General features: G+C 39.8%; 53 protein-coding genes and 4 pseudogenes (1 of these 57 running past the window's edge). 30 read left to right on the forward strand and 27 right to left on the reverse strand.

What is annotated here, in order from left to right; all coding sequences use genetic code 11:
• Nucleotides 1-122: 122 nt before the first annotated feature.
• Together ACWIUO_RS09530 and ACWIUO_RS09535 are read left to right on the forward strand one after the other, a co-directional pair.
• The gene (locus ACWIUO_RS09530; protein WP_454177670.1) at nt 123-662 is read left to right on the forward strand and encodes a hypothetical protein; all 540 of its coding nucleotides are present in this window, start codon (nt 123-125) and stop codon (nt 660-662) included.
• Nucleotides 663-1,387: 725 nt separating this feature from the next.
• Nucleotides 1,388-2,632 (forward strand): sodium/glutamate symporter, encoded by a 1,245-nt coding sequence (locus tag ACWIUO_RS09535; protein WP_454177671.1) that lies wholly within the window; start codon nt 1,388-1,390, stop codon nt 2,630-2,632.
• A gap of 457 nt (nt 2,633-3,089) precedes the next feature.
• Here ACWIUO_RS09535 and ACWIUO_RS09540 read toward each other — a convergent pair whose 3' ends face one another.
• The 3 genes from ACWIUO_RS09540 to ACWIUO_RS09550 form a co-directional block, all read right to left on the reverse strand.
• The gene (locus tag ACWIUO_RS09540; protein ID WP_454177672.1) at nt 3,090-3,251 is read right to left on the reverse strand and encodes a hypothetical protein; all 162 of its coding nucleotides are present in this window, start codon (nt 3,249-3,251) and stop codon (nt 3,090-3,092) included.
• Nucleotides 3,252-3,280: 29 nt separating this feature from the next.
• Nucleotides 3,281-4,504: a hypothetical protein gene (locus ACWIUO_RS09545; protein WP_454177673.1), complete on the reverse strand. Its 1,224-nt coding sequence runs from the start codon at nt 4,502-4,504 to the stop codon at nt 3,281-3,283.
• 474 nt (nt 4,505-4,978) lie between these two features.
• Nucleotides 4,979-5,242, reverse strand: coding sequence for a helix-turn-helix domain-containing protein (locus tag ACWIUO_RS09550; RefSeq protein ID WP_454177674.1), 264 nt, complete (start codon nt 5,240-5,242; stop codon nt 4,979-4,981).
• Between the two features lie 128 nt (nt 5,243-5,370).
• Between ACWIUO_RS09550 and ACWIUO_RS09555 the strand changes: the two genes are divergently transcribed.
• The 5 genes from ACWIUO_RS09555 to ACWIUO_RS09575 all read left to right on the forward strand — a co-directional run bounded on the left by ACWIUO_RS09555 (nt 5,371) and on the right by ACWIUO_RS09575 (nt 7,669).
• Nucleotides 5,371-5,547 (forward strand): hypothetical protein, encoded by a 177-nt coding sequence (locus tag ACWIUO_RS09555; protein WP_454177675.1) that lies wholly within the window; start codon nt 5,371-5,373, stop codon nt 5,545-5,547.
• Between the two features lie 13 nt (nt 5,548-5,560).
• Entirely contained in the window at nt 5,561-5,791 is a 231-nt protein-coding gene (locus ACWIUO_RS09560) for a hypothetical protein (RefSeq protein ID WP_454177676.1), read from the forward strand.
• A 90-nt stretch (nt 5,792-5,881) separates the two neighbouring features.
• The gene (locus ACWIUO_RS09565; RefSeq protein WP_454177677.1) at nt 5,882-6,259 is read left to right on the forward strand and encodes a hypothetical protein; all 378 of its coding nucleotides are present in this window, start codon (nt 5,882-5,884) and stop codon (nt 6,257-6,259) included.
• 33 nt (nt 6,260-6,292) lie between these two features.
• Nucleotides 6,293-6,955, forward strand: a complete 663-nt coding sequence (locus ACWIUO_RS09570) for a hypothetical protein (protein WP_454177678.1) — start codon at nt 6,293-6,295, stop codon at nt 6,953-6,955.
• A gap of 69 nt (nt 6,956-7,024) precedes the next feature.
• Entirely contained in the window at nt 7,025-7,669 is a 645-nt protein-coding gene (locus ACWIUO_RS09575) for a hypothetical protein (protein ID WP_454177679.1), read from the forward strand.
• Nucleotides 7,670-7,729: 60 nt separating this feature from the next.
• On the opposite strand, the gene ACWIUO_RS09580 is transcribed toward ACWIUO_RS09575, so the two are convergent.
• Nucleotides 7,730-8,965, reverse strand: coding sequence for a hypothetical protein (locus tag ACWIUO_RS09580; RefSeq protein WP_454177680.1), 1,236 nt, complete (start codon nt 8,963-8,965; stop codon nt 7,730-7,732).
• A 271-nt stretch (nt 8,966-9,236) separates the two neighbouring features.
• Here ACWIUO_RS09580 and ACWIUO_RS09585 point away from each other — a divergent pair, with 271 nt between their 5' ends.
• Complete coding sequence (locus tag ACWIUO_RS09585) at nt 9,237-9,728, forward strand: peptidylprolyl isomerase (RefSeq protein ID WP_454177681.1); 492 nt, start codon at nt 9,237-9,239, stop codon at nt 9,726-9,728.
• Nucleotides 9,729-10,015: 287 nt separating this feature from the next.
• Here the strand turns inward: ACWIUO_RS09585 and ACWIUO_RS09590 are convergent, their stop codons facing one another.
• Nucleotides 10,016-10,240 (reverse strand): hypothetical protein, encoded by a 225-nt coding sequence (locus tag ACWIUO_RS09590; protein ID WP_454177682.1) that lies wholly within the window; start codon nt 10,238-10,240, stop codon nt 10,016-10,018.
• Between the two features lie 235 nt (nt 10,241-10,475).
• Between ACWIUO_RS09590 and ACWIUO_RS09595 the strand changes: the two genes are divergently transcribed.
• The 4 genes from ACWIUO_RS09595 to ACWIUO_RS09610 all read left to right on the forward strand — a co-directional run bounded on the left by ACWIUO_RS09595 (nt 10,476) and on the right by ACWIUO_RS09610 (nt 14,708).
• Nucleotides 10,476-11,429 carry a D-2-hydroxyacid dehydrogenase gene (locus ACWIUO_RS09595; RefSeq protein WP_454177683.1) on the forward strand — a complete coding sequence of 318 codons (954 nt, stop codon included), beginning with the start codon at nt 10,476-10,478 and terminating at the stop codon, nt 11,427-11,429.
• A gap of 171 nt (nt 11,430-11,600) precedes the next feature.
• The gene (locus ACWIUO_RS09600; RefSeq protein ID WP_454177684.1) at nt 11,601-13,223 is read left to right on the forward strand and encodes an NAD(P)H-hydrate epimerase; all 1,623 of its coding nucleotides are present in this window, start codon (nt 11,601-11,603) and stop codon (nt 13,221-13,223) included.
• The gene (locus ACWIUO_RS09605; protein WP_454177685.1) at nt 13,224-13,910 is read left to right on the forward strand and encodes a uracil-DNA glycosylase family protein; all 687 of its coding nucleotides are present in this window, start codon (nt 13,224-13,226) and stop codon (nt 13,908-13,910) included.
• 345 nt (nt 13,911-14,255) lie between these two features.
• The gene (locus ACWIUO_RS09610; RefSeq protein WP_454177686.1) at nt 14,256-14,708 is read left to right on the forward strand and encodes a pseudoazurin; all 453 of its coding nucleotides are present in this window, start codon (nt 14,256-14,258) and stop codon (nt 14,706-14,708) included.
• A 149-nt stretch (nt 14,709-14,857) separates the two neighbouring features.
• Here ACWIUO_RS09610 and ACWIUO_RS09615 read toward each other — a convergent pair whose 3' ends face one another.
• From ACWIUO_RS09615 to ACWIUO_RS09635, 5 genes are all read right to left on the reverse strand, one after another.
• Nucleotides 14,858-15,004, reverse strand: coding sequence for a hypothetical protein (locus ACWIUO_RS09615; protein WP_454177687.1), 147 nt, complete (start codon nt 15,002-15,004; stop codon nt 14,858-14,860).
• A 198-nt stretch (nt 15,005-15,202) separates the two neighbouring features.
• Nucleotides 15,203-15,553 (reverse strand): TM2 domain-containing protein, encoded by a 351-nt coding sequence (locus ACWIUO_RS09620; RefSeq protein ID WP_454177688.1) that lies wholly within the window; start codon nt 15,551-15,553, stop codon nt 15,203-15,205.
• 9 nt (nt 15,554-15,562) lie between these two features.
• Nucleotides 15,563-16,021, reverse strand: coding sequence for a hypothetical protein (locus ACWIUO_RS09625; protein WP_454177689.1), 459 nt, complete (start codon nt 16,019-16,021; stop codon nt 15,563-15,565).
• Nucleotides 16,022-16,029: 8 nt separating this feature from the next.
• Nucleotides 16,030-16,455 carry a hypothetical protein gene (locus ACWIUO_RS09630; RefSeq protein WP_454177690.1) on the reverse strand — a complete coding sequence of 142 codons (426 nt, stop codon included), beginning with the start codon at nt 16,453-16,455 and terminating at the stop codon, nt 16,030-16,032.
• Between the two features lie 276 nt (nt 16,456-16,731).
• Nucleotides 16,732-16,881, reverse strand: coding sequence for a hypothetical protein (locus tag ACWIUO_RS09635; protein ID WP_454177691.1), 150 nt, complete (start codon nt 16,879-16,881; stop codon nt 16,732-16,734).
• Between the two features lie 42 nt (nt 16,882-16,923).
• On the opposite strand from ACWIUO_RS09635, the gene ACWIUO_RS09640 reads away from it, so the two are divergent.
• Together ACWIUO_RS09640 and ACWIUO_RS09645 are read left to right on the forward strand one after the other, a co-directional pair.
• Nucleotides 16,924-17,121, forward strand: coding sequence for a hypothetical protein (locus ACWIUO_RS09640; RefSeq protein ID WP_454177692.1), 198 nt, complete (start codon nt 16,924-16,926; stop codon nt 17,119-17,121).
• On the forward strand, nt 17,096-17,281 hold the full coding sequence (locus ACWIUO_RS09645; protein ID WP_454177693.1) for a hypothetical protein: 186 nt from the start codon (nt 17,096-17,098) through the stop codon (nt 17,279-17,281). Before ACWIUO_RS09640 ends, ACWIUO_RS09645 begins: the two co-directional genes overlap by 26 nt.
• Nucleotides 17,282-17,288: 7 nt before the next feature.
• Here the strand turns inward: ACWIUO_RS09645 and ACWIUO_RS09650 are convergent, their stop codons facing one another.
• Nucleotides 17,289-17,507 carry a hypothetical protein gene (locus tag ACWIUO_RS09650; RefSeq protein ID WP_454177694.1) on the reverse strand — a complete coding sequence of 73 codons (219 nt, stop codon included), beginning with the start codon at nt 17,505-17,507 and terminating at the stop codon, nt 17,289-17,291.
• 97 nt (nt 17,508-17,604) lie between these two features.
• Nucleotides 17,605-19,206 (reverse strand): annotated as a pseudogene (locus ACWIUO_RS09655) (DASS family sodium-coupled anion symporter).
• Between the two features lie 511 nt (nt 19,207-19,717).
• Between ACWIUO_RS09655 and aspA the strand changes: the two are divergent.
• Entirely contained in the window at nt 19,718-21,139 is a 1,422-nt protein-coding gene (gene aspA, locus ACWIUO_RS09660) for an aspartate ammonia-lyase (protein WP_454177695.1), read from the forward strand.
• A gap of 259 nt (nt 21,140-21,398) precedes the next feature.
• On the opposite strand, the gene ACWIUO_RS09665 is transcribed toward aspA, so the two are convergent.
• On the reverse strand, nt 21,399-22,625 hold the full coding sequence (locus ACWIUO_RS09665) for a hypothetical protein (protein ID WP_454177696.1): 1,227 nt from the start codon (nt 22,623-22,625) through the stop codon (nt 21,399-21,401).
• The gene (gene metG / locus ACWIUO_RS09670) at nt 22,625-24,796 is read right to left on the reverse strand and encodes a methionine--tRNA ligase (protein WP_454177697.1); all 2,172 of its coding nucleotides are present in this window, start codon (nt 24,794-24,796) and stop codon (nt 22,625-22,627) included. The genes ACWIUO_RS09665 and metG overlap by 1 nt, the downstream gene beginning before the upstream one ends.
• 220 nt (nt 24,797-25,016) lie before the next feature.
• Here metG and ACWIUO_RS09675 point away from each other — a divergent pair, with 220 nt between their 5' ends.
• From ACWIUO_RS09675 to ACWIUO_RS09685, 3 genes are all read left to right on the forward strand, one after another.
• Nucleotides 25,017-25,208 (forward strand): hypothetical protein, encoded by a 192-nt coding sequence (locus tag ACWIUO_RS09675; RefSeq protein WP_454177698.1) that lies wholly within the window; start codon nt 25,017-25,019, stop codon nt 25,206-25,208.
• Nucleotides 25,209-25,636: 428 nt separating this feature from the next.
• Complete coding sequence (locus ACWIUO_RS09680; RefSeq protein ID WP_454177699.1) at nt 25,637-27,103, forward strand: AAA family ATPase; 1,467 nt, start codon at nt 25,637-25,639, stop codon at nt 27,101-27,103.
• A complete protein-coding gene (locus tag ACWIUO_RS09685; RefSeq protein ID WP_454177700.1) occupies nt 27,093-27,686 on the forward strand; it encodes a hypothetical protein in 594 nt (197 codons plus the stop codon). Before ACWIUO_RS09680 ends, ACWIUO_RS09685 begins: the two co-directional genes overlap by 11 nt.
• Before the next feature lie 117 nt (nt 27,687-27,803).
• Here ACWIUO_RS09685 and ACWIUO_RS09690 read toward each other — a convergent pair whose 3' ends face one another.
• From ACWIUO_RS09690 to fliW (ACWIUO_RS09740), 11 genes and pseudogenes are all read right to left on the reverse strand, one after another.
• Nucleotides 27,804-29,012 carry a DHHA1 domain-containing protein gene (locus tag ACWIUO_RS09690; RefSeq protein ID WP_454177717.1) on the reverse strand — a complete coding sequence of 403 codons (1,209 nt, stop codon included), beginning with the start codon at nt 29,010-29,012 and terminating at the stop codon, nt 27,804-27,806.
• Between the two features lie 129 nt (nt 29,013-29,141).
• Nucleotides 29,142-30,692 (reverse strand): annotated as a pseudogene (gene alaS, locus ACWIUO_RS09695) (alanine--tRNA ligase); the annotation flags it as partial.
• A gap of 419 nt (nt 30,693-31,111) precedes the next feature.
• Entirely contained in the window at nt 31,112-31,606 is a 495-nt protein-coding gene (locus ACWIUO_RS09700) for a phosphatidylglycerophosphatase A family protein (protein WP_454177718.1), read from the reverse strand.
• A gap of 272 nt (nt 31,607-31,878) precedes the next feature.
• Nucleotides 31,879-33,204 carry a glucose-6-phosphate isomerase gene (locus tag ACWIUO_RS09705; protein WP_454177701.1) on the reverse strand — a complete coding sequence of 442 codons (1,326 nt, stop codon included), beginning with the start codon at nt 33,202-33,204 and terminating at the stop codon, nt 31,879-31,881.
• A gap of 49 nt (nt 33,205-33,253) precedes the next feature.
• Nucleotides 33,254-34,240 (reverse strand): type I glyceraldehyde-3-phosphate dehydrogenase, encoded by a 987-nt coding sequence (gap, locus tag ACWIUO_RS09710; RefSeq protein ID WP_454177702.1) that lies wholly within the window; start codon nt 34,238-34,240, stop codon nt 33,254-33,256.
• A 105-nt stretch (nt 34,241-34,345) separates the two neighbouring features.
• Complete coding sequence (locus ACWIUO_RS09715) at nt 34,346-34,576, reverse strand: hypothetical protein (protein ID WP_454177703.1); 231 nt, start codon at nt 34,574-34,576, stop codon at nt 34,346-34,348.
• Between the two features lie 48 nt (nt 34,577-34,624).
• Nucleotides 34,625-36,499, reverse strand: a complete 1,875-nt coding sequence (locus ACWIUO_RS09720; protein WP_454177704.1) for a glucosyltransferase domain-containing protein — start codon at nt 36,497-36,499, stop codon at nt 34,625-34,627.
• A gap of 34 nt (nt 36,500-36,533) precedes the next feature.
• The gene (locus tag ACWIUO_RS09725; protein ID WP_454177705.1) at nt 36,534-37,853 is read right to left on the reverse strand and encodes a glycosyltransferase family 2 protein; all 1,320 of its coding nucleotides are present in this window, start codon (nt 37,851-37,853) and stop codon (nt 36,534-36,536) included.
• An 84-nt stretch (nt 37,854-37,937) separates the two neighbouring features.
• Nucleotides 37,938-39,557, reverse strand: a complete 1,620-nt coding sequence (locus tag ACWIUO_RS09730; RefSeq protein WP_454177719.1) for a UDP-N-acetylglucosamine--N-acetylmuramyl-(pentapeptide) pyrophosphoryl-undecaprenol N-acetylglucosamine transferase — start codon at nt 39,555-39,557, stop codon at nt 37,938-37,940.
• A gap of 66 nt (nt 39,558-39,623) precedes the next feature.
• A pseudogene (locus tag ACWIUO_RS09735) lies at nt 39,624-39,770 on the reverse strand (glycosyltransferase); the annotation flags it as partial.
• A gap of 45 nt (nt 39,771-39,815) precedes the next feature.
• Nucleotides 39,816-40,247 (reverse strand): flagellar assembly protein FliW, encoded by a 432-nt coding sequence (gene fliW, locus ACWIUO_RS09740; RefSeq protein ID WP_454177706.1) that lies wholly within the window; start codon nt 40,245-40,247, stop codon nt 39,816-39,818.
• 248 nt (nt 40,248-40,495) lie between these two features.
• On the opposite strand from fliW (ACWIUO_RS09740), the pseudogene ACWIUO_RS09745 reads away from it, so the two are divergent.
• The 7 genes and pseudogenes from ACWIUO_RS09745 to ACWIUO_RS09775 all read left to right on the forward strand — a co-directional run.
• Nucleotides 40,496-41,146 (forward strand): annotated as a pseudogene (locus ACWIUO_RS09745) (lipid II flippase MurJ); the annotation flags it as partial.
• Nucleotides 41,132-42,748 (forward strand): lipid II flippase MurJ, encoded by a 1,617-nt coding sequence (locus ACWIUO_RS09750; RefSeq protein ID WP_454177720.1) that lies wholly within the window; start codon nt 41,132-41,134, stop codon nt 42,746-42,748. The pseudogene ACWIUO_RS09745 and the gene ACWIUO_RS09750, both read left to right, overlap by 15 nt.
• 52 nt (nt 42,749-42,800) lie before the next feature.
• The gene (gene cysS / locus ACWIUO_RS09755) at nt 42,801-44,321 is read left to right on the forward strand and encodes a cysteine--tRNA ligase (RefSeq protein ID WP_454177721.1); all 1,521 of its coding nucleotides are present in this window, start codon (nt 42,801-42,803) and stop codon (nt 44,319-44,321) included.
• A gap of 368 nt (nt 44,322-44,689) precedes the next feature.
• A complete protein-coding gene (locus ACWIUO_RS09760) occupies nt 44,690-44,929 on the forward strand; it encodes an AbrB/MazE/SpoVT family DNA-binding domain-containing protein (protein ID WP_454171983.1) in 240 nt (79 codons plus the stop codon).
• Nucleotides 44,930-44,959: 30 nt separating this feature from the next.
• A complete protein-coding gene (locus ACWIUO_RS09765) occupies nt 44,960-45,355 on the forward strand; it encodes a type II toxin-antitoxin system PemK/MazF family toxin (RefSeq protein ID WP_454177707.1) in 396 nt (131 codons plus the stop codon).
• Nucleotides 45,356-45,653: 298 nt separating this feature from the next.
• Entirely contained in the window at nt 45,654-47,000 is a 1,347-nt protein-coding gene (locus ACWIUO_RS09770) for a DUF1698 domain-containing protein (RefSeq protein ID WP_454177708.1), read from the forward strand.
• Nucleotides 47,001-47,459, forward strand: a complete 459-nt coding sequence (locus tag ACWIUO_RS09775) for a PaaI family thioesterase (RefSeq protein ID WP_454177709.1) — start codon at nt 47,001-47,003, stop codon at nt 47,457-47,459.
• Between the two features lie 263 nt (nt 47,460-47,722).
• On the opposite strand, the gene fliW (ACWIUO_RS09780) is transcribed toward ACWIUO_RS09775, so the two are convergent.
• A complete protein-coding gene (gene fliW / locus ACWIUO_RS09780; RefSeq protein WP_454177710.1) occupies nt 47,723-48,202 on the reverse strand; it encodes a flagellar assembly protein FliW in 480 nt (159 codons plus the stop codon).
• A 535-nt stretch (nt 48,203-48,737) separates the two neighbouring features.
• On the opposite strand from fliW (ACWIUO_RS09780), the gene ACWIUO_RS09785 reads away from it, so the two are divergent.
• The gene (locus ACWIUO_RS09785; protein WP_454177711.1) at nt 48,738-49,922 is read left to right on the forward strand and encodes a NifS family cysteine desulfurase; all 1,185 of its coding nucleotides are present in this window, start codon (nt 48,738-48,740) and stop codon (nt 49,920-49,922) included.
• A 63-nt stretch (nt 49,923-49,985) separates the two neighbouring features.
• On the opposite strand, the gene ACWIUO_RS09790 is transcribed toward ACWIUO_RS09785, so the two are convergent.
• Nucleotides 49,986-50,111 (reverse strand): hypothetical protein, encoded by a 126-nt coding sequence (locus ACWIUO_RS09790; protein ID WP_454177712.1) that lies wholly within the window; start codon nt 50,109-50,111, stop codon nt 49,986-49,988.
• On the opposite strand from ACWIUO_RS09790, the gene ACWIUO_RS09795 reads away from it, so the two are divergent.
• The 4 genes from ACWIUO_RS09795 to ACWIUO_RS09810 all read left to right on the forward strand — a co-directional run.
• Complete coding sequence (locus ACWIUO_RS09795; protein WP_454177713.1) at nt 50,105-51,085, forward strand: iron-sulfur cluster assembly scaffold protein; 981 nt, start codon at nt 50,105-50,107, stop codon at nt 51,083-51,085. The genes ACWIUO_RS09790 and ACWIUO_RS09795 overlap by 7 nt on opposite strands.
• Before the next feature lie 175 nt (nt 51,086-51,260).
• A complete protein-coding gene (locus ACWIUO_RS09800; RefSeq protein WP_454177714.1) occupies nt 51,261-54,629 on the forward strand; it encodes a site-specific DNA-methyltransferase in 3,369 nt (1,122 codons plus the stop codon).
• The gene (rhuM, locus tag ACWIUO_RS09805; RefSeq protein ID WP_454177715.1) at nt 54,622-55,632 is read left to right on the forward strand and encodes a RhuM family protein; all 1,011 of its coding nucleotides are present in this window, start codon (nt 54,622-54,624) and stop codon (nt 55,630-55,632) included. Before ACWIUO_RS09800 ends, rhuM begins: the two co-directional genes overlap by 8 nt.
• Nucleotides 55,629-57,671: the 5' portion of a DEAD/DEAH box helicase family protein gene (locus tag ACWIUO_RS09810; RefSeq protein ID WP_454177716.1), read on the forward strand. The gene runs 969 nt beyond the window's last position; the window shows 2,043 of its 3,012 coding nt (coding positions 1-2,043); the start codon lies at nt 55,629-55,631; its stop codon lies off the right edge, out of view. The genes rhuM and ACWIUO_RS09810 overlap by 4 nt, the downstream gene beginning before the upstream one ends.

Raw genomic sequence — 57,671 nt, forward strand, 5'->3', positions numbered from 1 at the left:
ATTTTGAGTTTAAAAACCCAAAATTGCAAGAATCTAACAACATAAAATCACAAACAAAAGGCGAGATTTTGCAAGAAAAAACGCCTTTTATGCGTGATTAAAACCAACACAAAGGAAGTAAAATGAGCCTACAATACAACCCTAGCAACTGCGTAGCTTGCGGAGCGTGCCAAAACTGCTGCCCTTTAGGCGAGGGGGCTATACCATCAGTTAGCCCACTTGTCATAAATAATAATTGCCTAAACTGCCCAACTTGCCAAGAGGTATGCCCAGGGGGCAAAGCTGTGCTAAGAAGTGATTTAGATTATCTTTTGCCAAATTTTGTAAGTGTTTTTGGGGATTTGAAGCCAAAAAATAAGCCAACAACACCGACAACGCCTGAAAATCCCAAAGACAACACAGGAAGCGAGGGCAAAGACACCACGCAAGGACAACCAAGCGAGAATCCAAAAGAAAATCCAATCGACAAAGACAAAAACGAGCAAGATTCTAGCAAGGCAGAATCTAGCCAAGACAAAAGCGAATCTAGCACAAACGACAAAGACACCAAAAACGACACAGACAAAAGCGATGAAAAAAGCGAGTCTAGCACAAATGATTCTAGCCCAAAAAGCGAGTTTATCCCTACTCCCCCCCCCCAACGCAAATTACAAGCAGTATAAAAGTTTTGCAAGAGATAAAATCTTTGCAACGCTACTTAGCCACGATAAAATAACCCGCGCCTTTTTGGTGGCTTAGTTTTTGCTTTTTTTTGATTTTTGATTTTGGTAGATTTAGTCTTTTTTGTAGCCTAGTCTTTTGCTACCAAAATGCACAAAAAGCAAAATCTACAAAAAAATATCACTCCACAACAACTAGCCACGCACACGATAAATCTTTTCACGCCACATTTTACCCCCCCCCTTTTTTTTTGCATGCGCGATTTTGCTACACACTCCCCCGCACACGCACACAAAAACCGCCCCGCACAAAGACGCGGGCAAAATTTTAGGGGTATTTTTTGCTTATTTCTTTTTGCCTTTAGAAAAAAATTTAGCGAGGGGGAATTGTGAAAAAAATTGCAGGGTGTCTTGCAAAAATGTTAAAATCTAGCAGAATCTAAAATGACAAAAACAACAATGATTCTACTAGGATTTTGCTATATGCACAATCAAGATCGCATATTTAACACACAAAAACTTCAAAACCCAAAAAACTACAAAAACATTTTTTAACAAACCTTCTAAAAATCACCATTTGGCATCACACAACTTAATTTTTAAATTATGTTACTTATCGTAATTTATCAGTTCAAAAATAAGCAAAATCAAAAAAAACAGCAAATATGTTATGATATTCTGTGATTTGAAGCATATCTAACAATATCACAAAGCACAAAAGGAAACTTATGCAAACCCTTAATATTGGAATTTTTAGCACGCTAATGTTGGCTGTTTTGGCGATTTATGCAGGGGAGTTTTTTAGAGATAGGATAAAGATTCTAAAAACTTGGTGTCTGCCATCTGCTGTGGTGGGTGGGACAATTTTTTCTATATTCACAGCAATTTGTTACTCAAGCAAAATATTGCAATTTACATTTGACTATGAAGTAATAAATAGGTTTTTTTATAATGTATTTTTTGCGGCTACAGGTTTAAGTGCTTCTTTGGTGTTGCTAAAGCGGGGTAGTAAGTTAGTGATTATATTTGCGATTTTGGCAGCCCTTTTGGCAATTTTTCAAAATATACTAGCACTTGGCATAGGATATATGATGGGTATGAATCCGCTTGTTGCGCTTATGGCAGGTAGCACGCCATTAACAGGAGGGCATGGCAACTCTGCTTCATTTGCGCCCATTGCTGTTGCGATGGGCGGTGAGGGAGCATTAGAAGTAGCTATCGCAGCAGCAACTTTTGGGCTTATAAGTGGATGCATAATGGGCGGACCACTTGGCAAAAAGCTGATAACCAAATATGGATTGGATAAAAATTCCATTGCAGAAAAAGATAGCGACAAAAGCATAAACGAAAAAATCAAATCTTTTGTCAGCGCAAAAAGAGCACATAAGGCTGTATTTATTTTGCTTTTGGCGTGTGGGATTGGCGAAGTATTTTTTGTAATATTTCATACATTGTTGCCAAAAATAAGCCTACCTATACATTTGATGAGTATGTTTGGTGGGATTTTGCTAAGACTCATATTAGATTCACAAACAATCAATCCACAAGACACACAAGCAATCAAAGAGAGAGAAGCACTCTATGAGAGTATCCAAATCGTAGGCGCAGTCTGTCTAAGTTTGTTTGTATCTTTGTCAATCATCACTATGAAATTATGGGAGCTAGCTTCTTTGGCATTGCCTTTAATCACTATTTTACTTTTGCAGTGTGTGTTTATTTATTATTTCATTGTTTTTATTACTTTTAGATGCTGTGGCAAAAACTATGATTCTGCTATTATAAGCGTGGGACATTGTGGATTTGGGCTAGGTGCTGTGCCTGTATCTATGGCTACGATGAGCGCGGTTTGCGAGAAATACCACTATTCCAAAATTGCATTTTTTGTCGTGCCTTTGGTTGGTGGATTTATCAGCAATATCACAAATGCTATCATTATCACAATATTTCTAAATATCGCAAAATCTATGCTTTAGATTTTGCGATATTGTTTTGCAGTCGTTATTTATAAGGCTATGTCTGTATGGTTTTGTGTGGCAAATTTAATTTTAATAAATTCTTGCAAAGTTTTTATATGTAGCGATATACTTGTTTTTGTGTGATTGATAAATCAAAGCTACTTTATGCGGGCTTAAGTTTGGTTAATTTGGGTTAAAACAAAAAATAATGATTTAGCGAAAAATTATGACCAATTCACATAAATTGACACAAAAATTTATAAATTTTCATAAAACTCTAAAACGCTAGCAAAATTTGTCGCCATAGATTTACTGCAATAGCAATGAGTTTTGGCAAATCTTTCCACGCATTTTGCACTACATTATCATAATGTAGTTTTTTGTGAATCACGCACGCTTGTAAAGAAGCGGAGGATTCTTAACCAAAGCAAAACAATATCAGCCAACTCGAAAGGCTTTTGAGATAAGCAACTATTTATTTATGCAAGATTATGCTAGGGTATTTGCTTTTTAGTCCGCTCTTTAGTTGCTTTGTCGCCCACACACGATGACTAGAAATGCCTAAAACCACACAAAAACCAAGCGTATTTTTGCCAGTGAATGCAAAACGCAAAATCACTGCCACTTTGTTTATCATACTACAAACTGCTTTGGCGCAACCTTATTTTATTGTTTATCCCCATTTGGTTTATCAGGGTCATCGATTTTGTGCGTTTCGATGATACGAATTTCATTGCCTATTTCTTTTTTGTCAAATGGCTTGCCATCATTGCTAAATAGCAACACTTTTTCTTTCAGCTCGACTACATTTTCTATTTCATTATATGTGCCACCTGTGGCATTTGCGATATTTTTTAGAAGCCTTACATTCTCGCTCGCAGATTTTCGCGAATTAAACGGCTTAATGGCAAAAATATGGATTTTTAGCAAGTTGTCTTTGTCTGTGCCTGTGAGATGTGTTTTTAGATTCTTTGCGGTGGATAGCACGCGTTGTAGATTTTGCGGGTCATCTGCCGCGCCATCTGTGATGAGAAACACCTCTTTTTTTAGCCCATTTGCGTTGGTGAAATGTCGCATACCCATAATGAGCGACAGATTTACCATATTATCACTAGAGGCGATATTGTTCGCATTTACGCCATTTAGGGTGTTTGCAAAGTCTTGCACATCATAAAAAGTCCCCCTCTCGCTAAGTCGTATGTAAGTAAAAGTTACAAGTGAGATTTTGGCAAACTGCTTGCTTCTATCGCCTAAAATATGCTCCCCCACAAATGGCGCAATGCCCTTTAATGCGCTAATGTAATTGCTCATCGATTTGTTTGTGTTTAGCACGATTGCGACTTCTTTGGTGGGATTTTTGCTAAGGTAGATATTGAAATCGCCATCGCTAAAATGCGTGATTGTGAAGTGTTGATTTTGTGGGATATTTTTGATAGTTAGCGTGTCGCCTTCAAGCGTGTAGAGTAGCTCTCTATCGGGGCTTTTGTAGAGTTTTTGCGCTTCGTCAAAAATCCCGCCAACAAGCAAATCATTATTAAAAATAATATTCAAATATAGCGTGTTTGGGTAGTTATTTGCGTCAATGCTATCGCCATTTTTTGCAAATATTACGCGTTTTTGCGCGCTTTGTAGTGGGCTTTGTAGCGTGGGGCGAGCTTGTGAATCTTGTGAAGTTGGCGTGTTTTGCGGGCTTTGTGATTCTTTTGAAGCAGTCGCATTTTGAGGCTTATTTTGTGGATTTTGCGGGCTTTGCGGATTTTGTGAATCCTGTGAAATAGGCTCATTTTGTGGCTTTGGATTATTGGCAGTGTTGTTTTTGGCACACCCAGCGCAATACATTACAAAGCATATCACGCATAATAGCGAAAGTATTTGTTTAGAGAATCTCATTTTCTTCCCTTTGTGTCTTGGTTTTATGTGGCTTGAAGCGCGATTGACTTCAAAATCTTTTAACACGATTTTAGATAAATCTTAGATAGAATCCTTGCATTATGCCTAAATTTCGCTACTTTACATAAAATGAATCAATAAAATTTTCTTGTTTGGATTAGCTTTTTTCTAGCATTTGTTAAATCTAGCATAGCCATTTTGTGCGAAACGACACAAAATCTAGCCCAAATCTAGCCAAACCACGCAAAAATAGATTTACGCAAAATCCTAAATAGATTCTTATAAAATCGCTATTTATCCTTGCAAGCTATGACAAAACAAGCTATGACAAAGCATTGCGCGCCATCGCAAGACATTACAACACATTGCAATACATTGAAAAACATTGCAAAAAATTGCAATCTAGGCAAAATCTTGGGTTTTTATAAAAATAGATTCTAAGCAAAAAACAAATGTAGATTTATGAAATAAATTTTAGGCTTTTAATGGCTCAAAAAGGGCTGACAAAGGGATTTGTAGGGCTTTTGAGAGTTTGTAGATATGCTCTAGGTTGAAATGCTTGCCGTAGCGGTTGTTTTCGCAGTTTGAGTAAAACGCTACGGATTTTATGCCTATCTCTAGGGCTAAGTCTAGCTGTGAGATTCCGCTTTTTTCGCGGTAGTAGCGGACATTTGCAGAGACTCGCGCATAAAATGAGGCGATTTCCTCATCGGTGGCATTGCTGAAATTTTGCTCCATTTTTATAGCTTTAGAAAAATAAATTATCCTATGGGATATTTTCTTATTGCACTTTACTAAGATAGAATCCTTTTTTATATATCCTATGGGATAAATTTATGGGGACAAAAAGCCAAAAAGGAGTCAAAATGGCTAGTGTGAGCGTAGATATAAAATGCAAATGTGGCAAGTTGTTAGCGACAAGGCAAGTCAATTCAAGTCCAACAGCAAAATCTAGTGGCAGTATGACTTGCACAAACTGCAAAAGGCACATTAAGTGGGATATTGTTGGTGGAAAAGCTAGTGTATACGAAACAGGAAAATAGTAAGGAGCACAAAATGGGAATTTTTGACATAGCGAAAAAGGTAGGAAACGAAGTCTATAAACACGCCAAAGAGTATGTAGATGAAAATGCTCAATGTAAAGAGAGATATGAAAATGCTAGTGATGAAGAACTCATCTCTAGGCTTCGTATCGGCTCGATGTCTGCTGAAAATGTAGCAATTTTAAGCGTGCTTAAAAGCAGGGGTTATGATAACGAAACCATAAAAGAATTAAAGGGCTGTTAGGAATAAAAAGGGTAAGTAGCTTTGGTAGAGTTTGGGTTAGTTTTATACCTTTAGCACAAACAAAGCAAAAAAACTAAAAAGGAGTGAAAAATGTGCTTATTTAGAGTAAATCAAAAAATGCTAAATGTTAGTGTTTATTGCGTTCTTGGTATATTGTGTATGTTTGTATTGACGAGTTGCGACAATAAAAAAACCCCGCAAGACTTACGCGCAAAGTTTGAATCTCAATTAAAGAGCGGATTTTCTATAATGTTGCCACTTGTTAATACGGAAAGTAGGCTTCCAAAAGATGCGCCAAAATGTCTTGCTAAAGCCGCTTCTCAAACTTTTAGCGATGAGGAAGTGCGACTTATCATAGATTCATCTTTTAGCGAAAGAATGCAAAATGCTGAAAGTATTATGGCTATACAGCAAAAAATAGAATCTCCGCAGTTTATGCTTAGATTTTTCAAAAACTGTGGATATTAAAATCAACTAACCAAACTTAAAAAAGGAGAAAAAATGGTAACACCAATGCAGGCGGAAATGTATTTTCGAGGTTTTATAAAGGGCTGGCGTAAGGGAGAATTTATAGGGGCAGGGGTCATAAGCGGTTTGATTATGATTGCCTGCTTTTGGAATGGCTCTTGGGGCTGGGGCTTTATTTTTTTAATAGCTTGTGCTGTTATATATTATATTGTTTCGCTTTTTCCTAGCGATGCGGACATTGATAGGTCTTTTATAGAGCTAAAAGATGAAAAAGCAAAAGGTTCGCTAGATAGGCTTGGTATAGAGAAACAAGACATTATCCGAGAGCCATTTATCGTAATGGGTGCAGATGTGGAGAGATTTGAGGATTCTGTATTGGGTGAGGACAAAGTAATGCGATACAACCCTATGGTAGCAGCGGTTATCCATTTTGGGAAAAACCAAATATTTGTCAATGAAATATCACTCAATTTGATAGAACCTAATGGATATGTTGGCAAGACTAATGAGTTTTTCTATAAGGATATTAGCTCTGTTAGCATACAAGATGAAAAAGCAGGCAAAATGTTTTCTATCAAGGTGCAGGGCGAAATAGAGCTTGCTATCGCTGTGGATATGGATAGGGCGTCATTAGAAGCCGCAGAGGAGGCTGTTTCTACGATTAGAAAAATGCTACGAGAAAAGAAACAATCCTAAATTTGAATTTGCCATAGAATCTAAAAATTTAGATTCTATGTGTCAAGCACAAAATATAGAAGGGTATGAATGTTTAGACTAAGTGCTTTTGTATTTGTGGTTATGTTGTTTATGGGGTGTGATATTGTTGATTTTAGTGTTGATGAAAAGACAATTTTTGCGCACGAACTCAAAACTTCTCTTGCGATAGAGGGGCTAGATGAAGCAATGGATAAATATAAACGCAGGCGAGAAACCGCATTAAACAATTTTGAGCAAGTCGAACAAAAGCGCAAACAAATGGAATCTCAAATGGATAAAATAAATGCAATATCTGAGCATTTTGATTCAACAAAGATTCAAAAAGAGCATAAAGACTTGATAACAAACATTTTTGATTCGATAGATAAAGTAGAAAATATTTTTCGTAAAATTGGCGAGCAGGGAGATTTACTCAATGCTCAAGAAAAAGAAATGAATGAAGAGTATTTGATGCTTTTTTTGGACGCTGGGCATAGGCTAGGACAAAAGCAAAAACTCACAAATATGAAGGTTTATATAAAATCTTTAGATGAAGCTGTGAAAAATATAGATGATTTTATTTTAAAAATACAAAATGATAAAATCCACGAGATAGAAAAATTTGAAAAAATATCTAGCGAAGCAGAAGTAATAATAGATGAACACATATCAATTTGTGATAACCTACTACAAAGAATTACGCAAACAAACTAAAACAAGTTTTTAAAAGGCTAAATACAACTTAAGTAGCGCGAAATTCAACCATAAACTTAGCTAATTGATTTTGCATTCATAAAAATCGCTTGATTTTGTCGCAGAAGTGCCATTTTTAAAAGAGCTTGCTTCGTTTGCATTTTTCTCGCTTAGGCAGGCGTCTTGTTTTTCTAAATATTCTTTAAATTTTTGCACATCGGTTTTGGATTTTGGGACAAAGTTTTTGATAGATTGTGTCTTGGTGGTAAAGCTAGATTTTGAGTTGCTAGCATATACGGGGGTTTTTGCACAGATTTGGCTGATACTTGCGGGGAGTCGCACGCCACTAGCACTCATAGAGCATACAAACTCTTTGATTTTGGCATTGCTAATAATCATCGGTTTAAAGGCGTTTTCTTGCATACTTGCCATACCTAGTAGCACGCCACTTCGGCTAAAAAACGGACGCCCAAAAATGATTCTTTGCTCATTTTGTATCGGTAGCTCTATGGAGCTTGCCACCGCCTTGCCTACGCGTAGCACACTTATGTCAGGGTTGTTAAAAGTCGTAGTAACGGTAAAATAATCGCTAGCTTGTGTAGAGGGCTTGGCGATGTTATAAGCGTTGTTTTTCATAAGCCTTGCGTGATAGAAACTCTCTTCGCGGATATTGCAATAATCATCAGTGTATTGCTCCACTTCAAAAAGTGCTAGCCCACGCCCTTTGTCAAGGGCTTTTAGTCGAAGTTTGGCTATGCAGATTAGATTTCCTGCGCTATCATCGCGCATTTTTAGTAGCATTTCTTTTGGGTAGGCAGAGGCGTTGTGTGCTAGTTCAGCGGAGGTCAAAAAGATTTTGTCAGGCAATAATAGCCCAAATCCGCTACGATAGCTACCATCATCAAAACTCACCATAGCAAGCCCTATGTAGCGAATCCACGGAAAACTTTTTTGCACTTCTTGAAAATCTTTTGGCAGGCTTGTTTGCATCACTAGCAAGTCTTGCAAGCCTTTTTTGGGGGCTGGGAGGTGTAGGGATTTTGGTGTGTGGGTTGGGATTTTGGGAGGGGATTTTGGCTTTGGGGTTTGGGGGTTTGTTTGTGGCTCTTTTATGGCTTCAAATTGCTTGGCGATTTGGGATTTTTCTTTTGTGTTAGATTGCGTTTTAGATTCTGCATTGGCAGGGGTAGAATCTACTTTATGGCTAGTTGGATTTTGCGAATTAGCGCGTGAATCTGCGCTCGCAAAACTCCCAAATATCACAAAAACAATCCCTAGCAAAACAACAATATGATTTTTAGCATTTATAGTGCGCATATTCGTCCTTGAATCAAGCATTTTAAAAACACGATAAATTAAAGACAACATAAGACAAACTCGCAAAAAGTCTTATAAATATCTTTAAAGCAAAAACTTTGGCTAGCAAAATCTTTTAGTCGGGCTAATCGGGGGCTTAGTCTAGCCAAAATGTAGTCATCAAAATCTTGCTATTAAAATCTAGTTAAGGACAAAATCGGTAAAATACGCGTTGCTTTAAGCACTCTTTATCGTGCAATCGCACAGAAAAAAATAAAAAAAGGAGCAAGCAATGAAAGAGCTAAAGACATTTAACCCAAGCAAAGAGGAGCTAAAATCCTACCAAAAAGCCAAAATCAGCACGAACAAAGGCGATATTATTGTCCGCTTTTTTGGGGAGGCTGCACCACAAGCGGTTAGCAATTTTGCTACGCTTGCAAGCAGTGGATTTTATGATAATCTATCATTTCATCGCGTGATAGCGGGGTTTGTAGCGCAAGGTGGCTGCCCAAAAGGCGATGGCACAGGGGGTCCGGGATATGCTATCAAATGTGAAGTGGCAAACAACCCACACAAACACAAAAGAGGCGCGCTATCTATGGCGCACGCTGGGCGCGACACGGGAGGAAGTCAGTTTTTTATCTGTTTTGTGGATTTGCCACATTTAGATGGAGAGCACACGGTGTTTGGTAGCATAGACGCGGAGGATAAAGATAGCTTTGCGGTGCTAGATAGCATAAAGCAGGGCGATAGTATCGTGCGTATTGAGATTTTGAGCGAATAAAATCTAGCTAGCAAAAAAATGGGAGGGGGAAATAAGAGGGAAAATAAAGTGTGTCAAAAAGGTAGAGTAAAGAGGGGGTATTTAAGCGCAGGACTTAAGCATAGGTTTTAATCGTAGTTGGAGTCTATAAACATTACTTCAAAGATTCTAAAAATCCTTAACCAAAATCTAAAATATCTAAAACATATTTTAGCAATGCCTTAAAAAAGTGCATAAAAAAACCTAGCCTAAAATCTTAAAAAGATTCTAAGCTAGGTAAAAAAACTAAGAGTTAGAAAAGGCTAAATTTATTTAGCTTCTTCTGCCTTAGTTTCAGTCGCTGGAGCTTCTGTGGAAGCCTCTGGAGCTGGTGTAGCTTCAGTCGCTGGAGCTTCTGTGGAAGCCTCTGGAGCTGGTGTAGCTTCAGTCGCTGGAGCTTCTGTGGTAGTAGCTTCTTGTTTTGGTTTGTCATCACAACCTGTAAACAATACGCCTAGAGCCGCTACAAATGCAAAAAGAGCCAATTTTTTCATGAGATTCTCCTCAAAAAATGAAATAGAACTGAATTTATAACATAAAAAAGGTTAATCAATCCAAATAAATTTGCGAAATATTTGTATAAAAAACTCATATTTTGTTAATTTTTCTATAAAATACTCCAAAACAGCTTTGATGAAATCCGCTTATGCAAGCCAAACTAAAATCCAACATAACCTCCCACAAAATGCCCACCAAGACACAACATAAACAACAAAAAAAGGAGCGAAAATGCAAAATCTAACTATCATAAACCTAGATGCAAAGACTTTAGGCGGAGCAGATTTAAGCGAGCTAAACAAATATGGCAACTACATACAATACCCCACCACCACCTATGCCCAAACCATAGAGCGAGCAAAAAAAGCAGATATTATCCTCACAAATAAAGTGATTTTAGATAAGCCGATTTTAGAAAAATTGCCAAATCTAAAACTCATCTGCGTAACCGCCACAGGCACAAATATCATCGACATTGATTATGCCACTTCACGCGGGATAGAGCTAAAAAATGTCGCTGGATATTCCACTCTAAGTGTCGCTCAGCACACTCTCACGCTAGCCCTAGATTTCCTTAGTCAAATGCGCTACTATGATAGCTATGTCAAAAGTGCCAAATGGTGCAAAAGCGATATTTTCACTCATCTAGGCGTAGGCAGAGAATCCCTAGCGGGCAAAAAATGGGGAATCATAGGGTTTGGCAGTATCGGGCAGAGGGTGGCGCATTTGGCAAAAGCATTTGATGCGCAAGTGTGCTATGCCTCCACAAGTGGCAAAAACAACAATAATAACGCCAAAAGAGTCGAGCTAGATGAACTACTAAGGCAATGTGATATTATCTCTATCCACGCCCCGCTAAATCCCGCGACAAAAAACCTCATAGATTCTAGCAAGATAGCCCTGCTAAAAAAAAGCGCGATATTGCTAAATCTAGGACGAGGCGGAATCGTAAGCGAAGAAGCGGTGGCAGATGCGCTAAAAAATGGAGCGGATTTTTACTATGGGGCAGATGTGCTAGAAGCAGAGCCTATGAGGGAAAATCACCCATTTTTAGATTTTACAAATGAAACCGCTAATCGTTTAATCATTACGCCACATATCGCGTGGGCTTATGGCGACTCGTTAAAAGATCTTGTGCGACTAAGTATCAAAAATGTCGTTGATTTTGTGGAGCATAACAAATAAAGGCTTTGAGTAAAACCTTTGAGCGCGTTTGCCAAAAATGCAAAAATAGATTCTCTTAACATTGATTAAAAATCTATTTGGATTAAAAATCTATTTGGCAAACCAAAAAGCCACACCAAAATCTACCAAAGACGCAAAATCTAGCAAATAACAATCTAAAAAGAAGCCAAAATGAAACGACTTTACCAAAGCAGTGCCAATCTTGACAAGAGAGCGATTAGCAAGTTTTTGCTAAGCGAAGAAATCCTAATGGAAAACGCCGCAAACGCGCTAGCCTCGCTTATATCACGCATAACGCACAAAAAAAGCGTCATCACTATCGTATGTGGTAGCGGGGATAATGGAGGCGATGGCTACGCGCTAGCACGCAGGCTAAAAGGCGACTATCTAGTGCGCGTCTATGAGGCAAAAGAGCCAAAATCCACCCTATGCAAACTCCAAGCCCAAAGGGCGCAAGTGTGCGAGGTTGAGTGGGCAAAAAAGATTTTGCCCTGCGATGTGGTGGTGGATTGTTTGTTTGGGAGCGGGTTTAGCGGGGAGCTAGATAGCGCGTTTATCACACTTATTAGGCAAATGCAATCTTGCGCTCGGGTAAAAATCGCGTGTGATATTCCGAGCGGACTAGATATAAGCAATGGCTTTGATACGCGGGTAAAAGAGGCGTTTAAGGCGGATTATACTCTTAGTATGGGTGCGCTAAAAGTGGGGCTTTTTAGCGATAATGCAAAGGATTTTGTAGGCGAAGTCTTAGTTGGGGATTTGGGGATAGCTAGTAGCGAATATGAGGTGCAAAGCCCATTTTTTTTGCTAGAAAAAAGCGATTTAGCCCTGCCTACTAGGGATAAAAAAGCCGTGCATAAGGGGGATTTTGGGCATATCGTGTGCGTGTGTGGAGAAAAGATGGGGGCTAGTATCTTAGCGTGCAAAGCCGCGCTAACAATGGGAGCTGGCAAAGCAAGTTTATTGCCCGCTAAATGCCTTAGCACGCAAGAATCTAGCGATGAAGCTGATGAAGCTGATAAATTTAAAGAAACTAAAGAAAATATAGAATCTAGCAAAGATTTGGTAGTAGATTTTAGGCTAGATTCTACCCAAATGCGTGAAATCATCGCTACAAACCCTGAAATAATGCTTGATTTTGCCCTGCCAAAAAGTTGTGTGCTAGTGGCGGGAATGGGGCTAGGATTTTGTCAATCTAGCACACAAAATCCTACTTCGCGAGAAAAAAGCGCATCTGCCACAATCAATAAAAATATCCAAAATGCCATAAAATCCGCGCTAAAAAATTGCGCATTTGGGTTATTTGACGCGGATATGTGCTATGCAGAGGTATTATGCGAAATCTTAGAGGATTCTACATTGCAGGGCAAGGTCGTGCTAACCCCGCACCCAAAAGAGTTTGCAAGCCTTGCTAGGATTTGTGGGATTTTGCAAACGACTAGCCAAGATTCTAACCAAACTGCCGACATAGAAGAAGTGGTGGCAAATCGTTTTAGCCTAGCATTAAAATTTAGCCAAAACTATCCGCAGGCTACCCTGCTACTAAAAGGTGCAAATACCATAATCGCTAATGGCGGCAAAATCTACATAAACCCTCTAGGTAGCCAAGCCCTTGCCAAAGGTGGCAGTGGCGATGTGCTTTGCGGGGTTATCGCAGCATTTTTAGCGCAGGGATTTTCCCCGCTAGATTCTGCGATAAATGGCTCTATCGCCCACGCCCTAGCCTCTCACAAAGAAAAAAATGCCTACGCGCTAACGCCACTAGGGCTAATTACGCATTTGGGGAATCTATAAATGACAAATTTTTCTCAAACCAATTTTTTGCAAAGCACGCAAGATACGCAACATAGCGCGCAAAATCTACAAAAACTCTATGAACTCTACCTCAACAAATCTTTTGGCGTGGAGTTTATCGCCCAAGATACCCCACGCATAATGCCTAGCAAACAGCTAGAATCTAGCCTAAATCATCAAATCAAAAGCTGTCATCTTTGCGCTAGAAGCAAGCTAGATACGCCAAAGCTAGATTATGTGCGAAATGATAGTGTGGTGGCGTTTGTGAGTGAGTTTGCTATGGGCGATATGAAAGCAAAATCAAATTCTGCAATGCCGTTTTTGTTTGACTCCAAAGGCGCGCAAATGCTCCAAAATATCGCACAAAATGTATTTAAAACCGAGTGTTTTAGTATATTTTCACTACTAAAATGCGCTACCAAACAATCCACACAAGAAGAAATAACCTCTTGCAAACCCTACCTCATCTCCCAACTATCACAAAGCCCCGCCAAAGCCGTAGTGCTTTTTGGCGAGGTGGTGTGCGAAGCGGTGCTAGGGCTAGATTTTAGCCATAAAGGCGTGGTGCTAGATTTGCTAGGCAAAAAAGCAATCGCTACCTACTCACTCCCCCAGCTACTGCGAAATCCATCGCTAAAAAAACAAACCTTAGAGCATTTGCAAACCCTGCTTGCCAAAATCGCGTAGAATGCGCGTAAAATGTGCCCATAATGCAGGTATCTAAGATTTTTTAGAAAAATTGTTTTGTTGGGATATTTTTGGGCATTTTGCACGAAAATCTATATTAAATAGCGTTTGTATAGAGCGCGCAAGCAGGATTTTACAAATGACTTATCATCAAAATGTAGAATTTTTCTATCTTTTATTAAGCATATTAACGGCATATTAACTGAATTTTTGATAAAGTCTTATCCAATCTATCTAGCCATTATTTTGATTTTGCTTTGATTGTGGATTTTGGGTGTCTAAATCTACATAAAATACGCAAAATCCTGTGGCGATGATTGAGAAATCTACTTCAAAGGACTTAGTATGTTTATGACTACTAAAAAGCTTCTAGCTTTGGCGTTTCTAGCGATGTGTAGCCTTGCTTTTGCAAAGGACTATGAAATCAAAATGCTTAACAAAGGCGCAGAGGGACCTATGGTATTTGAGCCAGCGTTTGTGCATATCCAGCCCGGAGATACTATCACATTTGTGGCGACTGACCCTACGCATAATGCGCGAAGTGTGGTAATCCCAGCAGGCGCGGAGAAGTTTCAAACACCACAAACGATGATGAGAAACAAGGGTGAAAAATTTACTATCACACCAAAAAAAGAGGGCGTGTATGTCTATGAGTGCATACCACACACGCCTATGGGTATGGTAGGGGTTTTTCAAGTAGGCAAAGCTACTAATATGTCTCAAATCAATGATGGAATATTTAAACAACCAAAAGCAAAAGAGCGACTAGGCAAATATATCCAGAAAATCAAAAAATAGCGCGAGCGTAGCGCGGTTTTGTCGCTTTTTTTGTTATCTCTGCAAAATCGCAAAATGCGATTTTGCCCCCGCTACTTAGAATCTAAGAAATCTTGTTTGAAACAAAATCTATTAGATTTTAAGTGGCTAGACTTCTTTTTTATTGTCTTTTAGATTCTGCTAAATCCCTCAAAATAGCCTATATAAGGATTCCCCGCCTTTGTATCTAGCATTAAACGGAAGTTACCCGCATTTTGCAAATACCCCATTTTGAAAGTATAGTTTTGTAGCAACCCATCAACCCAAAGATTAAGCACTAATCCGCTATCTAAAATCCTATCACAGATTCTAAAGGTTGATTATTGTATTTTAGCAGTTTGGCAAAAAGCAAAATACGCTCTGTATATTCCTCATAAGTGGCAAAATCCCCCCGCTTTTGCAAACGCTTCTTTGATTGGATTTTATATCCTTAGTTGTTTCTTTGCCTACTATATTTTAGTTTTTTAACTAGATTCTCATTTCTTTTTGGCAAAGGCTAGAGCTTGGGCGATTTTAGCGACATTGTCATTTCTTATCTCCATCCACACGAGAAACAAATCCGCAAGCCACCATACCCCAAAAGTCAGCCAGCAAAATAAAAGTTTTGCCACACCTAGCCATATATCGCCTTTATAAAATCTATCCGCACCAAAATATCCTAGCAAAAACCCAAGCACAAAACCAATAATAGGGCTTTTTAAATCAAGCGATACAAGCGAGTATAGCGAGGATTCATCGACTTCTTCGAGCTGCTCTTGTAGGATAAATGCTTGCGCAGGCGGGATTTTGTCTTGCCATTGGTTCATTAGCATTACCGCATTATTCATTGTAGCCCTTTAAGAAGTGGCTTTGTTGTTTTTTACAGAAAAAAGATACTCTTGTATGCGAAAAAAATTGTCTTTTTGTATGCCTTTATAGACAAAGTAACTATCAATATACACAGCAAGCATATGAAACGCAATCAATATACAAGCTAGAATCAACATTGTCTCATTTCCGTTAAAACTAGCATACACGAAGAATAAAAACACGCAAAAATAACCAATGATAAAACCTACGCCAATGGCTATATCTAAGTCCTTGCTTTTATAAAATCTACCCACCCCCAAATATCCTAAAAAGATTTGGAGCAGTAGTCCTGTTAAGGGATTTTTAAAGTTAATGCTTAATATTCCTAGCAAAGTTTTTTCATCTGTTTCTTTGCATTGTTCTAGCGTGTGGATTCTACCTTGCTCATCTAGTTTGTTTTCTAGCGTCATAGATAGCAGGGCTATATGTCTTAGATTTGTTTCCATAGTTTTTGTCATATAGCGTATAGGATTTTATTTAGGTTCTTTTTTCGTAGCTTTTTGCCTGTGAGAAACAAATCTACTATCCACCAAATCCACGCAACAAGTGCTAGCAACAATGCGATAAGTTTAACGCCAAATTCTGCATCATCTAGCACGAATGTTGCGAATAGTGTCAAAATAATCCATATCCCTAGCCTAATCCCACCTAGTAACATATCGCCAATCATAAATCTACCCACGCCAAAATTCCCAAACAAAAAACTCCCCACCCAAAACACAAGCGCAGGGCTTGTTAGATTTAGTGAAGGGAGTTTTAACGCTAGCTCATCTCTTTGCGCATCGGTTAGATTATCAAGTTTTTCGCGCAAGAGTTGTTGGCTTTGAATGTCCTTTGGTAGCTTATCTTGCACCATTAGCAGTATCGAATTTGTATCCATTTTTGTCCTTTATTTGCAGATTTTAGTTGCTTTTAGCACGATTTTTGCCGAAATTGTGGCATATAAAAAACAACGGCAAGTATGCTACAAAAAAAAAAAAACGGATTTCAAACAACAAAACATTGCAGGATTTAAGAAGCGTTTTTAAGAAGTATTTTGTATATCAATAAAACAAAAGGCAAAAAAGTAAAATAAGATTTTGTCATTGCACACCAAACAATCAAAATGCAGTTTATTTAAGAAAATCGTTAGTTTTTTTTGTGTGGATTTTTTGTCTTAGTCTTTGTCATTGCGAGCAAAATGAGCGTAGGCGAATTTTGCGTGGCAATCTAAAATCCTCCTCCCTTTGCGGAGGGGGTGCAGTGGGTGGGTGTCATTGCGAGCGCAACTTGTTGCGCGTGGCAATCCACAATCAAAAATTACCAAATAACACTTTTTTATAGTTTTTGGTTATAGATTGCCACGATTTTGCGATTTTTTACAAAATCGCAAAATCTCGCAATGACAAAAATCTATCGTCATACGGAGGTTTTGCAAAAAAGCGAAGTATCTCAAGCTATTGATATAAATAGAGACATTTCACTAACGCTCAATATGACAAAAATATATTGCCACGCCATCTTTTACACGCTCGCTCGCAATGACGAAGCAACATTGTCATATTGAGGTTTCGCAAGAAACCGAAATATCTCTATTGCACTGTGGTTTTAGAGATATTTCGCGCTCACGCGCTCAATATGACAAAAGCTCCGTCATTGCGAGCGGATTTGTCAAAATCCGCGCGGCAATCCAAAATAAAAAATTACCAAATAACGCTTTTTTATAGTTTTTGATTATAGATTGCCACGATTTTGCGATTTTTTACAAAGTCGCAAAATCTCGCAATGACAGCAAACGACAAAACGACAAAAAAGTAGAATCGTAGTGGATTGCCACGAATCGCTAGCGCGATTCTCGCAATGACGAAAAAAATGGCAAAAAAAAGTCGCAAAATCTTGGCAACGACGAAAATCTATTGTCATTTTTAGCGCAGATTCTTTGATTTTGTGCAATAAAAAAGGCTAGATTCCATTTATCAAACAGAATCTAGCCATATTTTAGAAGAGCGTATAAAGCCCTCTTAAAATCTTACGCCACAGCTACGCCGTATTACGCACTAGCTCCGCCGTGTAGGCTTAGATGAGGCATTATGTAGTCTATCCAAGGGATTCCCACAAGCAAGTAAATCACCATATAAATCGCCGCGAAGATTCCCCCAAGTAGGAAAAATGTCGGTCCTTTGATATAGTGGCTACCAAACCACAGCGGGCTACACCCTGTGCCATAAGGCGTGATAATCCCCATAAAGCCCATAGGCAAGATAAGCAACAATAGCGTCTTATTGACATCTAGCCCGGGTATTGACTGCACGAGCGTTACAAAGATGAGCATTACAGCGGTTACATACGCAGTCCCAGAGGCGAAGAAATAGCGCAACCAAGAAAATGCCAAAATCAGCGCGATAATCGCTACGATAGGCTCTACGCCATCAAACTTCCCATCAAAAAGATTTGCTAGCCACGCGATAAAGCCCACATTATTGAGCCCGCCAGCCATAGCCACAAGCGTAGCAAACCACACGAGCGTATTCCACGCGGGCTTATTGCCTAAGAAATCCTGCCAGCTGATACATTTTGCCGCTACCATTAGCACTATCATTAGGAGCGCGGTGGTAGTGGCGTTTAGATTATAGAGCGCGGATTTTGGGAAAAAGCTCCCGCCTACCCACAGCACAAGCCCGATAAGCGCGATAATAATCATAAAGATTTGCGGGCGAGTGATTTTGCCAAGCGCGTCATATTTTTGCTTCGCCCAATCCACCACTTCCTTGCTTCCTTTGACTTCAGGCGGGTAAATCACATAAGCCAAAATCGGCGTGATAATCCACAAAATAATCCCCACAGGCAAAAATGCTAAAAACCAGCTCACCCAATCCACGACCGCGCCACCGCCTTTTTCGATTTGCGTTAGTGCTAGCGGGTTTGGAGCTTGCCCTGTCAAAAATATCGAGCTAGACACACAAGTCGTAGCAAGCCCTGTCCAAATAAGATACGCGCCGATTTTGCGCGAGTTTTTATCAGGGTGAGAATCAAACATAGGCGCGATGCTTGAAACCACAGGATACACCGAGCCACCGCTTCTAGCTGCGTTGCTAGGGATAAATGGAGCGAGGATTAAATCCACAAGCGCAATCGCATAGCCTAGCCCTAGTGTGCTTCGCCCGAGCTTGCTTACGATATAGAGTGCTAGCCTCTCGCCAAGCCCTGTCTTAGTGAATCCTAGCCCAATCGTAAATGCCGCAAAGATAAGCCACACAACCGCGTTAGAAAATCCGCTGATTCCCTAATTTAGCGCGTCTGCGGCTTTGATTTTGGCATCTAATTCGCCAGAGCCTTTAGGTCCTAGTCGTAGCACCACCGCTATGACGATAGCAATCACGCCGATAAACGCAGGCGGAATGGGCTCTAAAATAAGCCCTAAAATTAGCCCCATAAATACGGAGAAATAAATCCACGCATTATGAGTGCAACCCTCAGGGGCATCTACGCCCCAAAACTTTGGCAAAATAAACACGATAAGCCCAAACACCACAGGTGCAAAGAGCTTCGCAAAAAACGCCACTTTGTCCTTTTCCATAAAGAACCTCCTTATTTTCATCTCCAAAATTTGCATTTGATACGCTAGATTCGCCTTAGTATTTTGGCTAGGCATATAGCGGTTACAAAATGCGTAAAAATTGTATGATAGTTTTTGCAAATAATGATTTGTATTTGATAGATTCTTTAATATTTTTTTGCGAAATTTTTGCGCTTTTTGATTTTTTGGCAATTTTGTAACTTTTAGGGTAAATTTTTCTTAAACTTTTTTTGTAGTGATTTTTGTTTTTTGTTGATTTGGTGTTGATTTTGTGCTGATTGTTGGGTAGTGTGGGGTGGTTAGATTTTGGGATTTTAGGTGTTTTTTGGCAAAATCATTGAAAATCACTATTTTTTGGATTTTGCAAGAGCTTTGCAAGGGTTTTTATAAGAGGTTTTGCAAGGATTTTGTAAAAGAGTCGCAAGGGTTTTGCAAGGGTTTTGTAAGATTTTATAAAAATTAGCATTGTTTAGCAAAAGTGATTTACGCGCTAATGTTTAAGATTTGCTATGCTTTGCAAATGCTTAGAGGATTGCTAGCAATCTAGCAAATCTAGCGCAAAATCTATGATAAAAAGGAAGCAAAAATGGCGACACGAAAAGAGCACGATTTTATCGGGGAGTTGGAGATTGATAATAGCGTATATTATGGGGTGCAGACTTTTAGGGCGGTTGAGAATTTTAACATTTCGCACGATAAGTTGGGGAATTTCCCCCGCTTCGTGCGTAATCTCGCACGGGTGAAAAAGGCTGCAGCGCTTGCAAACTATGAGCTAGGATTGCTAGATGAGAAAATCAAAAACGCAATCACAAAGGCGTGCGATGAAGTCATCGCGGGGAAATATTACGACCAATTTGTCGTGGATATGTTTCAAGGCGGGGCAGGCACAAGCACCAATATGAACGCAAATGAAGTCATCGCTAATATCGGCTTAGAGATTTTGGGGCACAAAAAGGGCGAGTATCAATACCTCCACCCAAATGACCATGTCAATCTAAGCCAAAGCACCAATGACGCCTATCCTACGGCGTTGCGTATGGCATTGCACGATTATTTGAGCGATTTGGCAAAGGCTATGGAGCATTTAAAATCTGCCTACGAAAAAAAGGCAAAAGAGTTTGCAAATGTCCTAAAAATGGGGCGCACACAGCTCCAAGACGCCGTGCCTATGACTTTGGGGAGAGAGTTTCAAACCTTTGCGGTTATGATGGGCGAAGACATACAGCGCGTGCTAGAGGCGCGCAAACTCGTGCTTGAAATCAATATGGGAGGCACAGCAATCGGCACAGGGATAAACTCTCACCCCGACTACCCAAAAGTCGTGGAGAAAAAGCTCCGCGAAGTAAGCGGACACGATTATATCGTGGCTAGCGATTTGATAGAGGCTACCCAAGACACAGGCGCGTATGTCCAAATCAGTGGCGTGCTAAAGCGCGTGAGCGCGAAACTCTCCAAAGTCTGCAATGACTTACGCTTGCTTAGCAGTGGTCCAAAATGCGGACTAAATGAAATCAACCTCCCAAAAATGCAGCCCGGAAGCTCGATAATGCCGGGCAAAGTCAATCCCGTAATCCCCGAAGTGGTGAATCAAGTGTGCTTTTTTGTCATCGGCTCTGATGTTACGGTTACCTTTGCTAGCGAGGGCGGACAGCTCCAGCTCAATGTCTTTGAGCCTGTGATTGCGTATAGTCTTTTTAATAGTATCGTAATGCTCGAAAAAGCGATGAAAACGCTCGCGGATAAGTGCATTGACGGAATCACGGCTAATGAGCAAGTGTGTAATGACTTCGTGTATAACTCTATCGGTATCGTTACCGCGCTAAACCCATACATCGGCTATGAAAACTCCGCTTCTATCGCAAAAGAAGTACTAAACACAGGCAAACGCGTGTATGATTTGGCATTAGAGCGCGGACTGCTAAGCAAAGAGGAGCTAGATAATATCCTCACGCCAGAGAATATGCTAAATCCGCATTTAACCCGCGATGAGCTAACCAAACAAAAATAACTACGCAAATAAATGGTGGCAAGCGAGAATGTAGGCAAGCGAGGGTTTTTCAAGCAAATGATTATTAGTAATTGCGTGTCGGCATAAGCATTTTTTGCAAACAAGCGTTTGTAAGTGAGTGTAAGTGAGCGTTTGCAAGCGTTGATTACACCTTTTTGTTTTTGATAAATCGCTCAATCTACATAATCGCTTTTTGCTTTGTGCCAAAAATGCACAAATAAAAAAACGCATAAAAAAGCAATAAAACTTCAAAAAACCCCTAAAACAACACAGGCGAAGTGTCTTTGCTAGCTTCATTTAGCACAAAAATTAGCCCCTCCGTGCTAATCCCTAGCACAAGGGCGAAATTAAACCGCTCTATTTTTAGCATTTTTGGTAGCTCATTTGATGAGTCATAGCATATCGCTTCTAGCTTTTCTTTGCTATGATTTTCATCATTTTGGCTACTATCATTTAGAGCATTTTCACAAAGATAAAATCCCACTTTTGAATGCTCCCCATACTCATCATTTTCATCGCTACTTTCTTTCAGCGGAGTAAAGATTTTCATCTCTTTTTCGCCTAAGATTCTAGGGACAAAAAACGCCAACTCGCCAAATTTAGCATTTTCTTTGAGATATGTCGCATAGCGCAAAAATATCTCTACGCTATGGGTTGGGATAGCGACTTTGTTGCTTTTGCCAAGAGGGAGGATTTTTGCCTCTGGGGATAGTGCTATGGGCAGTAGCTTTTCTAATGGCGCAAAATCGCGCAACTCAAACGCTATCTCATCACCCTCCCTTAGACACAGCTCCACCACTGCTCCAAGCTCTGGGAGAAATACCGCAGGTAAGGGTATCTGATACGCACTCACTTTGTGATAAAACTTGCTTTCAAAGATTTGATGAGGGGTGATAATATCAAGCGGGGAGTGTTTGGGGTTTATGCAGGTGGTGTATTCTTCGATACTCAAATCCGCTATGCCTTGCAATGAAGTGATGATTTTGCGGGGATTTTGCTTGACTATGCCATCAAGTAGCTCTTGGATAGGAAGTCTTGCTTGTGGGGTTAGATTATTATCTTTGTTTGTCGCATAGCTATTGTATCTGTTTGTATCGCTTGCAAAATTGCTTAGACAATCATCAAAAAATAGGATTTCTTTTTCGCGGATTATTTCTTTTGCAATGCTGTATTGAATCTCGCTAAGCAAGATAATCTCTATCTTTTTGCCGACAAGCAAATATCGCACTAATCGAATAAGAGAATGCTCGATATTATCGACTTTTATCCACGCTACTTCGACATTTCGCATTTGTGCTTGGCTATCAAACACCACACCAAATGCCCCCTTTTCTAATGCCAAATCAATCTCATCTCTATCTAGCGCAAAAAACAGCACGCCCCTTTTGACATCTTCGACTTTGGTGGCAAACCCCTCAAAAGAGCCTATTGAAGGCTCATTGATGAGTTGCCCGCAAATGATTTCACTCGCTTCAGATACTCTCACTAGCTTACCTTACTTCCATTTTTGCGTTTTTTGTCGATGCCTAGCAAAGACAGACCATTTTCATCTTTGCTAGCAAGTATCATTCCATAGCTTAGCTCGCCCATAAGTTTGGCTGGTTTTAGGTTTGCCACCACGCAGACTTGCCTGCCGATAAGCTCTTGTGCATCATAAAACTGCGCGATACCTGATAGCACCACTCTAGGGCTAGACTCTCCCAAATCTATATTTAATCGCAAAAGTTTGCTAGATTTTGGCACGGGCGTGCAGGACAAAATCTCGCCTATTTTGATTTCTACTTTGGCAAAATCATCTATATTGATTTGATTTTGCAAATCTTGCAAGGTGGCTATGCCATCTATTTTTTGTTTTGCGATTTTTTGTTCTGTGATTTTTTGCTCTGCTAGATTTTGTGTATTGTTCGCATTTTGCGCAGTATTTTGCGTATTTGCAGAATCATTTGCGCTAGATTGCGCGCTAGATTTTGTGTTTGATTTTGTTGCGTAGTTTTCATCGATTAGAGGTTTTTCTATTTTGCTAAAAAGCGGTGGCACTTTTTGCACGCACAAATCCCTAAACGCCACATTTTCTTTCACAAATGCCCTAAAATTATTAGGCGAAATCTCCACGCTAAACGCGCTTGCTATGCTTTGCATAGTCTTTGGCATTATAGGATAAAGCGCAAACGCAACTTTTAATAACAAGTTAGCAAGCAATGCCAAAAGCCCATCTAATGCGTTTTTATCGCCGTTTTTGTGTAGATTCCACGGCTCATATTTCGCCACACTTGCATTAGCAAGGTGCAACACACGCCAAATATCCTCAATATAGCCTTTGATATTCATCGCTTCCATTTTGGATTCTAGCTCGGCAAAGATGGCGTTTGCTTCCTGCCATTCGCTTTTGTATAGCGACTCAAAATCCTGTGATTTTATACGCAAATTTGTGTATTTATCCGCGATTCCTATTAAGCGATTTAGCAAATTGCCTAAATCATTGCTAAGCTCGGTGTTTATCCGCTCAACCAATGCTTTTTGGCTAAAATCCCCATCTTGCCCAAATGGTGCTTCTCGTAGCAAGTAAAATCGCAAATTTTCAATCCCATAAGCGTTGGCAAATTCGCTAGGATTTATGACATTTCCAAGCGATTTGCTCATCTTTGCCCCATCTCGTAGCCACCACCCGTGCGCATAGATATGAGAGGGCAGGGGTAGCCCCAAACTCATCAAAAACGCAGGCCAATACACCGCGTGAAATCGCAAAATATCCTTGCCAACGATATGTGTGGCGTCTTGCCAATATTCTTGCTTAGGCGTATTAGATGTTGCGCTAGATTCTAGCGTTTTAGATTTTGGCACAAAATCTTGCTGATAAAATCCAAGCGCGCTAATGTAGTTAAACAGCGCGTCAAGCCACACATACGCTATGTGTTGTTTTTTTGGTGTGGTGAGATTGCTAGAATCTAGCCCATTTGGCACGGCGATATTTGGTAGTTTGATTCCCCATTCAAAGCTAGTGCGCGAAATGGATAAATCTTTTAGTCCGCCCTCTACAAATGCTATGACTTCATTGCGTTTGTGAGTGGGCAAAATCGCGCCTTTTTGATACCATTCTAATAGCCGTTTTTCATAGCGAGATAGCGCGAAAAAATAGCTCTCTTCTTTGATTTTGGTTAGCGGTTTATCGCCCGGACACTCTGGGCATTTGCCATTTTCTACCCCCGTGTAGTAGCTCTCACAACTTACACAATAATCCCCCTCATACTCCCCCAAATACACATCTTTGCTAGCACACATCGCTTCAAATACCTTTGCTACGGCGTGTTTATGGTTTTCATCAGTGGTGCGTATGAAATAATCATACCCAATATCTAGCCTATCCCACAAATTACGGAATTTAGAGCTTATCTCATCGGCGTATTGTTTTGGTGTTTTGTGTTTTGTTTTTGCCGATTGCTCGATTTTTTGCCCGTGCTCATCTGTGCCTGTCAGCAAGAAAACATCTTGCCCATTTAGCCATTTGTATTTTTTTAGCATATCAGCGATGATGGTGGAGTAGGTATGCCCGATATGTGGGACATCATTTACATAGTAGATAGGTGTAGTGATGAGAGATTTTTTGTTTGACACTTTTGCCCTTTGACAATGTTTAGTTTTATTGTGTTTTATAAGCAAAGCGCATTTAGCGTATGCAGAAGCCCAAAAACAATCGCATATTATAATGATAAATTACTAAAAATTGCCTAAATATATAAAGAATACACCAAAATACTCTACGATGTGAGATCAAAATTTGGAATTTTTAACTTGGGATTTGGCAGATTATAATCCATTTCCAAATCTATAAAATCATACAAAAGGCAAACATATTTTACGCAAAAGGTAGCACAAATTGATGCAACAATTCAAAAGAGAATATTTGCATCAAAATGATTATGTAGAATTTTACGAAAATAGCGATATGCTTGAATTACAACTCAAAAATATGACTTTAAAGTTTTTTGAGAAAAATAAAGATAAATTTTTAAATATTTCAATGACGGAGGCAAGATACTACAAAAACTTAGTAAAACCTCACAAAGTCTGATTTTAACGATAATGATTTAGGAAAAATGCTTACAAAAAGTTGCTATTGTAGGACAGATGGTAAAGTGTGGTTAGATTTTTATACATAGCTATTTTTCGCAACAAATATGCGTTGAGCGATATTTTTATCCAAAATGGCACGAAAATGGCACGATAAAACAGAGCCACAAAGATGAGCTAGATAGGGTATTTTGGCAATCAGTAGTATTTTACAAAAATATAAACTAAAAACAAAAACACAACTCTAAGTTAAGAGATTTTGAAAATATAAAAAGTTAGGTGCTAAAAGCGAAAACAATGTAATTGGATAATTAAACATTAACAAAATATGGTAGAGTTTTTTGCTTAGATTTAATGATTTGCTATAAAACACTTAAAACATAAATTGTGTAAAATAGCACTTCTTAACTAAATTTAGGAGAAAAGTATATGAAAGTTAGATTAAAAAATGTCGGTATGCTTGATGAAGCCGAATTTGAAGTTGGTGATTTGACTATTATTTGTGGAGAAAATAATACGGGTAAAACTTATGCGACTTATAGTTTGTATGGGTATTTAGATTTTATAAATGGCAATAATTCTCGCTTTGCCATACTTGGAATTATAGAACATATTATAAAGCAATTTGGTAGTCTCGTTGATTTTAGGGATGAATATACAATAAAAATCACAATAAATAATATGCAAACCATTATTGGTAGTCTGTTTGATACTATAATATCCACATACAATAATAACTTAGAAGAGATTTTAGCAGGAAATATCGAAGACTTTAAGAATAGTATTTTTAAAATCGATACAAAAGATATGATATTAGATATTTTGAAAAATATTAAAGATGGAGTTAATAAACAAGTAATTATAGATTTTTTTGGATATTCTTCGGAATTTACATTAAGTAACATTATAGATGAATACTTTGAATTTAACTACGAAAAAGGAAAAAATCATTTCCTTGAAAAAATGCAACAAGACTTGGAGTTTAGAAAGCAGAGATTTATTTTTGTATTATTCTCATACATAACTTTTAGTATGTATCCAAGAGCCTTTATATTGAGTGCTGAACGGACAGGTGCATCAATGTTCCAAAAAGAACTCGATGTAAATAAAAATGAAATCGTGGATAGAATCTCAAAAGTTAATACAAAGAATATGCAAGAAATTGTCGCAGATGTTTTTAATAACAGATATTCAAGATACCCAAAACCCGTAAAGGATAATATTTATTTTATCCGCGAACTTGATATGGCAAGCAAAAAAATTAGTTTTATAAAAAGCGCAGAATCTTTGCCTTTGCATAAGGAAATTGTGGAGATTCTCTATAAAATTGTAGGTGGAAAGTATGTTGTTAGTGAAACAAGCATAGAATTTGCACCGGGAGCAAAGCAAAGGATTACAAAGGGTAAATTTGCCATACAACGCGCCTCTAGCTCCGTTCGCTCTCTTTTAATGCTTAATTATTATGTTCTCAATGTTGCGCAAAAGGGAGATATTTTGATGATAGATGAGCCAGAGCTAAATCTTCACCCAAGCAATCAAATTTTAATGGGCAGACTTATCGCATTGCTTGTAAATGCGGGGATTAAAGTATTTATTACTACCCATAGTGATTATATAGTGCGCGAATTAAGTAATTGCATAATGTTAAATAATCTCTCTTGCGAACAAATAAATAAATTACACAAAAAAGGCTATACCAAAGAACACAAATTAGAATCAAGCAAAGTAAAAGCATATATTGCTGACAAGGTTCGTGGGAAAAATACTTTAAAACCAATAAAAGTAGATTCTAAACAAGGTATATTTATGGATACTTTTGATGAGCCTATAAATTCACAAAATGAAAATCAAAGTTTAATTTTTGAAGAGATTATAAAGGCTAAAAATGACAAATAAAACTCTAAAAGATTTTCGCAATGCCATTCATAAAAATTTAAAAGTTGAGCCACAAAATAAAAAGAGCAGTTGTTTTATCATTAAGGAAGATAAAAAAGAAAGCCTCATAAAACAAATTCATTTTACCTTTAAAAACCAAGATGATATTTTAATCATCAAGCAAGATAAAACTGAAAACTTAAATAAAAACTACACTATTGAAAATTTATTTGAAAAGAATTCACCAAATACAAATTGTTGTTGTGATTTTATATTATTTTTGAAATCAAAAAATAATGAATTAGAAATTTATTGCTGTGAAATAAAGTCGCGTTATTGTGAAAAATATCTTAATGAAGCACTTCATCAAACCAAATCATCAAAATTATTTGTTTCGTATCTTTTGGAATATTATTCTTATCTTTACAATACCAAATTAGAGCCTACAAACTTTTATCGATTCTATATTTATCCACAAATTAACATTGCAAACAAGTTGTCAGCATACAAAAAAGGCGATAAAGTAATATATTCAAAGCCAATTAAGATTGATGGGTCAGGGTGTGCAAAAATCACAAATGGATACGATTTTTTCAATTTTTAATAAACTAACTATTATTAAAATAGCACAAGTTTTAAAGCCTCAATATTTGATGTAAATATTTGCCAAAACATAACCCCTCGCGCTTTTTTGTGGCTTTGATGTTTGTTTGCAATGATTTTATAGCGCGTTGTTGGCGATTTGCTTTGCCTCATTTATGGCATTTTGGATTTTGGATTTTATCGCGGCAGAATCTATTTTAGAATCTAGGCTAGAATCCGCGCTAGATTTTGTAGCGTTTGTGCCATTTGTTTTTGCGCTATCATTTTTTACACCCTCTATTTTAACCCCTGCTTGGGCGAAGTTTTCGCCGCCCCCGCCATTTCCGCCCAGACTCTGCGCCACGCTCTTTACCCACTCGCCCGCTTTGATTTTGGCATTTTTCACACCCGCGACTATGTGGATTCTCCCCTCATCGATGCCAAAAAGCATTACCGCCACGCCATTTGCTCCATACTGATTTTTGGCGTTATCCACCGCTTCTTTGATCTCGCCTACACTCGCGCCCTCCACGCTTTGCACGATGAGTGTTACGCCATTTATTTGCTTAGCTTGCAAGTTTTTGGGGCTTAGATTCCCACTTGCACCGCCCTTTGACGCCCCGCCCTTTTTTGCCATTTTCGCGCTAGATTTGAGCTTGGCGATAGCTTCTATTATGTTATTGCTTTTTAGCTCTAATCTTGCTTGTTTGCCCTCATTTAGCGCGGTTTTGGCGTATTCATAGCCCGCACGCCCGCATACCGCTTCGATTCTGCGCACTCCGCTTGAGACGCCACTCTCTTTTGTGATATAAAAACTGCCGATTTGTGCGGTGTTTGGCGTGTGGATTCCCCCGCATAGCTCGATAGATTCCCCAAAAGTGATTACGCGCACTTCCTCGCCATACTTCTCGCCAAAGAGCGCGCACGCACCCTTTGCTTTTGCTTGGGCGATTGGCATTATCTCGCACTTTTGGGAGTCGCCCTGCCAAATCCGCGCATTGACAAAGTCTTGGATTTGCTCGATTTGCTCGTTTGTGAGGGCGTTTGGGTGGGAGAAGTCAAAGCGCAAACGCGTAGATTCCACGAGGCTTCCTGCTTGGGCGATATGAGAGCCCAAAATCTCTCTTAACGCAAGGTGGAGCAAATGTGTCGCGCTGTGGTGCTTGGCGATTTCTGCACGCGCATTAGAATCCACATTCGCACAAATCGTCCCTCCCGCGTTGAGCTCGCGTTTGACTTGCACTTGGCTAAGATTTAATCCAAAGAATTTTTTGGTGTCAATCACTTCCGCGAGAATCTCGCCCCGCCCACCACTTTCTTTAGAATCTAAACGGGAAGCCCCCTCCATTGCGAAGTTGCCACCCTTTTGTGCCCCCTCCCTTGCGGAGGGGGTTTGGGGGTGGGTTTTAGAAATATCAAAATCTTTATTGCTAGAAGATTTTACCCTCCCCCCTAGCCCCCCTCCGCAAGGGAGGGGGGAAATAATCACGCCTTTATCGCCTATGGGACCTCCAGATTCTGGATAAAACGGCGTCTTATCTAGCATTACCCAGCCATTCTCACCACTTTTTAGGCAATCCACGCGCTTAAAGCTAGAATCAAGCAACGCTAAGATTTTGCCCTCCGCGCTCACGCGCTCATAGCCCACAAATTCATTTTCCCCAAACTCGCTTAAAAGCGCGTTAAAATCGCCATTTTTCACTTCATCGCCACTGCCCCTCCAGCTCGCTTTGGAGCGCGATTTTTGCTCGTTCATACATTTATCAAACGCCACCAAATCCACTTCGATTCCGCTTTCACGGAGCATATCTTGGGTTAAATCTAATGGGAATCCGTAAGTGTCATACAATTTAAACGCCACACCACCATTAAAGATTTTCGCGCTAGAATTTGCATTATCAGATTCTGATTTTTTGGCACTTTTTGCGGATTGTTCAAGTTTGCCTAATTCCGCTGAAAACAGCTCCATTCCCGCTTCGATTGTCTCAAAAAACCGCGCTTCTTCATTTTTGCACTGCTCCATTATCGCGCTTTTGCGCTCTAAGAGATAGCCATAATGCGCGCCCATACTCTCGCACACTTCGCCCACCACTTCGTATAAAAAGGGCTTTTTAAGCCCGAGTAAGTAGCCGTGTCGCACCGCTCGGCGCAAGATTCTGCGAAGCACATAGCCTCGCCCCTCTTTGTCGAAATTCACCCCTTGCGCCAAAAGAAACGCCACACTTCTAGCGTGGTCAGCGATAACCCGAAAAGACGCTTGAGCTTTTAGCGATAAATCATCACCCCCGTGAGAATCCAGCACCTCATCATCGTGCAGATAGCTTAGCCCCGTGAGATTTTCGATGCACTTCATTAAGGGGGCGAAAAGCGAGGTATCGTAGTTGTTGATTTTGCCTTCTTTCAAAGCATAGACGCGCTCTAGCCCCATTCCTGTGTCGATACTTGGGCGTGGCAGTGGGGTGCGAATGCCGTCTTTTTGCTCATATTGCATAAAGACAAGATTCCAAATCTCTAAAAATCTATCGCCCTCCCCGCCGAAATAATCCTCGCTTCCGTTGAAATACCGCTCCCCTTGGTCGATGTAGATTTCACTGCAAGGTCCGCAAGGTCCGCTATCGCCCATTTGCCAAAAGTTGTCTTTATCGCCCATTTTTTTAATGCGACTAGGCGCGATATGCTCCTGCCATAGCTCATAAGCCTCATCATCGCTCTCGTGCACCGTTACATACAGCAGGCTTTTATCAAATTGTAGCACCTCCGTTACAAATTCCCACGCGAAGCTAATCGCCTCGCGCTTGAAATAATCCCCAAAGCTAAAGTTGCCAAGCATTTCAAAAAGCGTGTGGTGGCGGGCGGTGTAGCCGACATTTTCTAAGTCATTATGCTTGCCACCTGCACGGATACATAGCTGTGAGCTAGTCGCACGCGGAGGCGTGGGTGTGGGGATTTTGCCCGTGAAAATGTCCTTAAACTGCACCATTCCTGCGTTTGTGAAAAGCAAACTGCTATCATCAGGCACTAAAGGCATAGAATCATAGACTTTATGCCCGCTAGATTCTGTGCCGTTTTGCGCTTGCGTGCTAGATTTTGCGCTTGCGCGTGTCGTGTCGCTAGATTTCGCGCTGTTTGTGTCTAGCGCACTTTGCGTGCTAGACTTGCTTAGTTTGCCTTGCTTGCTCGCAAAAAACTCCAAAAACAACGCCCGAATGTCCATATTATTAGTTGTGTCATTTATGCTATTTTGCATTAAAAACCTCGTTCAAAAATTACCCTAAATAATCAATAATCGTTCCATTATCCCTAAAATACGCATTTTGCTATGCAAAATCTACAAATATCAATCAAAATTTTCACAAAATCTATAAAAAAACGCTAAAAAATACCAAAAAAACAATCAAAAACACACAAAGACAAAATCAAAAAATCTTAATGCAAACTACACGCAGACTACCCCAAAAATCGCACTAAAAAATCATTCCCCACCTTTGTGATTTGTAGCACCACAAGGCTAGCTAGCCCAGCGACTAGCCCCGCTAAGGCGTCATCGCCTACTACGCCTAGCCCGCCTTTTGCTTCTTTGTCGATTTTGCCAATGAGTGAGGGCTTGCATATATCAAACACGCGAAAAAGCACAAACGCGCTTGCCACGCTAAGAATGCTAATCTCACTAAAACAAGCGATTGAAAGGGCTATCCACACGCCCACCACTTCATCGATGACTATCCAGCCTTCATCGTGGCAAAATCCCTCTTTGTGCTCATTTTGTGCCTCATAAAGATTTACTTGCTTTATGGCTAGCAACCCCACAAAAATGGCTAGCAAAAAAAGCGTCTGTGAGGAAAAATACAAAATCGGCAAACCAAAAGCTACCCCTGCTATGCTACCCATAGTCCCGCTAGCTTTTTTGCATTTGCCCACCCAAAAAACGCTTAAAAACGCGATTTGAGCAAGATTTGTGGTGTTTGATTTTGCTATTTGGCTTGTGTTTTTTTGCGTGGATTTGTTGGGCTCATTAGCAAAATCCTTACTAGAATCCACCCCAAAATCCTCCATAAAATCTGCGTTATGTTTTTGGCTAGAATCTAGCTTAAAATCCTCCACAAAATCCGCACTATTTGCATTTGTCTTATCCGCAAAATCCTTGCTAGATTTTGATTTTTTGGCATTATTTTGATGATTTGTATTCATTATGTTTTTTGTAGATTTTACATAGCTTATGGATTTCTAAATCCATCTTTTAGTCGTTTTTTGCCTAGCTCTACGGCGGGCTGGTCATAAGTATTTATGCCTAAAGCAGTGCCCACCGCTGAAGTAAGTAGCTCAAAATACGCTATCAAAGCCCCCACACTAGCTTCGCTTAGCTCATTTAGCATTATAGAATCTAGCGGTATCTCTCTATCCTCTAGCCCATCTAGCGTCTCAAAAGTCGCCACCCTCTGCCTATCTAGCAATTCGCTAAAATCTATGCCATTGACAAAATCGCTAGATTCTATGGAACGTAGGCTAAGTCTTGGGATTTTGGGCGGATTTTTGATAAGATTTTGGCTTTTTAGCGCGTTTGTTGATAGGGACAAAAAAGTTACGCTTTTATCAGCTCTGCCTTCAATGATTAACTGCAAAAATGAATGCTGGTCAATACTGCCTATAAGCCCCACAGGACTTAGCCCCACAGCTTTGCCCTGCGCATCTATCTTGCCTAAGCTCTCCCCCCAAAGCTGCACAAACCACGCGTTAAACTCTTTAAAAATGCTTGAATACGAAAAAAGTGTAGTGATAGGATATGTCTCATAATGTTTGGCAAAAAAGCTAGCCTTTGTCAAAATATGCTCCTCTTTGCGCGCAAAAAACCCCTCCATAAACTCCCTAGCACCGCGCAAAATCTCGCTAGCATTAAACCCTAGCAATGCCAAAGGCGTAAGCCCTACCGCGCTAAGCACGGAAAATCTACCCCCCACGCTTGGATTTATACTAAGGCATTCTACCCCCTCTTTGCTCGCAAACTCTTGCAATGCCGAACCCTCATCAGTGATACAAAGCAAATGCTCTTTGTTTTGGCAAGAATCTAGCAAACCAAACCTAGCAATGACATATTTTAGCAAGCTAGCAGTCTCAATCGTGCTACCTGATTTGGAAATAGCCATAAATAGCGTGGAATCTAGCGAAATATTTGCTAGGGCGTGAGGGATAATAAGCGCGTCTGTATGCTCTAAAAATATGATTTTAGGTGGATTTTTGCGTGAAATTTCAAAATCTTGCGTGCTATCTTTGCCTTTTCCCACATAGCGCAATAAATGATAAATCGCCTTTGTCCCAAGTGAGCTCCCACCTATGCCAATTAGAATGATATTTTCTACGCTTTTTAGTAGCTCTTTTTTGCGCTTGCAAAATCTAGCTATGTCCTCACACGCCTTGTTTTCAAAGGGTAGTGCATAATACCCACTTACGCCTTTTTCTCTCTCATTTAAGATTTTGGCAAAAATCTCATTATTTGTCTTTGTATCTGCGTGCTTTTCATAAAAATTATTCAAAAAAGCTAACATTTTGATTTCCTAGTTTTTATTTTGTAGCGTTTATTAGGCATTATAAAATCTAATGCTCCAAAGCCCACAAAGCCATATCTACAAGCCTTCTTGAATACCCCATTTCATTATCATACCACGCAAGCACTTTGATAGATTTGCCAATGGCTAGTGTTTTGTCTGGCACGATGATTGCGCTATAAGGTGAGCCGATAAAATCGCTTGATACGCATTTGTCCTCATCGACAAAAATGATTCCTTTCATACTAGAATCTTGCGCCTGTCTAAATGCCTCATTTATCGCCTCTACGCTTGCTTCTACGCATAGATTTGCACTCAAATCCACAAGGCTTACATCAGGGGTTGGCACGCGCACGGCAAATCCATTAAACTTGCCTTGCAACTGCGGGATAACAAGCCCCACAGCTTTTGCAGCACCCGAACTTGTGGGGATAATATTTAGCGCGCAAGCTCTAGCGCGGCGAATGTCTTTGTGCTTGACATCTAGCACATTTTGGTCATTTGTGTAGCTATGCACGGTCGTCATAAGGGCTGATTGTATGCCAAAATTTTCGTGCAAGATTTTAGCGATGGGGGCTAGGGCATTGGTCGTGCAAGAGGCATTTGAGATGACTTGCTCGCCTTTATAGTCATTATGATTTACGCCATAGACAAAGGTTGGGGCATTATCGGCTGGGGCGGAGATGATTACGCGCTTTATGTTGTCTTTTAAATGCACGCTAGATTTTTCTAATGAGTTAAATTTACCCGTGCACTCAATCACGCCCTCCGCGCCAAAAGCTGAAAAATCCACATTTTTTGGGTCTCTATCGCTTAGGATTTTTACCTTTTTTGATTTGCCGATGGCTAAATGCGTCTCATCGACTTTGCTAGCCTCATAGCCCCTATGCACAGAATCGTATTTTAGCAAGTGCAAAAGCGTGTCAATATCTGCGGTGGTATTTAGCGCGACTAGCTCTATATCATCTCGTTGCCCGATGATTCTAGCGGCACAAAGCCCGATTCTACCTGTGCCATTTATGGCGATTTTTTTCATAATCGATTCTCCTTAAATATTGTGATGACTAGCCCATTATTTTGACAATAAAAACTGCGCAAAATACAAGACTAAAGGCGGCAAATAATGCTAAAACTAATCCTATCATTTCATTTTCTCCAATTTGTTAAGCTCTTTATTGTATTCATATCCACACCATAAAATCGCAGATATAAAAAACAACATACACACACTAATGATAATCGCCTCCCAAAAAGTAAGTTCCTTATGATGAGTGAAAGCATATCCACCTGCTCCAAACAATGCAGTCATAAAGCCTAATATTAGACTTCTTAGCATATCAAGCTTTGACTTGGCGCGGTCTTTTTTGCTCATATACAACTCCGTATTGATTATATTGTGAAAATACCAAATACTATTTTACTATTTGTTTTTCTGCGCTTTTTGCTTATTTGATTGCTTAGATTTTGCTTCCTCTAGTCGCTGTTCTTCTAGTTTTTCCTCTTGTGCTTTTAGCTTTTCTTGCTCTAGCTCTTCTTGATAATCGTGCAAATATCGCTCCTTGCCCTTAAACTCAATAATCGTGCAATGAGGATACACTTCGATTTGATGATAGATATTGCTTACGCGTTTTAGCAGTCTCCCTGCGCTCTCTGGGATACAGTGTGGATTTTCGGCTAGCTTTTGGTGGTCTTCATTATCAGGCGTTACAAACACTTGAGATTCTGGCACATCGCCCCACCCATAGTGCTTCATCGCCATTCTCACCCAATACTTACTATCGGTAATATCCACAAGCCGTTTCATTATGCGGTTGTCTTTGGAGGAATTTTCTACCACAGGGGAAGCAGTAACCCACCCCTTTATGCGATAGAGGTAGTTTTGGTAATCCGCGGCTTTTTTTGGCACAGAATTTACCAAATCATCTAAAAGTAGCGTAAAACGAAAATCTAAATATTTATTTTGGGCTGCAAGTGCGTTGCCATAAGAGTTGGCAAAGACAATAAGCGACCAAGAAAAAAAGCCAGCCACCACAGCAGATAGCACAAAAAACGCCCTTTGAGGTGCGCTTCTTGTGATTAGATTTTCGCTATTTGCCTGCGCGATTTCCTCTTTTTTGTGCGCCCAGCCTCTCCACGCACTCACTACATACACGCTAATAGTCGCGCTAAATACGCCTATGCCGATAAACGCACGCGGACGAGTAAGCGGCTCTACAAGCACCAAATAAGTCCCATAAGAAAACACAATCCCAATAGCAAGTATAGCAAGGGCTAGCAGGGTTGAGATAGCTTTATTTACCCGTGCTTGATATATGCTAGATAGCACAAAAAATCCCAAAATCCAAAAAAAGCAGATTTTTATCCCACTCCACCCAAAATCATTCCACAAATATCCCACATACATTATGACATTTTTGACAAACCCGCTTGGAATCTCGGCTAAATGATACATCTCTGTGCTTGCTTGGTCATGGGCAAAAGGGTGCATAATAAATAGCTTAAACACGCCTAAGGCAAGCAAGTAACAACACATTGACACGCATACAAAAATCAGTGTTTTTTTGATTCCTGCGTTGGTTTGGTTTAGCATCAAAAATGCAAAAAATGACACCAAAATCACCTCAATCCCGCTACTTGCTTGATAAGTCATACACATACCAAGTGAGCAAAGAAAGCTCACAGGAATATAGGCTTTGATATGGTGGATAAATACAAATGGTATCACGCTAAAAAGCACGGATAACGCCATATACGGCGAATCAAAGCGGAAAGATAGCTCCTCTAAAAAATACGGCGAAAGCCCGATAGGCACAGAAGCGATAATCCCCATAACGGTTAGTCGCTTTTTGTTTGGAATCTCGCTAGATTCCCACAATCTATCCTCATTTTTCCATATAATCTCACGCACGCTCCACACAAGGATTACCGAAGCAAAGCTAAGAAATGCGATGGCTACAAGCTGTGTAAGGGGGGCAATATCGCTAAGCGTGGTGCTCATGTGCATAGGGGTAGAGAGAAACCAGCTAATATAGCGCGAAAAATTATCCCATTCTTTATAGCCGATAGCTGCGCGCCCCAAATCATCGATATAATACACATCAGCGCGGATAAGACTCAAAATCCCTAAAAGATAAATAGAAAAGGCGATTAAAAAATATTTCCAAAATCCCTGCGTCTGAAAAAGGGCTAGGCTAGCGGTGCGAAACTCACTAAAGATTTCAGCAAAGAGGCTAAATGGTGGTTTTGGGAGGAGCGATAGAGACTTGGTAGAATCTTTGGTATTTTTAGAGTTCATTTGTATCCTTTTTGTTTTTGATTTTTGTAAGGCTTTAAAAAAGCGCACTTTTAGAGCTACTAGATTTTGGGGTAGAATCTAGCTTAGGTTTTTCATTGCCATCTGTCAAATCCGCATTATTTTCGTGGCTATTTTCCAAATGTCGATGCTCTAGTATGAAATGCGGGCGAGATTTTACCTGCTCATAGATTCTAGCGATGTATTCGCCTATGACGCCTAGTATGATAAGCTCAATCCCGCCGATAAAGCTAATGATAACAATAAGGCTAGGGTAGCCAGCTACGGCATTGCCATAGATAATCGTATCGATGATGCGATATATCCCAAACACCACCGCAAACGCAGAGATGATAAACCCAAATACAAATGCTAAGCGCAATGGCATCGTGCTAAAGCTTACGATTCCCTCCACTGCGTATTTAAATAGTTTCCAAAAACTCCAGCTAGAGGATTCTTTGATATGTGGGATATATTCATATTCTAGTTTTTCGCGCTTATATCCCACCCACGCAAACATTGCTTTGCAAAAGCGATGATATTCATTCATTTGCAAAAGTGAGGCGATGACTTCTTTGTCCATTAGGCGAAAATCCCTCACGCCAGATTCGATTTTGACTTCGCTGATGAAATTTGAGACTTTGTAAAATAGCTCGCTTAAAAAAGCGCGGATTTTGGACTCTCCTGCACGCGTGGTGCGACAGGCGTAGATGACTTTTGTCTCTCGCTTTGATTCTAGCCAGATGCGCACCATATCGCTAATTAGTCTTGGTGGGTCTTGCAAATCCGCATCAAGCAAAATCACGCCCTGCCCACGCGCTTTTTGAAGCCCTGCTAGTATGGCGGCTTCTTTGCCAAAATTGCGCGAAAAAGAGTGGATATGGATTTGCCGTTTTTGGCTTATGTCTGTTTTTGTGAATTCTTGGGATTTGATATTATCTAGCACTTGGAGGGTTTTATCCCTGCTCCCGTCATTTACAAAAATAATCTCATAGGGCAAAAATGTTTTTTCATCTGCGTTACCAAAATCCGCCCCATCAAAATCTGTTTTGGTAGAATCCGTAGCAAAATCTGCAAAATCTGCAAAATCCGCCTTAGCAAAATCCCCGCTTAAAAGCGTGAGATTTTGCTCTAATAACGGGACAATTCCATTCATCACTTTTGTGATTTCTGCCATAAAAGGTGGCAGGGAGATTTCTTCATTGTAGCAGGGGACGACTATGGATAGCCCCACGATTTTATTTTGTTTATTTTGGCTACTTGGGCTAGCATTTTGCAAGCCGTGTTTGGCGGGTATTTGTTTAGTGGAGGGTTGTTTGGTAGGGGTTTTTAAAGTATTTGATACATTGGTATTCATAGCAAACTCACATATATTTAAAATCGCTTACAAAGCGTAAAATCCTAAAATTGTAATCCGTAGAAATAAACTAATATTAAATCTTTAATTTAGCTTTTGTAAAATCTCATCGATGATTTTTTGCGCGCCGTTTTCTTTTGCTAGGGCTATGAGGGTTAAAGATATGGATTTTAGCTTTTGATTATTTTTTGCAAAAAAATCAATATGCGTTAAAATCTGCCCTCTCATAGATTCTAGCTTTTGGGGGCTTTTTTCGCCTTTGTCATCTAAGACTACAAATCCTAGCTCTTTTGAAGTGAAAAATCCTGCATTATGGACTTGATGATTGCCTGCGGCATAGGGGTATGGGATATATATCATTGGCAATCCTAATGCCGCATTTTCCCACACAGAGCTAGCCCCAGCCCTGCCTATGCAAATATCAGCCCTGCTTAGTTTGGAAATAATATCTTTGCTAAATCCAAAAAGCTCTACGGCATTTTTGCTAGAATCATTGGCTCTAAATTGCTCTTCTAAATGATAATTTATGCCTAATTTTTTGTAGTATTCTTGCGTGGATTTTAGCTCGTTTTGCCCGCATTGGTGGATAATGCTAAATCCCCTTTCCAAAAGTGTTTTTGATAATTGTAGGGCTAGGGCGTTTATCGTGCGTGCGCCTTGAGAACCACCGATAAAAGCGATGGTTTTGACTTCATCTCGTATGCGTGCGTTTGCCCTCGCTTGGGATTTGGTGGGGTATGCTATGGGATTTTCTCCAAACGCACTAAACACACGCTTTGCAAATGGTGATAAAAGTGAATTTAGTCTGCCTTTTATGGCGTTTTGCTCGTGGATAAAAAGAGGCTTGCCAAAGAGTATCGCGCCAAAGCTAGCAGGCGCAGCACTAAAGCCACCTACGCTGATTACGGCTTTTATGTCGTGTTTTTTGAAAATGTGATAAATGGTTTTTAGGGTTTTTAGGTGAGAAAAAAGGGATAGGATTTTGCCTACTCCGCGCTTATCTACCACCCCTGAAGTTTGCAAAAAATAAGTCGCTATAAATAGGGGGTTTTGTTGTCTTGCTTCATTGTGAGATTCTGTGATATTTTTTGCATTGCCACGCGGATTTTGCAAATTTGCTTGCAATGATGATTTGGCGTTAGAATCTAGGCTAGATTTTGGGACAGATTCTAATGTGGATTTTACCCTCCCCCTAGCCCCCTCCGCAAGGGAGGGGGAATCTATTTCGTCATTGCGAGAATTTGCGACTTTGTCAAAAGTTGCAAATTCGTGGCAATCTATTGTTTTGTCAATTATTTTTTTGTCATATTGAGGGCTTAAGCCCGAAATATCTCTATTTTTAAGCTGCGATTGAGATACTTCGGTCGCTTGCGCTCCCTCAGTATGACAAATTGTTGTTTGTGGATTTTGCTCGCACAACTGCGACAACTTTCGCTCTGCTAAATCGCTACTTCGTAGCTGTGGGCTTGTGCCACGCGGATTTTGAAAATCCGTTCGCAATGACGGATTATCGCTAGATTTTACCCTCCCCCCTAGCCCCCCTCCGCAAGGGAGGGGGGATTTTGGATTGCCACGCTCGCTATCGCTCGCTCGCAATGATGATTCTGCCATACTAGAATCTTTTTCACTAAAATCTACAATTCTAGTATTTGCGGTATTGCTTTGGTAAATCCTCTCGTCCTGCGAATGAGGCGTATTAGACATACGCCGCAGTGAAGCAGGGTGAGAGGATTTACCAAATTGATTACCCAAAGACGAATTGCCATTGCTATCAAAACTGCCAAACCATTGCCTATCTTGCCCATTAACCGACCCCACATACACCACCTCTACCCCCCTCTTGCTTAGCTCCTCGCCAAGTGCCAATGCAATGGCTAAATGCCCCCCCGTGCCTCCACCTGTGATAAGCAATGCCAAATCTTATACCTCACGCCAGCATTATGCGTATTTACGCGCCTTCTTTTACGCGCCTTGTCGCATAAAGGATTTTAGGCTTTCTTTGAAGCCAAAGTCTGGATATTCTATCATTGATAGGGCGATTTGCCCTGCGGTTTTATTTGCCGTGTTAAACACAAGCGGTGCTAGAAAATTTACCATAGAATCCTCTACATTGCGCTGAAGCACGACAATGCAATACACTTCCACGCTAGAATCATTTTTGATTTCTAGCAGGCTTTCTATGTATTTGGGGATTATAAAGCTGTATTCGCGCAGGGCATAGGGATTGACAAGCATCATTTCTATGTTGTGGGCGATTTGGTTTGTGCCATATTCATTGGTGGCGATGTTTTGGTTTGTAGCGATGATTTTAGAGAAATACTCATCGATTTTGACAAGCTCGACACTTGTGATGTATTCAAATCCTAAAATAGGGGCTTTTATAGCATAACGCATAGATTCTCCTTTTGTGATTTTGCTTTTGTGGTTTTGTGGGGATTTTGTGATTTTGGTGGATTTTATGGTTTTGCATTTAGCAAGCGATAAAGCAAACTTTGTGCCTAAATCTGCATTAAAATCGTGTCAATAAAAATCTACCAAACTATGCTATAATCAGGGCTTTTTTGATTTTGCCTTGCAAATTTGCATCTCACAAAGTCTAAAAACCCAAATATGCAAAATCTAATAAGCCTAAAAGGAAATTTGTGCTAAAAAAAGCATTTCTAACCAATAGTAGCGGAATCCTATGTTCTCGCATTTTTGGATTTTTGCGGGATTTGAGTATGGCAAATATTTTGGGAGCGGGGATTTATAGTGATATATTTTTTGTGGCTTTTAAGTTTCCAAATCTTTTTCGCAGAATCTTTGGGGAGGGGGCTTTCACGCAGAGTTTTTTGCCAAATTTTATCGCTTCTAGCAAAAAGGGCGCATTTAGCGTGCTAACACTTGGCATTTTTAGCGGGATTTTGATTGTTTTTAGTCTTTTTGTTGTGGCATTTAGCGGGGGTGTTACGCGGATTTTGGCACTTGGATTTGATGATTCTCTCATAGAGATTGCAAAACCTATTGTGGCGATACATTTTTGGTATTTGCTATTAGTATTTTGGGTAACATTTTTTAGCGCGCTTTTGCAGTATAAAGGGCATTTTTGGGTAAGCGCGTATAACACGGCGTTGTTAAATATCGCAATGATTGTGGCGTTGTTTGTCGCAAGAGGCAAAGATGAGCTAGAAATCGTGTATTTTGTAAGCTATGGAGTGATAATAGGGGGGGTGGCACAAGTGGTGTTGCATTTTTATCCGCTGTGGAGTCTTGGGTTTTGCAGGGTGTTTGTGTGTGGGGTGTTGGAGCTAAAAAAAGCTTTTTTTAACGGGGGCAATTCGTCTTTGGGTTCTTTTGGTAATTGCAATTTGTCTGCGGGTAGTCATTGCATAGATTTTGCAGATTTTGAGAGTTCGCAGGCAAGAGAGCCTAGCTCACTCCCAAAATCTGCAAAAAACTCCACAAGCACCACCTCACCAACTTCGATTGATAGAAAAAATGGCGAGGATTATTTATCGCAAGATTCTAGTAAAAATGCGGATTTTAGCGCAAATAGCGATAGTTCGTCATTGAAAGCGGAGCGAAGCAAAAATACTAGAATTGTGGGGGAAAATGGTGGCGAGGATTCTAGCGATTGCGTCATTGCGAGCGAGCAGAGCGAGCGTGGCAATCCACTTTTTAACAATAACAAAATAGATTGCCACGCAAATGCGGACGCATTTGCTCGCAATTACGAAATAGATTCCACCTCACAAAACTATCAAAATGTGGCGGAGGGGGCTAGGGGGTGGGTAAAATCCACATTAGAATCTAGCCCAAAATCTAGCCTAGATTCTAACACAGAATCGTCATTGCGAGCGAGCGATAGCGAGCGTGGCACAAGCCCACAGCTACAAAGTAGCGATTTAGCAGAGCGCGAGTGGTCGCAGTTGCGCAAGCAAAATCCACAAACAACAATTTGTCATACTGAGGGAGCGCAAGCGACCGAAGTATCTCAATCACAGCTTAAAAATAGAGATATTTCGGGCTTAAGCCCTCAATATGACAAGAGAATCATTGACAAAACAATAGATTGCCACGCAAAATCTAGCGATTCTGCTTTCAATACCAATGAAACAAGTTTCGCAGAATCCACAAACAACAAAACAAAACAACAATCCCTAGCCATCAAAATCAAATCCGAGTTAAAAGCCTTTTTTACGCAATTTTTTCCCGCAATGCTAGGCAGCTCCACAGCCCAAATCGCCTCTTTTATCGACACGATTTTAGCCTCTTTTCTTGCAAGTGGCTCTATCTCTTATCTTTACTATGCAAACCGCATTTTTCAGCTCCCCCTTGCTATCTTTGCCATAGCGATTTCTACCGCGCTTTTTCCTATGGTGGCAAAATCTATCAAAGCAGGGCAGGAAGCAAACGCCCTAAAATCGATGAAAAAATCATTTTGGTTTTTGTGCTTTATGCTTATTGCGTGCGCGGTTGGCGGGGCAATGCTAGATAAGCATATCATTTGGCTACTTTATGAGCACGGCAAATTTAGCAGGGCTGATACGATGGAGTGCGCGCTGGTGTTTGCAGGCTATATGGTGGGGCTTGTGCCTTTTGGGCTAGCACGGATTTTTTCGCTATATTTGTATGCGACTATGAGGCAGGCACTTGCGGCAAAGATTTCCGCGATTTCACTTGGGGTGGGCGTAGGATTTTCGCTTATTTTTATGCAGTTTTGGGGGGCGTTTGGGCTTGCATTGGCTGGTAGTTTGAGTGGATTTGTGCTTTTTTGGCTTACGATAAAAGCCTTTGGGTTTGCTAAGTTTTGGGGTATAATTGCAGATTCTAAACTTAGCGTGTTTTTGGTAGCGTTTATCGGGCTTGAAGTGGCATTTTTGTGGATATTTATATCATTTGTGCAGATTCCATAATGCCAAATTAGTTTTTTAGTTTATTTTTTGTAAGGAAGCAACTACGATGCAAATATATTTTTATGATAGCAGGCAAAAATCTAAACTCCCATTTACCCCCATAAAAAAGGGCAAAGCTAGAATCTATGTCTGCGGTCCTACGGTGTATGATGATGCGCATCTAGGGCACGCAAGAAGCTCGATTGCTTTTGATTTGCTACGCCGTGTGCTACTGCTAAATGGCTATGAAGTCTTGTTTGTCAAAAATATCACCGACATCGATGATAAAATCATCAAAAAAGCACACGCCAAAAACATATCCATACAATCCCTAGCGGATACATACACAAAATCGTATGAAAAAGATATGCTAGCCCTAAAAGTCCTGCCCGCAGATATTTCTCCAAAAGCAAGCGAAAATATCCCTCAAATCTCTAGCCTTATAAAAACCCTGCTAGATTCTAGTGTGGCTTACACGCTAGAAAATGGCGATATTTATCTAAGTGTAGAAAAAGACGCAAAATACGGCTCTATCAGCACTCGCGGAAGCGATGAGGACGAAAATCTAGCAAGAATCCAAAACGACACGCACAAAAAAGATGAGAGGGATTTTGCACTATGGAAAAGCTACAAGGGCGCAGATGATGAGGGGTATGAGAGTCCGCTAGGGCTAGGGCGTCCGGGCTGGCATATCGAATGCTCCGCGATGATAGAATCTAGCCTTGCATATAGCTTGCAAGAAAGCGCGGATTTTGCCATAGATATTCACGGAGGGGGGGCGGATTTGCTTTTCCCTCACCACGAAAATGAAGCTAGCCAAACGCGCTGTGCCACAGGGAGGGAAATCGCTAAATATTGGGTGCATAATGGGTTTGTAAATATCAATGGTGAAAAAATGAGCAAATCGCTTGGCAATAGTTTTTTTATCAAAGATGCCCTAAATGCGTATAGTGGCGAGGTGTTGCGCAACTACTTGCTTAGCGTGCATTATCGCGCTGTGTTGCATTTTAACGAAGAGGATTTGCTAGCTAGCAAAAAACGGCTAGATAAAATCTATCGACTAAAAAAGCGCGTAAATGTCGCGACAAACATAGAATCTAAGGCGGCAAAACCTAGCGAAGCAAAATCTAAAAACGCGCGGGATTTGGGGGATTTTGCTACAAAATCTACTTTAGACTTGATTTCAAAATTTATGGGCGACAAACATAACGATTTTGCAAAAAACATACTAGAAGCGATGAATGATGATTTAAACATTTCAAAAGCTCTAAGTGTGCTAGAAGAAATGCTAAACAACGCAAATGCAAGCCTAGATAAAAACCCAAAAGATAAGAATCTAAAAGCGCAGATTTTGGCAAATATTGATTTTGTGGAATGTTTGCTAGGGATTGGCGGGGGCGATGAGGTGGAGTATTTCCAACAAGGCGTAGATGAAGCACAAAAAGCACAAATACAATCTAAAATCGCCAAAAGAGCGCAGGCAAAAAAAGACAAAGATTTTGCTTTAGCTGATGCTTTAAGAGATGAGCTAGCAGGAGAGGGAATCATAGTTTTAGACACGCCACAAGGCAGTGTGTGGGAAAAAATCGAATAAAATCTAGCCAAAATAGACTAAAATCTAGTAAAACGATAAGCCAAAATCTAGCAAGAATATAGGCAAAAAAGAGGCAAAATCTATCATTCTAGCCATTTTTTATAATCCTATGTTTGTTTTTTTGCTTTTGTCCTGTTGCATTAAATACATTTAACCACGATTAAATCGCCATTTAACCACAGCCACAAAGACATAAATCAGCTTTATAAAACCTTATATTTTTTGACATATTTCATATCAATAAACAATAATTTTTATGATTTAGTTAAATTTTTTAGTATAGAATCACACCCTAGCTTAACAAAAGCTAAGCCTAAAAATAACGCTTTAGCAAGACTAAAGCCATAAATTTAACTTAAGGATTTGAAATGAAACGCGTAAAACTAAAAAAACTTAGCAATTTTCTAATCGTTCGTATCCCTGATGAAATCGCTCAAGAGCTTCGCTTAAGCGAGGATAGCGAGCTAGATATGTTTGTGCTAGATAGCAATGGAATCATAATGCAAAAACACAGAAGTATCGAAGAAATTTGCAGAGGTATAAATGAGGCAAATCTCAATATCGCAGGCGAATGGAGCAACTACAATACGCAAGGCAAAGAATGGTAAAAATGCCAAATAAATATAGGAGCATAATTTATGATAACCAAAAAATATATACCAGATTTAGGCGATGTAATATCGCTAGATTTTATACCAAACGATGAGGGACAAAATCCTAACGAAACCAAAGACGAATCCCAAGCAAAAGAAATCAAACCAAGACAAAGACTAGCAGTCGTGCTAAGCCCGCTAAGCTACAATAAAGCAAGCGGACTTTGCGTGTGCGTGCCTATCACAAGCCAGATTAGGGATTATCCATTTGAAGTGCCTATCACGCTAAAGCAAAAAATGATGGTTTTGAGCGACCAAATAAAAAGCGTAGATTTTGCGCAAAGAAATGCAAGGCTAATCGCCAAAGTGCATATATCCAAAATCTATCAAATCAAAAAATTACTAGCTAGCCTTTTAGGATTACAATTTGCGCTAAATTAAATCATTTTAAGCCTAGATTTTGTTTTGCAGGTTGTTGTTTTGCAGGTTGTTGTGCAGGTTATTGTTGTGTAGGTTGTTTTGCAGGGGGGCAAATCTTGGCTAGATTTTATTTTTTGCTTCCAACGCCACCACAACAGCTAAACACTTTAATTATCCCCAAATTTATGCAAATCTTTTATAATTGCCATCTAAAATCATCGCTCTATAGCATTTGCACAAAGTCTTAACACAACAAAATCCAACCCGCAAAAACCACACAAAAAACTAAAACAAAAATCTAAAAGGTGGCAAAATCTAAATGCAAATATATGATAAATACAACTTGCTTAATGCCAAACCTATCCCACCGCTTCTATCTAGGATTAGCGCGCTAGGCGAGATTTTCCCCCATACTTATGAATACAGCTACCAAAATGGCATACACATAAAAATCCCAAATATAAAACCTCATATCACAAAACCCACACCCCAAAAAACAAAATCTAGCATAAAATCTACTTCAAAATCCACCCCCAAAATAGCCCAAAAATCTACCCCCCAAAAATCCACCCCCATAGAAAATCCACACGACAAAAACGCACAAAATCCATACCACGCGCTAGAATCCCTAGCCCTAGATTTGCGCTCTTGGCGAAAGGGACCATTTTTTTTGGGGGATTTACATATCGATAGCGAATGGCAAAGTTTTGTCAAATGGGATTTATTGCTCCCACATATCACAAAAGAAAATCTACTAGAAAACGCTATCGTAGGCGACATAGGGTGCAATAATGGATTTTATCTTTTTGCGATGAGTTTGCATAAACCGCGCTTATTGGTGGGGTTTGACCCTAGTGCGTTATTTTTTTGTCAATTCTGCTTTATCAATCATTTTTTGGGATTGCCTATTTGCTATGAACTTTTGGGCGTGCAGGATTTGGGCGAATATCTAGTCTCTCCGCAAAACGCGCTAAAATCGTATGCTTCAAACACTGAAAATATCATAACAAAATATGCTAGCAAATCCCACAAAAAGCCTGCCATTCAAAAACCTGCCACGCAAAAACCTGCCACAAAGGCAAAAAATCCAAAATTTGATGTGCTTTTTTGTCTAGGTGTGCTATATCATAGGGCTGATGTTTTTGGCACGCTAAAATCATTAGCAAATGCGCTAGATTCTGGTGGCGTGGCGTTTGTAGATACGCTTGTGGTGGAGATGCAGGATTTTTTGGGTGTCTTGGATAAATATGTAGATGAATGTTTGCTAGATGATGGGATACTTTGCGAGCAGGGGGGCAAATCCTCAAATAACAAAAAAAACATAGCGCAAAAAATCACAAAAAACGCCGTAAAAAATGTCGCAAACAAGATTTTAGACAATCTCTCAAACACGGAATTTGTGCTTTGCCCTAAAAAAAGTTATGCTAAAATGTCTAATGTGTTTTTTATCCCAAGTGTGAGGGCTTTTGAGGGGTGGGCGCAACGATGTGGATTTGACGAAGTGGAGCTACTAGCCATAGTGCCTACCACCACAGATGAGCAAAGACACACCAAATGGATAACCTCTCTAAGCCTAGAATCTTTCCTTGACAAAGATGACTTGACAAGGACGATTGAGGGCTATCCTGCGCCAAAAAGAGCGTATTTTAAGCTAAGGAGAAAATAAATGGCAGAAGAAGAAAAAGAAGAGGAAAAAATCGATAGATTATTCCCTGATGAGCGCGTGATAGGCAATGCTATCAATGTGCATTTTTGTGGAGAAATGGAGGAAATAAGCAAAGACAAAGCCACAGTGGTTCTAACCACGCGTGAGGATATGGAGGTAGATGCAGGTATCACTCATACAGGGTTTGTCCATAGCGCAGCAGGCTTTGCAGCACTATGCGCGATAAATAAGAAAAACTCTATCATCATAGGCTCTGATGTGAAGTTTTTAGCCCCTGTGGAGACTAATCAACGAGTAGAATTTAAGGCAAAAACGCTAGTGGGCGATATGCGCAAATGCGAAGTCAAAGTCGAGGGATTTGTGCTTGATATTAAGATTTTTGATGGGCTTTTTTATATTGTCATTTTTGATAAAAAGCTATTTAAACTAAAACTAAAAGAAAACGCAGAACAGCCATAAGGTTTAACGGCAAGGATTTTGCAAGGCGCGGGAATCGTAGTTTTTAAGTAGAATCGTGGTTTTTAAGTAGTTTGTATGATTGATTAGATTTTGTGCGTTTAGATGTTGCTAGATTGTTTTTGATTTGTGAGGTTTTGTATTGCGGAGTTTGTAGGGAGGGGGTTTGATATAGAAGTCTTTATGTAGATTTTGTATTTTTTTATGTTTTTTATGTTTTTGGCACGCTTTTTTGGCTAGGATTTTGTGGTTTGTGGGGATTTTATTTATTTTTTATTAGATTTTTTGCTAGATTCTTGCTTGCTTTTGCTAGGCTTTTCTTTTTTAGAATCGCTAGAATCATCATTTGATGATTCTTCGTCCTCTTTATACCATTTTGAGATAGGCTCTGCTATGCCATAAGCTGGGTATTTGAAGCTATCTAGGACGATTTGCGCCATCGTTTTGTTGTCAAAATTAAACACAAGCGGAGCAAGGAAGTTTATCGTAGAATTTTGGATAGGCGTTTGCATTACCATAATATTGGCAATAAGGATATTTTTGGAATTTTTCAAATCTAGCAGTAGCTCCATAGCCACAGGCACTTCAAAATCATATTGACGCAACGCAAAAGGATTTATCAGCACAAACACAGGGGCTGTGCCATTTGTATTGCTTAGTCTCATAAAAATATCATCAATCTTATCCAATGTCATTTTTGTAACATCTTCAAAACCTAAGATGGGAGATTTTATATCGAAATCCATATCACACCTTTTTATTGTAGTCATATCTTTGGGCTTAGATTCTACATCCTAGAATCGCACGATCTTATGTGAAGTAAATTTGTCGTTTTTAAATCAAGGATTCTATCCAATTTTGGCTATAAAATCAATTTGTTAGGCATATTTTTAGTGAATTTTTCGTATTTTTTTGTTTTTTGGCAATGTGTTTATGGCTTGTGAGATTCTTATAATTGTGCCATTTATGGTAAAAAATCTTATTTTAAGGCACAAAATTTTGACTACACATTGCAAAATCTGTGCTACAATCCGCGCAAAATCAACTAAATATTAAAGTTTTCTTAAATCACGCCGTTATTTTTGTGGTATTTTTGGATTATCAAACGCTCAAAACATACTGCAAAAACGGCATATTAAGATATATTTTTTTATCAAGTGGATTATCAATATTATGGATATTTTGCAAAAACTAGCCTTTATCTATATGTCTAGCTTTGTGATGAGGCGCCCTAAAAAAGCGTAAAAAGCTAGCACAAACACCAACCAAAAAAGGAATGCAATGAAAAGAATCTACCTAGACAACAACGCAACAACAATGATTGACCCAAAAGTCAAAGAAGCGATGGAGCCATTTTTCTTAGAGCATTTTGGCAATCCAAATAGCCTGCATAAATTTGGCACAGAAACCCACCCCGCCATAGCCGATGCTATCGAAAAAATGTATGCAGGGCTAAATGCAAATGATGAAGATGATATTATCATCACTTCTTGCGCGACAGAGTCGAATAATTGGGCATTAAAAGGCGTGTATTTTGAGCTAATCCATAATGGTGGCGACATAAAAAATAGCCCCAAAAACCACATCATCACTACCGAAGTAGAGCACCCAGCCATAGGCTCTACTTGTGATTTTTTGGAATCATTGGGAGTAAAAATCACTCGCTTGCCTGTCAATAAGCACGGAGCAATCTTTGCAAGTCAAGTAGCAGACGCTATTAGTGATAAAACCGCATTAGTTAGCGTAATGTGGGCAAATAACGAAACGGGAGCGGTTTTTCCCATTGAGGAAATCGGCGCGATTTGTAAGCAAAAAGGCGTGCTTTTTCACACCGATGCGGTGCAGGCTATCGGCAAAATCCCTGTTGATGTCCAAAAGGCAAATGTAGATTTGCTAAGCCTATCTGCACATAAATTTCACGGACCAAAGGGCATAGGTGCGCTCTATATTCGCAAAGGTGTGAATCTAACCCCTCTATTTCACGGAGGGGAGCAGATGCGCGGGCGCAGAAGTGGCACGCTAAATGTCCCCTATATCGTAGGAATGGGCGAGGCGATGCAGCTAGCAAATGATTATTTAGGATTTGAAGAGACTTATGTCAAATCTTTGCGCGATAAGTTAGAATCTGGTTTGCTAGAAATCCCTGATGTGCGCGTGATTGGCGATATTACTCATCGTGTGCCAAATACGATTTTAGTAAGCGTCAAAGGCATAGAGGGCGAGGCAATGCTATGGGATTTAAATAAAGCGGGAATCGCGTGTAGCACGGGGAGTGCGTGTGCTAGCGAGGATTTGGAAGCAAATCCTATAATGGTAGCCGTAGGCGCGGACAAAGAGCTAGCACACACCGCGATTAGAATCTCACTTAGTAGGTTTAACACCGAAGAAGAGATAGTTTATACGCTGGAGGTGTTTAGGAGGGCGGTTGAGAGGTTGAGGAGTATTTCTAGCTCCTATGGTGCTTAGGTTTTGTGCTTGTCTTTTTGGCTATTTTTGTGGATTATTTCGCGTGTTTCGCTTGATAGACTTCTATGTCTTATCCGCGCTCACACGCTCATAAAACCCCAAAAATAACTCAAAAATACTTCGCACAAATGGCGTTTTAGATTTTAGACAATTTTCAAAACACAACAACAAAAGGATAAAAAATGGCAAAAAATGACTTAATCGGTGGTGCGTTATGGGACGCATATAGCAAAAAAGTAGCACAAAGAATGGACAACCCCACACATTTGGGCGTCATCACGCAAGAAATGGCAGACGCAAAAGGCGCGAAGCTAATCGTAGCGGACTATGGCGCAGAGTCTTGTGGCGATGCGGTGCGACTCTATTGGCTTGTGGATAACGATGATACAATCATTGATGCGAAGTTTAAGAGCTTTGGCTGTGGGACGGCTATCGCAAGTAGCGATATGATGGTAGAGCTATGCCTAAACAAAAAAGTCCAAGACGCCGTGAAAATCACTAATATCGATGTGGAAAAGGCACTGCGCGATGACCCCGATACTCCCGCTGTGCCCGGGCAAAAAATGCACTGCTCGGTAATGGCGTATGATGTCATCAAAAAGGCAGCAGGAATGTATCTAGGCAAAGACGCGGAGGACTTCGAGGACGAAATCATCGTGTGCGAATGCGCGCGCGTTAGCCTATCAACCATAAAAGAAGTCATCAAACTAAACGACTTAAAGTCGGTAGAAGAAATCACGCAATACACCAAAGCAGGCGCGTTTTGCAAATCCTGCATAAAAGAGGGCGGACACGAAAAGAGAGAATATTATCTCGTAGATATTCTAAACGCCGTGCGCACCGAAATGGAGAGCGAAAAGCTCAAAAATCAATATGAAAAAAGCCAAAGTGATGGCGCGAAATTCGCAGATATGACAATGGTGCAAAAGGTAAAAATGGTGGATAAAGTCATCGATGAAAATATCCGCCCTATGCTAATGATGGACGGCGGGAATATGGAAATCTTAGATATTAAAGACACAAGCGATGGGCATATTGACATATACATTCGCTATATGGGGGCGTGCGATGGGTGCGCGAGTGCTGCCACAGGCACGCTCTATGCGATAGAATCTGTCTTGCAAGAGAATCTAGATTCTAGTATCCGCGTAATGCCGATATGATTTGCGCATTTGTGATAATCACGCCTAAAAATCATAAAAAGAAATATCCAAAAATTTGTGAAAATTTAGTCTTTTTTGCGCATCTTTGTGCCTAGCCGTTATGAAAATCCAAGCAAAATTTGGCTATGATTTTGCGAGATTTTTATGCTGATTTAGAAATATTAAAGGCGGGCAAATGGACTACAAAAAGGCGTTTTTTAGTAAGCTAGAGGATTGCTATCTAGGGGTAAAGATAAAGAGTGTGCAAAATAGCATAACCCAAAATAGAAAAAATAGCACAAATGCAAATGGTGGCAAGGCAAATGCAAACAGCACAGCAAGTGGTGCGCACACAAATAGCACCGCACAAAGTGGCTTCACAAATTTGCTTCATATCAAAGCGCAGTATTTTGCGCATATAAAGGTGCATTTAGAAACGCGCATAAACGAGCTAGTGGGCGATGATAGCATAGAATCAAATGATATTTACAACAAACTCTACACCTTTTTTGATAGCTACCTAAATGAGACAGGCACACCATTTTTCACCGATACGCCCATTTACAAAAATATCTATGCCAAAATTTATAGCAATTCCAAAGACACAAGCCTTTTTTACAAAACCCAAAATCTCTACTATGTCAAAAGCGACACGCTCTATCAAAGCCTAACTTTGCAAGATAACGAGGGCAGATTTAGCATTTTTTTTGATGCGAGTGAATATAGGCAAAATGCGGATAACAATAAAAGCAAAGTGGTTTTTAAGCTAGATTCTATTTCGTCAAATCCTACCCACCCCCTAACCCCCTCCGCAAGGGAGGGGGGACAAAAAGGGGGATATCTCGCAAGGGAGGGGAAAACCCAAAATCCTAGCGAATCTAGCACAAATGAAAATCAAATTCCCCAAATCACCATCAAAGTAACCAACCAAAAAGATTTATTCCCCGATTTTCTTAATGTTTTCAAAGCAAATTCTAATGAATTTAGCGATGATTTCATAAAAGCACTAATTGACAAAGATTTATTACCCAAAAAGCCCACCGATTCGCATTTAGAATCCCTAAAAAAGCTCTTTTCAAGCTACAAAAAGCAAAATGAAATCGACTTTTTTATCCACAAAGACGCGCAAACCTTTTTGCAAGAGCAGTTTGATTTGTGGATGTTTGGCTACCTTTACAAAGATAGCGCGTTTCAGCAGTGGAACAATGTCGCAATCAGCCGTTTGCAGCAAGTCAAAAATCTAGCCTATGAAATCATAGATTTTATCGCTAGATTTGAGGACGAGCTAAAAGCTATTTGGCTAAAACCAAAATTTGCCAAAAACACGCAGTATGTGTTTAGCATTGAGACGATTTTGGCAAATGCTTATAAAGATTTTTCCATTAAAGCGGAGGATTCTCCAACCATTGCGGAGGATTCTACCTCTTGTTCCCCCTCCCTTGCGGAGGGGGCTAGGGGGTGGGCATCTCGTAGCAAAAAACTAGACACACTTTTAGAGCGAATTTTTAGCGACACAGGATTTGAATCGCAGATTAAAGAATGGAGAGAGTTAAAACTAATCAATAAGGATTTTGACATTTCGTCATTAAAAGAGATGATAACCGCGTCATTGCGAGGCAGTGGCGAAGCCACAACGAAGCAATCCACTCTTTCCCCGTCATTGCGAGTGAGCGAAGCGAACGCGGCAATCCACGAATCCAAAAAAATAGATTGCCACGATTCTGCGACTTTTGACAAAGTCGCAGATTCTCGCAATGACAGACGCAATGACAGAATTTCCCCCTCCCTTGCGGAGGGGGATACAGGGGGTGGGTTAAATAAATACAAATTTCTACCCATTGACACAAAGCATTTAAGCAAAGAGACACAGTTTGCCCTGCTTAGTGCCTTTGATGATTTAGAATCCTTGCTAAATGGTGAGCTAATCAAAAGCGACAATTTCCAAGCCCTAAACTCCATAATGCCAAAATATCAAAATAAAATCGATTTGATTTATATCGACCCGCCTTATAATACAGGCAATGATGATTTTATCTATGCCGATAAATTTAACCACGCTTCGTGGCTCTCTATGATAAGCAATCGCCTTGAATTAAGCAAAAATATCTTAAATGACAAGGGCAGTATTTTTGTAAGCATTGATGATAATGAACAGGCGAATTTAAAACTTTTAATGGATAGTGTGTTTGGCGATGAAAATTTTGTGGCTAATATAATTTGGCGAAAAAGGGCTGGTGGTGGCAATGATTCAAAACATATTGCGATTGAGCAAGATTATATATTAGTGTATAGTAAAGATATTTTCTTGCTTAATACAAACGGAGTTTCTCGTCCAAGTATCAACAAATACAAACAAGATTCTAATGGTTATTACACTGAAAAACCTTTAAATGATACTGCTTTGCAGGATAGTGCAGGGCTTCATTATGACATACAGCTTCCTAATGGCAAAATCTTAAAAGGCAATGAACATCAATGGAAAATGGCAGAATCTACATTTTTGGCAAGATTAGAACGAGATGAGATTATTTTTAAGTCAAATGACAAAGTTTATTATAAGCATTACATAGATATTAACTCAAATTTAGTTCCTGCTTCGATTTGGTATGATTTGGCATTAAACGCTGATGCAACGCAAGATATAAAACATTTGTTTGGCGATAAAAATTTTGACACTCCAAAACCAGAAAAACTAATCAATCGTATAGCAGAAATTGCAAGTAAAAAAGATTCTATTATTTTAGATTTTTTCGCAGGAAGCGGGACAACTTGCGCTGTGGCTTTAAAATTGGGGCGAAAATTTATAGGCATAGAAATGGGAGAGCATTTTTATAAAGTGGTATTGCCAAGACTAAAAAAAGTCATAGCGGGATTTGCTAGTGGGATAAGCAAAGAAGTAGAATACAAAGGCGGTGGAGCGTTTAGATATTACGAACTCGAATCTTACGAAGAGGCGTTGGCAAATTGTGAATATGTTTTGGATTCGTCATTGCGAGGCAGTGTGAGCGAAGAAAACATAGCGTTGCAATCCACTCTTTCCCCGTCATTGCGAGTGAGTGAAGCGAACGCGGCAATCCACGAATCCAAAAAAATAGATTGCCACGATTCTGCGACTTTATCAAAAGTCGCAGAATCTCGCAATGACAGACGCAATGACAGAATTTCCCCCTCCCTTGCGGAGGGGGACACAGGGGGTGGGTATATCATCGACTACCGCAAATCCCGCAAACTCATAAAAGAGCTAAACAAAAAATGCGACAAACCCATAACGCTAAATATGAGCGGATATAGAGCAGAATTTGACATATTTCAAAGCATTGCTAACCTTATGGGTTGGAAAATCAAGCGGTTATTTTTAGACTCCACCCACCCCCTAACCACCTCCGCAAAGGGAGGGGGAACAAAAGACAAAAACTCCGCAAATGATATAGAATCTGCAAACGCAGAATCTGTGGGCATAGAATCGTGTGAATACCATAACGGCGAGATTTTGAACCTAGAATCTATCGACATAGCAAAATACCCAAAACTAAAAAATCTCATTTGGTGGGAATCAAATGCCTAAAAAATCGCTTGCCACGCGTCTAACGCCGAATAATCCTATCGTAATCTATAAGGATTCAAACAATGCCCCTGCGATTAGCATAAGGCTAGAAAATGAAACTTTGTGGCTTACCCAAAGGCAAATCGCCGAGCTTTTTGGCGTAACCAAACAAGCTATAAGCCAACATATCAACAACATTTTTAGCGAAGGGGAGTTAGATAGAGAATCAACTATCAAGTTTTTCTTGATAGTTCAAAATGAGGGTAGTAGGGAGGTTTCGCGTGAAATAGAGCATTACAACCTAGATATGATTATCTCTGTGGGCTACCGCGTAAATTCTAAAAGCGCGACAAAGTTTCGCCAATGGGCTAGTAAAATCCTAAAAGAATACATTATCAAAGGATTTGCGCTAGATGATGAGCGACTAAAAGGGCAAAATGATGGGTATTTTGATGAGCTTTTGGAGCGACTTAGGGATATTCGCTCAAGCGAAGCAAAAATCTACGCCCAAGTGCTAAAAATCTATGCAACTGCGATTGATTATGACAAAGATGATGAGCGGACAATCGAGCTTTTTAAAACCATTCAAAATAAGCTACACTACTCCGCGCACGGACACACGGCTAGTGAAGTGATTTTTAATCGTGTGGATAGTGATAAGCCATATTTGGGGCTTACGAATTTCAAAGGTAAGTTGCCTACCAAAAAAGAAAGTGAGATTGCTAAAAATTATCTAAACAAAGATGAGTTAGAGTCGCTAAATCGCATTGTAACGGCGTATTTTGAGTTTGCCGAACTTGCCGCGATGAATAGGGAGCTAAAAACTATGCAAGAACATTTAGATAAGCTAAATGAATTTTTGCGATTTAGCGGACGCGCAGTGCTAGATAACGCAGGGAGTGTGTCGCACACAAAGGCGATAGAAAAAGCACATACGCAATACAATCTCTACAAACAAAAGACAAAAGAGGACATAGAAATCGCATTTGAGAAATTTAGCAAAAAAATCGAGGGCAAAAAATGAGCAAGGCTAAAAATCAAAAACCAAAATCTATGAGCGAGAGTGTGGCAAAAAAACTTGTGCTAAATGAAATCATCAAAGAAAATTATAAAGATTTTAGCGAGTTTTTGGGTGAGATAGATTTTGGCACATTTTCACATAGCATTACCCTGCAAGAATATCAGCAATCAGCCCTCAAACACGCCCTAATCGCGCTAAAACTCTATATGGGCGATATAAATCAAAATCACAGCGATTATGCACAAATCGAAGCGTTTAATGATAATACAGAATCGTTATTGCGCGCTTATCGCACATATCAAAGGCAAAATCTAATAACGCCAATAGAGCGAAGCGATATAAATCGCGCAAGTTTTTGGATGGCGACAGGTAGTGGCAAAACTATCGTAATGATAAAGCTAATCGCCTTGCTTGTCAGTCTAAGCCAAAAAGGCAAAATTCCCAAAAAGCCTATAATGCTACTTGCGCCAAATGATAAGATTTTGGCGCAATTTAGAGAGCAGATAAATGCGTATAATGCCTACAATGCCAATACAATCACGCTAAAAGAGCTAAAAGATTTTGAGAGAGCAGAATCTAGCGCAAATCTTTTTGGCGAAGCGGTGGTGTATGTGGCTAGAAGTGATTTGTTAGATACGGCTGAAAATGTCGGCAAAGACAGCAAGGCAAAAAGGCTAAATCATAAAAACTTTTTGACACAAAGTGGGTGGTATATCCTGCTAGATGAAGCGCACAAAGGCGATAGCAAGGACTCTGTGCGCAAGGGGTATTTTAACGCGCTATCTAGTGGAATGCTACCAAATGGTGAAACTCTGCGACAAAATGACTTTGCGCGGGGATTTATCTTTAATTTTAGCGCGACTTTTGAGGATAAGCTAGATTTGGATACTTGCGCGTTTAATTATAATTTGGAGCGGTTTAATACCGATGGATATGGCAAAAATATCGCTGTGCTTGATAGTGATTTGCGCGCTTTTAAAGATAGCGGGGGAGATACTAAAAAGGGAGATACTAAAAAGATAGAAGCGACAAAATGCGAGCGAATCATAGAGAGTTTTATACTATTTTGCGCGATAAAGTTAAGCAAAGAGCGACTTTTTAGTAAATTTGGCAAGTATAAAGAATCACAACAAATGCCCCTAAACTATCACAATCCTTTAATAATCGCCGTAAGCGATAAAGTAAATACGCAAGAAGCGGGGGTAAAGCTCTACTTTGAAGCGATTTTGCAAATTTTGGCAAATGAGATTGACATAACGCCTATCGCGCAAAATCTAAAAGAAAAGCTAAAAAATGCAAGTGTGTATTTTGGCACAAGTGAGATAAGCGCGGAGTTTTTAGACATTGTGGGGAGCGTGGATTCTAATGCGTTGCGAAAAAGTGTGTTTTATGCAAATGAAAAATCTAGCATAGAGGCGTGCAAGATTAAGGGCAATGATAAAGAACTAGCATTTAAAAGCAAAAATGCAAATACGCCTTTTATGCTGCTAAATATCGGTAGCACAAAAGAGTGGGAAAAGCAGTATCTACAAACGCTTGGCGTGGATAGTGGGGAGGATTTAGGCGAGGGCTACTTTGATAGCATAAACGCTCAAACTTCGCCTATAAATATAATGATGGGTAGCAAGGTGTTTAATGAGGGCTGGGATAGCAACCGCGTGAATCTCATCTGCTTTATAAACATTGGCTCTAAAAACGCTAAAAAATATGTCCTCCAAACCATTGGGCGAGGTGTGCGAATCGAGCCTTTTGCAAATGTGCGCAAAAGGCTTGAAAAAGCAAGTATAGATTCTATTATAAAATCTAGTCTCACGCCTTTATGTGCGGGATTAGAGACGCTTTTCATAATGGCAAGTGATTATAATGCGATAGAGGGGATTTTACAAGGGATTGAATCTTTTAAAACAAGTGGCGCGATAAAGGGATTTAAGGTTAGGAAAGATTTTTCGCCATTGCTCGTGCCGACATATAAAGAGGGCGAAAGAAGCAATGAAATCTATGTAATTTCTAAGGTGGATTTTGAGAATTTGCGTAAATGTGTG

The organism is Helicobacter sp. T3_23-1056 (assembly GCF_053654535.1).

Bases quoted from the DNA above. Each gene is read 5' to 3' on its own strand.
- ACWIUO_RS09785 (WP_454177711.1), top strand. From the start codon at position 48,738: ATGAAAAGAATCTACCTAGACAACAACGCAACAACAATGATTGACCCA.
- ACWIUO_RS09725 (WP_454177705.1), bottom strand. From the start codon at position 37,853: ATGAATACCAATGTATCAAATACTTTAAAAACCCCTACCAAACAACCC.
- ACWIUO_RS09645 (WP_454177693.1), top strand. From the start codon at position 17,096: ATGACGAAGCAACATTGTCATATTGAGGTTTCGCAAGAAACCGAAATA.
- ACWIUO_RS09535 (WP_454177671.1), top strand. From the start codon at position 1,388: ATGCAAACCCTTAATATTGGAATTTTTAGCACGCTAATGTTGGCTGTT.
- ACWIUO_RS09590 (WP_454177682.1), bottom strand. From the start codon at position 10,240: ATGAAAAAATTGGCTCTTTTTGCATTTGTAGCGGCTCTAGGCGTATTG.
- ACWIUO_RS09545 (WP_454177673.1), bottom strand. From the start codon at position 4,504: ATGAGATTCTCTAAACAAATACTTTCGCTATTATGCGTGATATGCTTT.
- ACWIUO_RS09770 (WP_454177708.1), top strand. From the start codon at position 45,654: ATGCAAATATATGATAAATACAACTTGCTTAATGCCAAACCTATCCCA.
- ACWIUO_RS09765 (WP_454177707.1), top strand. From the start codon at position 44,960: ATGATAACCAAAAAATATATACCAGATTTAGGCGATGTAATATCGCTA.
- ACWIUO_RS09560 (WP_454177676.1), top strand. From the start codon at position 5,561: ATGGGAATTTTTGACATAGCGAAAAAGGTAGGAAACGAAGTCTATAAA.
- ACWIUO_RS09630 (WP_454177690.1), bottom strand. From the start codon at position 16,455: ATGGATACAAATTCGATACTGCTAATGGTGCAAGATAAGCTACCAAAG.
- ACWIUO_RS09675 (WP_454177698.1), top strand. From the start codon at position 25,017: ATGCAACAATTCAAAAGAGAATATTTGCATCAAAATGATTATGTAGAA.
- ACWIUO_RS09690 (WP_454177717.1), bottom strand. From the start codon at position 29,012: ATGGAGGGGGCTTCCCGTTTAGATTCTAAAGAAAGTGGTGGGCGGGGC.
- ACWIUO_RS09680 (WP_454177699.1), top strand. From the start codon at position 25,637: ATGAAAGTTAGATTAAAAAATGTCGGTATGCTTGATGAAGCCGAATTT.
- ACWIUO_RS09685 (WP_454177700.1), top strand. From the start codon at position 27,093: ATGACAAATAAAACTCTAAAAGATTTTCGCAATGCCATTCATAAAAAT.
- ACWIUO_RS09550 (WP_454177674.1), bottom strand. From the start codon at position 5,242: ATGGAGCAAAATTTCAGCAATGCCACCGATGAGGAAATCGCCTCATTT.
- ACWIUO_RS09705 (WP_454177701.1), bottom strand. From the start codon at position 33,204: ATGTTAGCTTTTTTGAATAATTTTTATGAAAAGCACGCAGATACAAAG.
- ACWIUO_RS09620 (WP_454177688.1), bottom strand. From the start codon at position 15,553: ATGAATAATGCGGTAATGCTAATGAACCAATGGCAAGACAAAATCCCG.
- ACWIUO_RS09580 (WP_454177680.1), bottom strand. From the start codon at position 8,965: ATGCGCACTATAAATGCTAAAAATCATATTGTTGTTTTGCTAGGGATT.
- fliW (WP_454177706.1), bottom strand. From the start codon at position 40,247: ATGCGTTATGCTATAAAAGCCCCTATTTTAGGATTTGAATACATCACA.
- ACWIUO_RS09565 (WP_454177677.1), top strand. From the start codon at position 5,882: ATGTGCTTATTTAGAGTAAATCAAAAAATGCTAAATGTTAGTGTTTAT.
- aspA (WP_454177695.1), top strand. From the start codon at position 19,718: ATGGCGACACGAAAAGAGCACGATTTTATCGGGGAGTTGGAGATTGAT.
- ACWIUO_RS09570 (WP_454177678.1), top strand. From the start codon at position 6,293: ATGGTAACACCAATGCAGGCGGAAATGTATTTTCGAGGTTTTATAAAG.
- ACWIUO_RS09795 (WP_454177713.1), top strand. From the start codon at position 50,105: ATGGCAAAAAATGACTTAATCGGTGGTGCGTTATGGGACGCATATAGC.
- ACWIUO_RS09760 (WP_454171983.1), top strand. From the start codon at position 44,690: ATGAAACGCGTAAAACTAAAAAAACTTAGCAATTTTCTAATCGTTCGT.
- fliW (WP_454177710.1), bottom strand. From the start codon at position 48,202: ATGGATTTCGATATAAAATCTCCCATCTTAGGTTTTGAAGATGTTACA.
- ACWIUO_RS09720 (WP_454177704.1), bottom strand. From the start codon at position 36,499: ATGAACTCTAAAAATACCAAAGATTCTACCAAGTCTCTATCGCTCCTC.
- ACWIUO_RS09730 (WP_454177719.1), bottom strand. From the start codon at position 39,557: ATGTCTAATACGCCTCATTCGCAGGACGAGAGGATTTACCAAAGCAAT.
- ACWIUO_RS09540 (WP_454177672.1), bottom strand. From the start codon at position 3,251: ATGATAAACAAAGTGGCAGTGATTTTGCGTTTTGCATTCACTGGCAAA.
- gap (WP_454177702.1), bottom strand. From the start codon at position 34,240: ATGAAAAAAATCGCCATAAATGGCACAGGTAGAATCGGGCTTTGTGCC.
- ACWIUO_RS09605 (WP_454177685.1), top strand. From the start codon at position 13,224: ATGACAAATTTTTCTCAAACCAATTTTTTGCAAAGCACGCAAGATACG.
- ACWIUO_RS09800 (WP_454177714.1), top strand. From the start codon at position 51,261: ATGGACTACAAAAAGGCGTTTTTTAGTAAGCTAGAGGATTGCTATCTA.
- rhuM (WP_454177715.1), top strand. From the start codon at position 54,622: ATGCCTAAAAAATCGCTTGCCACGCGTCTAACGCCGAATAATCCTATC.
- ACWIUO_RS09775 (WP_454177709.1), top strand. From the start codon at position 47,001: ATGGCAGAAGAAGAAAAAGAAGAGGAAAAAATCGATAGATTATTCCCT.
- ACWIUO_RS09575 (WP_454177679.1), top strand. From the start codon at position 7,025: ATGTTTAGACTAAGTGCTTTTGTATTTGTGGTTATGTTGTTTATGGGG.
- ACWIUO_RS09715 (WP_454177703.1), bottom strand. From the start codon at position 34,576: ATGAGCAAAAAAGACCGCGCCAAGTCAAAGCTTGATATGCTAAGAAGT.
- ACWIUO_RS09625 (WP_454177689.1), bottom strand. From the start codon at position 16,021: ATGGAAACAAATCTAAGACATATAGCCCTGCTATCTATGACGCTAGAA.
- ACWIUO_RS09555 (WP_454177675.1), top strand. From the start codon at position 5,371: ATGGCTAGTGTGAGCGTAGATATAAAATGCAAATGTGGCAAGTTGTTA.
- ACWIUO_RS09595 (WP_454177683.1), top strand. From the start codon at position 10,476: ATGCAAAATCTAACTATCATAAACCTAGATGCAAAGACTTTAGGCGGA.
- ACWIUO_RS09600 (WP_454177684.1), top strand. From the start codon at position 11,601: ATGAAACGACTTTACCAAAGCAGTGCCAATCTTGACAAGAGAGCGATT.
- ACWIUO_RS09610 (WP_454177686.1), top strand. From the start codon at position 14,256: ATGTTTATGACTACTAAAAAGCTTCTAGCTTTGGCGTTTCTAGCGATG.
- ACWIUO_RS09585 (WP_454177681.1), top strand. From the start codon at position 9,237: ATGAAAGAGCTAAAGACATTTAACCCAAGCAAAGAGGAGCTAAAATCC.
- ACWIUO_RS09530 (WP_454177670.1), top strand. From the start codon at position 123: ATGAGCCTACAATACAACCCTAGCAACTGCGTAGCTTGCGGAGCGTGC.